The organism is Lactobacillus sp. ESL0703 (assembly GCF_029433435.1).
In the GTDB taxonomy this organism is placed as follows: Bacteria; Bacillota; Bacilli; order Lactobacillales; family Lactobacillaceae; genus Lactobacillus.
In genome coordinates this window covers 403,701-459,112 of sequence record NZ_JAQTIB010000002.1, presented here as the reverse complement: position 1 = coordinate 459,112, position 55,412 = coordinate 403,701, and the positions used below count along the sequence as shown (strand labels likewise).

General features: G+C 39.2%; 72 protein-coding genes (2 of these 72 cut by a window edge). 8 read left to right on the top strand and 64 right to left on the bottom strand.

Annotation, left to right across the window (positions count from 1 at the left end; genetic code table 11):
- Positions 1–1,346: the 5' portion of a cysteine--tRNA ligase gene (gene cysS, locus PT278_RS04730; RefSeq protein WP_277130637.1), read on the bottom strand. 79 nt of this gene lie to the left of the window's left edge; 1,346 of the gene's 1,425 nt are visible here — the first part of the coding sequence; its start codon is at positions 1,344–1,346; its stop codon lies beyond the left edge, outside the window.
- 205 nt (positions 1,347–1,551) lie between these two features.
- Here cysS and PT278_RS04725 point away from each other — a divergent pair, with 205 nt between their 5' ends.
- Positions 1,552–1,854, top strand: a complete 303-nt coding sequence (locus PT278_RS04725; RefSeq protein ID WP_277130636.1) for a hypothetical protein — start codon at positions 1,552–1,554, stop codon at positions 1,852–1,854.
- 9 nt (positions 1,855–1,863) lie between these two features.
- Positions 1,864–2,160, top strand: a complete 297-nt coding sequence (locus PT278_RS04720; RefSeq protein WP_277130635.1) for a hypothetical protein — start codon at positions 1,864–1,866, stop codon at positions 2,158–2,160.
- Between the two features lie 40 nt (positions 2,161–2,200).
- Here the strand turns inward: PT278_RS04720 and PT278_RS04715 are convergent, their stop codons facing one another.
- A complete protein-coding gene (locus PT278_RS04715; RefSeq protein WP_277130634.1) occupies positions 2,201–2,473 on the bottom strand; it encodes a hypothetical protein in 273 nt (90 codons plus the stop codon).
- A gap of 130 nt (positions 2,474–2,603) precedes the next feature.
- Between PT278_RS04715 and PT278_RS04710 the strand changes: the two genes are divergently transcribed.
- Positions 2,604–2,978: a hypothetical protein gene (locus PT278_RS04710; RefSeq protein ID WP_277130633.1), complete on the top strand. Its 375-nt coding sequence runs from the start codon at positions 2,604–2,606 to the stop codon at positions 2,976–2,978.
- 95 nt (positions 2,979–3,073) lie between these two features.
- Here the strand turns inward: PT278_RS04710 and PT278_RS04705 are convergent, their stop codons facing one another.
- The 5 genes from PT278_RS04705 to PT278_RS04685 all read right to left on the bottom strand — a co-directional run bounded on the left by PT278_RS04705 (position 3,074) and on the right by PT278_RS04685 (position 9,074).
- The gene (locus PT278_RS04705) at positions 3,074–3,688 is read right to left on the bottom strand and encodes a helix-turn-helix domain-containing protein (RefSeq protein WP_277130632.1); all 615 of its coding nucleotides are present in this window, start codon (positions 3,686–3,688) and stop codon (positions 3,074–3,076) included.
- Positions 3,689–3,982: 294 nt separating this feature from the next.
- Complete coding sequence (locus tag PT278_RS04700; protein ID WP_277130631.1) at positions 3,983–5,386, bottom strand: APC family permease; 1,404 nt, start codon at positions 5,384–5,386, stop codon at positions 3,983–3,985.
- A gap of 184 nt (positions 5,387–5,570) precedes the next feature.
- Positions 5,571–7,070 (bottom strand): glutamate--tRNA ligase, encoded by a 1,500-nt coding sequence (gene gltX / locus PT278_RS04695; protein ID WP_277130630.1) that lies wholly within the window; start codon positions 7,068–7,070, stop codon positions 5,571–5,573.
- Positions 7,071–7,145: 75 nt separating this feature from the next.
- The gene (gene radA, locus PT278_RS04690) at positions 7,146–8,522 is read right to left on the bottom strand and encodes a DNA repair protein RadA (protein WP_277130629.1); all 1,377 of its coding nucleotides are present in this window, start codon (positions 8,520–8,522) and stop codon (positions 7,146–7,148) included.
- Positions 8,523–9,074 (bottom strand): dUTP diphosphatase, encoded by a 552-nt coding sequence (locus PT278_RS04685; protein WP_277130628.1) that lies wholly within the window; start codon positions 9,072–9,074, stop codon positions 8,523–8,525.
- 114 nt (positions 9,075–9,188) lie between these two features.
- Here PT278_RS04685 and PT278_RS04680 point away from each other — a divergent pair, with 114 nt between their 5' ends.
- Entirely contained in the window at positions 9,189–9,491 is a 303-nt protein-coding gene (locus PT278_RS04680) for a hypothetical protein (RefSeq protein ID WP_277130627.1), read from the top strand.
- 71 nt (positions 9,492–9,562) lie between these two features.
- Here PT278_RS04680 and PT278_RS04675 read toward each other — a convergent pair whose 3' ends face one another.
- From PT278_RS04675 to PT278_RS04655, 5 genes are all read right to left on the bottom strand, one after another.
- Positions 9,563–10,756 carry an MFS transporter gene (locus tag PT278_RS04675; protein ID WP_277130626.1) on the bottom strand — a complete coding sequence of 398 codons (1,194 nt, stop codon included), beginning with the start codon at positions 10,754–10,756 and terminating at the stop codon, positions 9,563–9,565.
- A gap of 3 nt (positions 10,757–10,759) precedes the next feature.
- The gene (locus PT278_RS04670; protein WP_277130625.1) at positions 10,760–12,205 is read right to left on the bottom strand and encodes an FAD-binding protein; all 1,446 of its coding nucleotides are present in this window, start codon (positions 12,203–12,205) and stop codon (positions 10,760–10,762) included.
- Positions 12,206–12,215: 10 nt separating this feature from the next.
- Positions 12,216–12,950, bottom strand: coding sequence for an SDR family NAD(P)-dependent oxidoreductase (locus PT278_RS04665; RefSeq protein WP_277130624.1), 735 nt, complete (start codon positions 12,948–12,950; stop codon positions 12,216–12,218).
- A gap of 12 nt (positions 12,951–12,962) precedes the next feature.
- Positions 12,963–14,438, bottom strand: a complete 1,476-nt coding sequence (locus tag PT278_RS04660; protein WP_277130623.1) for an FAD-binding protein — start codon at positions 14,436–14,438, stop codon at positions 12,963–12,965.
- Between the two features lie 79 nt (positions 14,439–14,517).
- Entirely contained in the window at positions 14,518–15,399 is an 882-nt protein-coding gene (locus tag PT278_RS04655; RefSeq protein ID WP_277130622.1) for a LysR family transcriptional regulator, read from the bottom strand.
- A 224-nt stretch (positions 15,400–15,623) separates the two neighbouring features.
- Here PT278_RS04655 and pepC point away from each other — a divergent pair, with 224 nt between their 5' ends.
- On the top strand, positions 15,624–16,970 hold the full coding sequence (gene pepC / locus PT278_RS04650; RefSeq protein ID WP_277130621.1) for an aminopeptidase C: 1,347 nt from the start codon (positions 15,624–15,626) through the stop codon (positions 16,968–16,970).
- Between the two features lie 43 nt (positions 16,971–17,013).
- On the opposite strand, the gene PT278_RS04645 is transcribed toward pepC, so the two are convergent.
- The 11 genes from PT278_RS04645 to PT278_RS04595 form a co-directional block, all read right to left on the bottom strand.
- Positions 17,014–17,634, bottom strand: a complete 621-nt coding sequence (locus PT278_RS04645; RefSeq protein ID WP_277130620.1) for a Type 1 glutamine amidotransferase-like domain-containing protein — start codon at positions 17,632–17,634, stop codon at positions 17,014–17,016.
- A gap of 20 nt (positions 17,635–17,654) precedes the next feature.
- The gene (locus tag PT278_RS04640) at positions 17,655–19,220 is read right to left on the bottom strand and encodes an ABC transporter ATP-binding protein (protein ID WP_277130619.1); all 1,566 of its coding nucleotides are present in this window, start codon (positions 19,218–19,220) and stop codon (positions 17,655–17,657) included.
- A gap of 166 nt (positions 19,221–19,386) precedes the next feature.
- Positions 19,387–20,862: a UDP-glucose--hexose-1-phosphate uridylyltransferase gene (gene galT, locus PT278_RS04635; protein WP_277130618.1), complete on the bottom strand. Its 1,476-nt coding sequence runs from the start codon at positions 20,860–20,862 to the stop codon at positions 19,387–19,389.
- Between the two features lie 17 nt (positions 20,863–20,879).
- A complete protein-coding gene (locus tag PT278_RS04630) occupies positions 20,880–22,046 on the bottom strand; it encodes a galactokinase (protein ID WP_277130617.1) in 1,167 nt (388 codons plus the stop codon).
- A gap of 118 nt (positions 22,047–22,164) precedes the next feature.
- A complete protein-coding gene (locus tag PT278_RS04625) occupies positions 22,165–22,995 on the bottom strand; it encodes a DUF4097 family beta strand repeat-containing protein (RefSeq protein ID WP_277130616.1) in 831 nt (276 codons plus the stop codon).
- A 139-nt stretch (positions 22,996–23,134) separates the two neighbouring features.
- Complete coding sequence (locus PT278_RS04620; protein ID WP_277130615.1) at positions 23,135–24,070, bottom strand: AAA family ATPase; 936 nt, start codon at positions 24,068–24,070, stop codon at positions 23,135–23,137.
- A 105-nt stretch (positions 24,071–24,175) separates the two neighbouring features.
- Positions 24,176–24,850: a 2,3-diphosphoglycerate-dependent phosphoglycerate mutase gene (locus PT278_RS04615; RefSeq protein ID WP_277130614.1), complete on the bottom strand. Its 675-nt coding sequence runs from the start codon at positions 24,848–24,850 to the stop codon at positions 24,176–24,178.
- Between the two features lies 1 nt (position 24,851).
- Positions 24,852–25,028, bottom strand: a complete 177-nt coding sequence (locus PT278_RS04610; protein ID WP_277130613.1) for a hypothetical protein — start codon at positions 25,026–25,028, stop codon at positions 24,852–24,854.
- A gap of 11 nt (positions 25,029–25,039) precedes the next feature.
- A complete protein-coding gene (locus PT278_RS04605) occupies positions 25,040–25,930 on the bottom strand; it encodes a cation diffusion facilitator family transporter (protein WP_277130612.1) in 891 nt (296 codons plus the stop codon).
- Between the two features lie 59 nt (positions 25,931–25,989).
- Positions 25,990–26,670 (bottom strand): histidine phosphatase family protein, encoded by a 681-nt coding sequence (locus PT278_RS04600; RefSeq protein WP_277130611.1) that lies wholly within the window; start codon positions 26,668–26,670, stop codon positions 25,990–25,992.
- Positions 26,671–26,705: 35 nt separating this feature from the next.
- Positions 26,706–27,467, bottom strand: coding sequence for a sulfite exporter TauE/SafE family protein (locus PT278_RS04595; RefSeq protein ID WP_277130610.1), 762 nt, complete (start codon positions 27,465–27,467; stop codon positions 26,706–26,708).
- Between the two features lie 72 nt (positions 27,468–27,539).
- On the opposite strand from PT278_RS04595, the gene PT278_RS04590 reads away from it, so the two are divergent.
- Positions 27,540–28,199, top strand: coding sequence for an HAD hydrolase-like protein (locus PT278_RS04590; RefSeq protein ID WP_277130609.1), 660 nt, complete (start codon positions 27,540–27,542; stop codon positions 28,197–28,199).
- 36 nt (positions 28,200–28,235) lie between these two features.
- Entirely contained in the window at positions 28,236–28,820 is a 585-nt protein-coding gene (locus PT278_RS04585) for a DJ-1 family glyoxalase III (protein WP_277130608.1), read from the top strand.
- Between the two features lie 86 nt (positions 28,821–28,906).
- Here PT278_RS04585 and PT278_RS04580 read toward each other — a convergent pair whose 3' ends face one another.
- The 3 genes from PT278_RS04580 to PT278_RS04570 form a co-directional block, all read right to left on the bottom strand.
- Positions 28,907–29,497 (bottom strand): histidine phosphatase family protein, encoded by a 591-nt coding sequence (locus PT278_RS04580; RefSeq protein ID WP_277130607.1) that lies wholly within the window; start codon positions 29,495–29,497, stop codon positions 28,907–28,909.
- Positions 29,494–30,501: an aldo/keto reductase gene (locus PT278_RS04575; protein ID WP_277130606.1), complete on the bottom strand. Its 1,008-nt coding sequence runs from the start codon at positions 30,499–30,501 to the stop codon at positions 29,494–29,496. Before PT278_RS04575 ends, PT278_RS04580 begins: the two co-directional genes overlap by 4 nt.
- A gap of 106 nt (positions 30,502–30,607) precedes the next feature.
- On the bottom strand, positions 30,608–31,462 hold the full coding sequence (locus PT278_RS04570; protein WP_277130605.1) for an alpha/beta hydrolase: 855 nt from the start codon (positions 31,460–31,462) through the stop codon (positions 30,608–30,610).
- An 81-nt stretch (positions 31,463–31,543) separates the two neighbouring features.
- Between PT278_RS04570 and PT278_RS04565 the strand changes: the two genes are divergently transcribed.
- The gene (locus PT278_RS04565; RefSeq protein ID WP_277130604.1) at positions 31,544–32,416 is read left to right on the top strand and encodes a LysR family transcriptional regulator; all 873 of its coding nucleotides are present in this window, start codon (positions 31,544–31,546) and stop codon (positions 32,414–32,416) included.
- Positions 32,417–32,466: 50 nt separating this feature from the next.
- Here PT278_RS04565 and PT278_RS04560 read toward each other — a convergent pair whose 3' ends face one another.
- From PT278_RS04560 to rpsG, 38 genes are all read right to left on the bottom strand, one after another.
- Complete coding sequence (locus PT278_RS04560) at positions 32,467–34,437, bottom strand: TetM/TetW/TetO/TetS family tetracycline resistance ribosomal protection protein (RefSeq protein WP_277130603.1); 1,971 nt, start codon at positions 34,435–34,437, stop codon at positions 32,467–32,469.
- Between the two features lie 156 nt (positions 34,438–34,593).
- On the bottom strand, positions 34,594–34,989 hold the full coding sequence (gene rpsI, locus PT278_RS04555) for a 30S ribosomal protein S9 (protein WP_277130602.1): 396 nt from the start codon (positions 34,987–34,989) through the stop codon (positions 34,594–34,596).
- A gap of 12 nt (positions 34,990–35,001) precedes the next feature.
- Positions 35,002–35,445, bottom strand: a complete 444-nt coding sequence (gene rplM, locus PT278_RS04550; protein ID WP_277130601.1) for a 50S ribosomal protein L13 — start codon at positions 35,443–35,445, stop codon at positions 35,002–35,004.
- A 106-nt stretch (positions 35,446–35,551) separates the two neighbouring features.
- Positions 35,552–36,337 carry a tRNA pseudouridine(38-40) synthase TruA gene (gene truA, locus PT278_RS04545; protein ID WP_277130600.1) on the bottom strand — a complete coding sequence of 262 codons (786 nt, stop codon included), beginning with the start codon at positions 36,335–36,337 and terminating at the stop codon, positions 35,552–35,554.
- Positions 36,337–37,134: an energy-coupling factor transporter transmembrane component T gene (locus PT278_RS04540; RefSeq protein WP_277130599.1), complete on the bottom strand. Its 798-nt coding sequence runs from the start codon at positions 37,132–37,134 to the stop codon at positions 36,337–36,339. Before PT278_RS04540 ends, truA begins: the two co-directional genes overlap by 1 nt.
- A gap of 4 nt (positions 37,135–37,138) precedes the next feature.
- On the bottom strand, positions 37,139–37,984 hold the full coding sequence (locus PT278_RS04535) for an energy-coupling factor transporter ATPase (protein WP_277130598.1): 846 nt from the start codon (positions 37,982–37,984) through the stop codon (positions 37,139–37,141).
- Complete coding sequence (locus tag PT278_RS04530) at positions 37,960–38,811, bottom strand: energy-coupling factor ABC transporter ATP-binding protein (protein WP_277130597.1); 852 nt, start codon at positions 38,809–38,811, stop codon at positions 37,960–37,962. Before PT278_RS04530 ends, PT278_RS04535 begins: the two co-directional genes overlap by 25 nt.
- 177 nt (positions 38,812–38,988) lie before the next feature.
- Positions 38,989–39,372 carry a 50S ribosomal protein L17 gene (gene rplQ / locus PT278_RS04525; protein WP_277130596.1) on the bottom strand — a complete coding sequence of 128 codons (384 nt, stop codon included), beginning with the start codon at positions 39,370–39,372 and terminating at the stop codon, positions 38,989–38,991.
- Between the two features lie 20 nt (positions 39,373–39,392).
- Positions 39,393–40,331: a DNA-directed RNA polymerase subunit alpha gene (locus PT278_RS04520; protein WP_277130595.1), complete on the bottom strand. Its 939-nt coding sequence runs from the start codon at positions 40,329–40,331 to the stop codon at positions 39,393–39,395.
- A 45-nt stretch (positions 40,332–40,376) separates the two neighbouring features.
- Complete coding sequence (rpsK, locus tag PT278_RS04515) at positions 40,377–40,760, bottom strand: 30S ribosomal protein S11 (protein ID WP_277130594.1); 384 nt, start codon at positions 40,758–40,760, stop codon at positions 40,377–40,379.
- Between the two features lie 19 nt (positions 40,761–40,779).
- Positions 40,780–41,130, bottom strand: a complete 351-nt coding sequence (gene rpsM / locus PT278_RS04510) for a 30S ribosomal protein S13 (RefSeq protein ID WP_277130593.1) — start codon at positions 41,128–41,130, stop codon at positions 40,780–40,782.
- Between the two features lie 23 nt (positions 41,131–41,153).
- Positions 41,154–41,270: a 50S ribosomal protein L36 gene (rpmJ, locus tag PT278_RS04505; RefSeq protein WP_003647815.1), complete on the bottom strand. Its 117-nt coding sequence runs from the start codon at positions 41,268–41,270 to the stop codon at positions 41,154–41,156.
- A 14-nt stretch (positions 41,271–41,284) separates the two neighbouring features.
- Entirely contained in the window at positions 41,285–41,506 is a 222-nt protein-coding gene (gene infA / locus PT278_RS04500; RefSeq protein WP_034980408.1) for a translation initiation factor IF-1, read from the bottom strand.
- Positions 41,507–41,577: 71 nt separating this feature from the next.
- A complete protein-coding gene (locus tag PT278_RS04495) occupies positions 41,578–42,228 on the bottom strand; it encodes an adenylate kinase (RefSeq protein WP_277130592.1) in 651 nt (216 codons plus the stop codon).
- Between the two features lie 11 nt (positions 42,229–42,239).
- Positions 42,240–43,535, bottom strand: a complete 1,296-nt coding sequence (gene secY / locus PT278_RS04490; RefSeq protein ID WP_277130591.1) for a preprotein translocase subunit SecY — start codon at positions 43,533–43,535, stop codon at positions 42,240–42,242.
- Positions 43,535–43,975 carry a 50S ribosomal protein L15 gene (rplO, locus tag PT278_RS04485; RefSeq protein ID WP_277130590.1) on the bottom strand — a complete coding sequence of 147 codons (441 nt, stop codon included), beginning with the start codon at positions 43,973–43,975 and terminating at the stop codon, positions 43,535–43,537. Before rplO ends, secY begins: the two co-directional genes overlap by 1 nt.
- A gap of 21 nt (positions 43,976–43,996) precedes the next feature.
- The gene (rpmD, locus tag PT278_RS04480; protein WP_277130589.1) at positions 43,997–44,182 is read right to left on the bottom strand and encodes a 50S ribosomal protein L30; all 186 of its coding nucleotides are present in this window, start codon (positions 44,180–44,182) and stop codon (positions 43,997–43,999) included.
- Between the two features lie 11 nt (positions 44,183–44,193).
- Complete coding sequence (rpsE, locus tag PT278_RS04475) at positions 44,194–44,700, bottom strand: 30S ribosomal protein S5 (protein WP_277130588.1); 507 nt, start codon at positions 44,698–44,700, stop codon at positions 44,194–44,196.
- Between the two features lie 16 nt (positions 44,701–44,716).
- On the bottom strand, positions 44,717–45,073 hold the full coding sequence (rplR, locus tag PT278_RS04470) for a 50S ribosomal protein L18 (RefSeq protein ID WP_277130587.1): 357 nt from the start codon (positions 45,071–45,073) through the stop codon (positions 44,717–44,719).
- Positions 45,074–45,096: 23 nt separating this feature from the next.
- Entirely contained in the window at positions 45,097–45,627 is a 531-nt protein-coding gene (rplF, locus tag PT278_RS04465) for a 50S ribosomal protein L6 (RefSeq protein WP_277130586.1), read from the bottom strand.
- Positions 45,628–45,651: 24 nt separating this feature from the next.
- Positions 45,652–46,050: a 30S ribosomal protein S8 gene (gene rpsH / locus PT278_RS04460; protein ID WP_277130585.1), complete on the bottom strand. Its 399-nt coding sequence runs from the start codon at positions 46,048–46,050 to the stop codon at positions 45,652–45,654.
- Between the two features lie 22 nt (positions 46,051–46,072).
- The gene (locus tag PT278_RS04455; RefSeq protein ID WP_046307561.1) at positions 46,073–46,258 is read right to left on the bottom strand and encodes a type Z 30S ribosomal protein S14; all 186 of its coding nucleotides are present in this window, start codon (positions 46,256–46,258) and stop codon (positions 46,073–46,075) included.
- A 12-nt stretch (positions 46,259–46,270) separates the two neighbouring features.
- On the bottom strand, positions 46,271–46,813 hold the full coding sequence (gene rplE, locus PT278_RS04450) for a 50S ribosomal protein L5 (RefSeq protein WP_277130584.1): 543 nt from the start codon (positions 46,811–46,813) through the stop codon (positions 46,271–46,273).
- A gap of 14 nt (positions 46,814–46,827) precedes the next feature.
- Positions 46,828–47,076 (bottom strand): 50S ribosomal protein L24, encoded by a 249-nt coding sequence (rplX, locus tag PT278_RS04445; RefSeq protein ID WP_277130583.1) that lies wholly within the window; start codon positions 47,074–47,076, stop codon positions 46,828–46,830.
- A 17-nt stretch (positions 47,077–47,093) separates the two neighbouring features.
- The gene (gene rplN, locus PT278_RS04440) at positions 47,094–47,462 is read right to left on the bottom strand and encodes a 50S ribosomal protein L14 (RefSeq protein WP_277130582.1); all 369 of its coding nucleotides are present in this window, start codon (positions 47,460–47,462) and stop codon (positions 47,094–47,096) included.
- 32 nt (positions 47,463–47,494) lie between these two features.
- Positions 47,495–47,761 (bottom strand): 30S ribosomal protein S17, encoded by a 267-nt coding sequence (gene rpsQ, locus PT278_RS04435; RefSeq protein WP_277130581.1) that lies wholly within the window; start codon positions 47,759–47,761, stop codon positions 47,495–47,497.
- 18 nt (positions 47,762–47,779) lie between these two features.
- Positions 47,780–47,977, bottom strand: coding sequence for a 50S ribosomal protein L29 (gene rpmC / locus PT278_RS04430; RefSeq protein WP_277130580.1), 198 nt, complete (start codon positions 47,975–47,977; stop codon positions 47,780–47,782).
- Positions 47,967–48,407, bottom strand: coding sequence for a 50S ribosomal protein L16 (rplP, locus tag PT278_RS04425; protein WP_277130579.1), 441 nt, complete (start codon positions 48,405–48,407; stop codon positions 47,967–47,969). Before rplP ends, rpmC begins: the two co-directional genes overlap by 11 nt.
- Complete coding sequence (rpsC, locus tag PT278_RS04420) at positions 48,407–49,078, bottom strand: 30S ribosomal protein S3 (protein ID WP_277130578.1); 672 nt, start codon at positions 49,076–49,078, stop codon at positions 48,407–48,409. The genes rplP and rpsC overlap by 1 nt, the downstream gene beginning before the upstream one ends.
- 13 nt (positions 49,079–49,091) lie before the next feature.
- Positions 49,092–49,445 carry a 50S ribosomal protein L22 gene (gene rplV / locus PT278_RS04415; RefSeq protein ID WP_277130577.1) on the bottom strand — a complete coding sequence of 118 codons (354 nt, stop codon included), beginning with the start codon at positions 49,443–49,445 and terminating at the stop codon, positions 49,092–49,094.
- A gap of 19 nt (positions 49,446–49,464) precedes the next feature.
- Entirely contained in the window at positions 49,465–49,743 is a 279-nt protein-coding gene (rpsS, locus tag PT278_RS04410) for a 30S ribosomal protein S19 (RefSeq protein ID WP_277130576.1), read from the bottom strand.
- A gap of 18 nt (positions 49,744–49,761) precedes the next feature.
- Positions 49,762–50,598 carry a 50S ribosomal protein L2 gene (gene rplB / locus PT278_RS04405; RefSeq protein WP_277130574.1) on the bottom strand — a complete coding sequence of 279 codons (837 nt, stop codon included), beginning with the start codon at positions 50,596–50,598 and terminating at the stop codon, positions 49,762–49,764.
- 15 nt (positions 50,599–50,613) lie between these two features.
- A complete protein-coding gene (rplW, locus tag PT278_RS04400; protein ID WP_277130572.1) occupies positions 50,614–50,919 on the bottom strand; it encodes a 50S ribosomal protein L23 in 306 nt (101 codons plus the stop codon).
- Positions 50,916–51,548, bottom strand: coding sequence for a 50S ribosomal protein L4 (rplD, locus tag PT278_RS04395; protein ID WP_277130571.1), 633 nt, complete (start codon positions 51,546–51,548; stop codon positions 50,916–50,918). The genes rplW and rplD overlap by 4 nt, the downstream gene beginning before the upstream one ends.
- A gap of 14 nt (positions 51,549–51,562) precedes the next feature.
- Positions 51,563–52,192: a 50S ribosomal protein L3 gene (gene rplC / locus PT278_RS04390; protein WP_277130570.1), complete on the bottom strand. Its 630-nt coding sequence runs from the start codon at positions 52,190–52,192 to the stop codon at positions 51,563–51,565.
- Between the two features lie 25 nt (positions 52,193–52,217).
- Positions 52,218–52,526: a 30S ribosomal protein S10 gene (gene rpsJ, locus PT278_RS04385; RefSeq protein ID WP_046327486.1), complete on the bottom strand. Its 309-nt coding sequence runs from the start codon at positions 52,524–52,526 to the stop codon at positions 52,218–52,220.
- A 342-nt stretch (positions 52,527–52,868) separates the two neighbouring features.
- On the bottom strand, positions 52,869–54,962 hold the full coding sequence (gene fusA, locus PT278_RS04380; RefSeq protein WP_277130569.1) for an elongation factor G: 2,094 nt from the start codon (positions 54,960–54,962) through the stop codon (positions 52,869–52,871).
- 34 nt (positions 54,963–54,996) lie between these two features.
- Positions 54,997–55,412, bottom strand: the 3' portion of a protein-coding gene (rpsG, locus tag PT278_RS04375) for a 30S ribosomal protein S7 (protein ID WP_277130567.1). 55 nt of this gene lie beyond the right edge of the window; only the last 416 of its 471 coding nucleotides appear in the window; its start codon lies off the right edge, out of view; its stop codon occupies positions 54,997–54,999.

Here is a 55,412-nt window from a genome sequence, read left to right as displayed (position 1 = left end):
TCGCTCTTAGCCCAATCCTTGTTTTTACGTGCTTCATCACGGGCTTCGACTAATGCCGTAATTTTCTCATCATCACTTGTTTGTGTCTGCTCAGTTAATTTAGCCGTATCAATCCCAAAAATTCCAAGCCATTGACCCAATAATTCCTTGGCGTGTACTAATGCATCCTTATCTACTTGTTCAGCGTTAGTATTGGCATTAACTATTGGCAATAAGTCATAAATCGCCGCCAATGCATTCTGCACATTGAGATCATCATCCATTGCAGTCACAAACTTAGTTTCTGTTTCTTCTAACGCCTGCCGCAATTCTGCCGACTCAACTTTAGAAGTAGCATCTTCTAAGCGATAAGCAATGTTTGTCAGCGTATTTTTAAACCTTTGCAAAATAATTGCTGCCTGCTCTAGGTTTTCCTGCGAATAATTAATTTGCTTGCGATATTGCACGCTAGCCATGAAGAAGCGCAACACTTGCGGGTCAACCGTCTTGAGTAAGTCATGCATCGTCACAAAATTGTGCAGTGATTTTGACATTTTTTCTTCTTTTTGACCCACAGTCACAAAGCCATTATGCATCCAATAGTTGACAAACTTTTGTCCAGTAGCGGCTTCACTCTGCGCAATTTCATTCTCATGGTGTGGAAATTCCAAGTCTTGGCCACCACCATGAATATCAATCGTCTTGCCCAAATACTTGGTTGACATCACCGAACATTCAATATGCCAGCCCGGACGTCCTAATCCCCATGGTGATTGCCACGCAATTTCATCAGACCGCTTTTGCTTCTTCCACAAGGCAAAGTCAATTGGGTCTTCCTTACGCTGCTGCTCCTCATCATTGATATGTTCAGAAGCACCTTCTTCAAGTTCGGCAATATTTTGACTGCTTAATTCGCCATAATGCTTGAACTTCTTAGCCCGATAATAAACATCACCAGCAGCTTCATAAGCATAACCATTTTTGATTAATTGTTCAATAAATTCGATAATTTCAGGAATTTCGTGAGTTGCTCGTGGGTGCTTAGTTGCCGGTTCTACATTTAACGCCGCCGTATCTTCAAGATAAAACTTAATATAACGCTCAGCTAATTCCGGCACCGTAATGCCTTCAGCTCGCGCCTCGTTAATCATTTTATCGTCAACATCCGTAAAATTAGAGACGTAATTCACCTTGTAGCCGCGATATTCAAAGTAACGCCGAATTGTATCAAAGGCAATCACGCTGCGGGCGTTACCAATGTGGATGTAATTATAAACCGTCGGCCCACAGACATACATCGAGATTTGTCCTTCAACTAGCGGCTTAAATTCTTCTTTTCTTTTTGTCAAAGTATTATAAATTTTCATGGTTCAGCCTCTTTTCTGTAAATAGCTATTCTCATTTTAGCAGAATCACGCTAACTTGCTAACCTCCAAGTACAAACAGTTACAATTACCTGCCATATTTCGGTGGATTCAAAAAGCCACAAATATATTAAATTTTTGCGGCCAACTTTTAATTATGGACTATAATATTAATATCAAGTATTCATAATATATGAAGGTGATAGATATGAAAATTACAATTGGAGATTTTTATCATAAGCATCAGATAGTTTCATATTCAATTTTATACGCCATAATCAATATTATTTTTAACACCATTGGCTTGGCTTTAGGTCACTCACCTAAGATGCTTTTAGTTGATGTGGTATCTGCAATAGTGATGATTGTCGGCGGCTTCTGGGTAGAAAAGCATATTGATCCTAATAAAAATGAGTGGAATGAATTATTCGCGATGGCTGGCTGGGCTTTTCTTTATCTTGCCGTTTGTGTTGGTGTTCGGTTCATCAGTATGTATCTTTTACACGTTTGAGGTTAGATTATGAAAGCAACAATCAAAAATTTTTATCATAAACATCAACTGGATATAAGTGTCCTAATAATTGGACTTTATAGTTTAGATACATATTGGCAATATTTCTTTTCTAGTTCAATTAAAGCTGCCATTAGTAGTGCTGTTCTTACGGCGATTACAATGCTAATTGCATATTGCGCGCGCTTTTTTACTTTTGATATCAACAACGCAACTTGGAAGCAATTATTTTCTGGCGCAGGTATCTTTTTCCTATTACTCATTGTCGAATATGGTGGTTTGGCTTTTCTCAAGCTTAACTTCTAACAAACAAAAATGCTGCTTCAACTAAAAGCAGCATTTTATATTAAAACCACGTTGCTGAAGCTTTCGCAACATCTTCATTCATGTTTGGCTTACTCAACTGAGTAAGCAATTGGACCCCTTCTTTAGACAATTGCCTTTTAAGTGCAAGCTCAGTCAAGCTAGACTTCACATCAGCTTTAACTAAATAAAGGTTCTCTCTCTGATGCAGCTTAACAATTGCTTGCTCAATAATAGATTGTTCATTAGCATTAGGCAATTGCTGTTGCTGCAAAAACTTTAATAGATCAAATTCATTCTTCGATTTTTTAAACATCTTTTGCACCTCTACTCTTATTTAACAATATAACATTATTTTTTGCTCCAGTTGTATTATTTTATTCTATAATATTCTTGTTAATACTAAAATTATATAGTATAAATATCAAAAATGAGGCAAGTACCTAATGTTTGAAAACAAATTAACTAAAAAACAAATAATGCGGTTAATTGCAATTTTACAAGTAATCATTGCTGGAATTTATTATTACATTAATCGACCAAACGCTGATTCAATTAGTATTATTATCTACTTAGCAATTAGTTTTTTATTCTTTGGTATGTCTTTTTCCAAGCGTCTAACAGCCGGAAAAACTATCAAAAAAGCCGATATGACTAAAAATCAGAAATTTGAACAAAAACTTGAACTTTTTGGACTAGGAATAGCATTATTCTCAATAGTCATTAATTTTTCGGATTGGAGTTCCGAGCTACTTTTTATGGATTGCTGTCTAATAGACTTACTGATGTCGCCAATGCCTGATAGAACAACAGCAAAATAACAAAAAAGTATTATCCCCACTAGATAATACTTTTTTTGTTGCTTTTTTAAGCAACTAGCTCGGTCTTGTTGCATCATTAATTACTTTGGCAAAATCTAATGTTTACGATGGCGAGATATCCAAATTCCTACTAAAAATCCAGCTCCTAATCCTGCTGACGCAATGCCGCTTTTAACTTGACCTACATAAAAGAAACTCACACTAAGTAAAGCTGAGACTATTGCAAATATGATTGCACCTTTGATACTAATTAAAAATTCCTGCCAGCCATATTCCAAACCTAAAGATTGTGACTCATCAAAATTATTAATATCCATCAAAGCAGAACAAAGCATCAGGTAACTAATCCAGAATAAAATCAGCTCAGCAAGCTCAACATTTGAAGCATTATCTTCTAAAATTGTTGCACTCAAACCTATAATTAGCATGCCGATAACAGCAATTATCAATTTCTTTTTAACTTGCTTTAGATTATTAACGACTTCTCGCTTCTGCAGCGTTTCCCGCATTCCCGTATCTTCCTTCAATAATTCATCAAGTGAAAGCTGATAATAATCACTCAACTTAATCAAACTATTGATATCAGGGTAGGACTTTTCATTCTCCCAATTTGAAAGTGTTTGTCTGGTAATCGCAAATTCTTGTGCTACTTGCTCTTGGGTTAAATTTTTGTTCAGCCGTGCCTGTTTTAAATGTTCACCAAATTTCATTGCTTGCTCCTCCATTACATAATTAATTTTGCTTAACTATTAAATAAAATTCAAGCAAAGTTTCTTTGCATGCTGGTCTAGCAAGGTTTTGACAACAAAAATATTATCGAACAGAATTTAAAAAATACTAATTGGCAACTTATATTGCTTGAGGAATAGATTCCCACTCAAATTTCGCCATTTAACTTGCCAAAAACCATTTTTCTAACTTCTTCATATAACTAAATACGTATAAATAAAACACACGACCCCGATAAAATATCGAAATCGTGTGCTAATAACATTACAATCTATCTATTCCAATTCTTGCCATTCTTTTCGAGAAATTAAATACATTAACAGCGGCAGAATTACAAAACCAAAGGCAACTGCTAAAATTGCATACCAATTAATGCCAACAACTTGCCCATTCACAATCGTACCGAATTGGACCCGCCAGTTATATTCAATTAACATAAAAATCACGATGATAACGGACAAGACCGACGCAACAACATCAGTCAAAAAGTTCTTATTGGCTGGCAAAACTTTTTCTTTAGTCCGACCACGATAAAACTGAATAACCGAAATTGGTACTACCGCGAATTCCAAAAATCTGACGATTGATCCCAAAGTAACCAAGTTGGTCAAATCATATTGAAAGGCCATTGGAATCAAGGTCGTGATTGCTGCTGAAATAAAAAACGTCCTAATTGGGAAGTTGCGCTTGGTTCTCTTGGTCAACTTCGTTGATAATTGATGCTCGCGGGCCATTGCTTCTAAAAAGCGCGGTGCACTAAAACTATAAGCGAAATTAATGCCCAGCATTGAGATTACTGCCCCAGCCAGAATGATATTGTTTAACAGCGGATTAGCAAAAATTGTTGCTAATGCCACTACCTGATTTGTTTTCATGAGTGCACTTGGATTAAGCAGCATTGCCACTCCCAAAACGCCAATATATATGAAAGCAATTAAAATTACGGCCAGCGGAATAGCCCGCGGCAAGTTTTTCTCAGGTTCTTCCATATCCTCAGCACCAGAAGCCACTGCCTCAAAGCCCGAGAAGGCATACAGCGCCGAAACAACTGCCATCATAAATGTACTAATCGTGACTGTCGGGACAATGGCTTTGCCGCCCTCGCTAATTCGGTCAACTGCACTTAGGTCATAGTGACTGCCAGTGGACATTAAAATAATCGCTCCAGCTACAATTAAGACAACTAATGATAAAGTCTTACAAATAGTTGATAAATTCATAACATATTTTGTTATTCGCTGACCAAATAGATTAACAATTAGGTCTAAAAGCATTAACAGCAATAGCCCAATAGTAATTGTCGTAAAGCGATTGGGATTCCCACCCAAAATCGCAATAACTGCCTTAACAATCCCAACTGAACTTGTACACCAGACAGCATCATTAGCAAAATAGCAGGTAACACCAATATAAAAGCCAAATTTATTGCCAAATGCGGCTTTAGCGTAAGCATAGGAGGAGCCGGATTTATTAACATATTTTGATGCTGATGCAAATGGCAGTGCCAATACAGCTGCAAAAATTGCAGCTAATAGGTAAACGAGCAGTGACTTACTGCCCACCTGTCTAACTACTGTGCCGGGTGTCAAAAAGATTCCCGACCCGATAATCAAGTTAATTGTTAAAAATACGATCGCCATAAATCCCAATTTATCGCTCGCTTGCTTACGCTTGTTCATTACTTTACCCCATTTCTTCAGTGTATTGTTAATATTATATTAAATTATTAAAATTAAAGCTAGTAAAATATTAAATTTTATTATGTAAATTTATTTTTAGTTCCGGCTATTATTTTATGTATACTTAAATAGCAAAAAAACTGACCTACTTCAACAGTAAGTCAGTTTTTTTAATTATTAATAATTATAGACCGTTTTCGCTCATTTGCTTCAAAGTCAAATCAAGGTGCTCAAGCACTCTATCCTTGCCTAATAGTTCCATGGCTTCGCCCACTCCGGGACCAACCATTGATCTAGTTGTCGCAATCCGAATTGGCATAAACAAGCGTCTACCTTTAATTCCAGTTTCACGCCGTGTTGCTTGAACAGCATTCATAATTTGTGGTGCTGTAAAGCGCGGAATTAAGTTAAGTTGCTTCTTAAATTCTTCAATTACTGGACGAGCTTCATCTTTGCGGATTTCATCAATTTCTTCGTCGCTTAAATCCTTTGGTGCAGCGAAGAAAATTTTAGCTAAGTCAACAATTTGCTTGGTGTAAGACATTTGGACTGAGTAAATGTTAACCAATTGCCGAACCCATTCCATCTTCTCAGGTGTTGGATCTTGTTCAACTAGACCTGCTTCTTGCAAATTGTTCAACGCAAGATCTAACAAGGTATCACGGTCAGCCTTCTTGATGTACTGGTTGTTAATCCATTCCAACTTCTTTTGGTCAAAGGTAGCAGGGGATTTTGATAACCGCTCTGGATCAAATTGCTTAATCAATTCACGTTGATTAAAGATTTCATTTTCACCACCCGGTGACCAGCCAAGCAAAGTAATGAAGTTGAACATCGCATCTGGCAAGTAGCCAAGGTCACGATATTGTTCAATAAATTGCAATACTGATTCATCACGCTTAGATAATTTCTTACCCGTATCAGCACTAATAATCAAGGTCATATGGCCGAACTTCGGTGGTTCCCAGCCAAGAGCTTGGTAAACAGCCAATTGCTTAGGCGTGTTCGAAATATGGTCATCCCCACGCAGAACGTGTGTAATTTCCATCAAGTGGTCATCAATAACAACCGCGAAGTTGTAAGTTGGCATCCCATCGCGCTTTTGAATAACAAAGTCGCCGCCGATTGTATCAGATTCAAAGCTTAAGTGACCCTTAACGATGTCATCCCAAGCATAAGTAACCATTTCTGGAATGTGAATTCGAACAACTGGCGTTAAGCCCTTAGCTTCGGCATCGGCTTGTGCCTGCTTGATTTCATCAGCAGTCATTCCCTCATATTCGTAAGTATAATGAGGGGCAATACCCATTGCTCGTTGTTCTTCACGTTGTTCTTCCAGCTCTTCCTCAGTCTTGTATGAGTAATAAGCCTTGCCTTCATCAATTAACTGCTTGATGTACTTATTGTAAATATCTTTACGTTCTGATTGACGATAAGGACCGTAATCGCCGCCCTTATCAGGACCTTCATCCCAGTCAATGCCCAACCAGTGCAAGTTCTCCATTTGGGAACGTGCACCACCTTCGACATTACGCTTCAAGTCAGTGTCTTCAATTCGTAAAACTAACGTTCCCTTAGTGTGCCGCGCAAACAAATAATTAAACAGCGCGGTCCGTGCATTACCAATGTGTAAGTGTCCCGTTGGACTTGGGGCATATCTTACACGAATTTTTTGTTTTGCCAAAATTCATGCCTCTTTCAAAATAGTAAATTCAAACAATTTTAGTTTACCCGTAATAGCAAAAAAGTTCAATCTTTCCTAGCCTAAAACCAGTTTTAATGCTTGGGCAATACTAGAAACAGGAATTACTTCAATCCCTAAATTCTTTAAACTAGCCTGCATATTGTGCCGTGGAATAAAAATTCGCTTGAAGCCAACCTTAGCAGCTTCTTTAATCCGAACCTCAATTTTATTAACTCGGCGCACTTCACCAGTCAAACCCACTTCGCCAACAAAGCAATCGGTTGGTAAAATTTCTTGGTTCTTATAACTGGACGCAATTGCCATCACGACGGCTAGGTCAACGGCGGGTTCATTCAAGCGAATCCCACCAGTTGCGGTCAAGTAAACATCTTGGTTTTGCAGCATTAAGTTGCCGCGTTTTTCCAAAACAGCCAACAAAAGTGCCGCACGATTATAATCAATCCCTGACGTTGTTCTTTTAGCATAGCCAAATGCTGTCGGTGTCACTAACGCCTGAATTTCAGCAAGCAGCGGCCGCGTACCTTCAAGCGAAACGACAACTGCTGATCCAGTTGACTTGGGCAAACGTTCATCCAGAAAGATTGCTGACGGATTAGTGACTTCCTGCAATCCCTCATTAACCATCTCAAACATGCCAATTTCGTTAGCAGCACCAAAACGATTTTTCACAGAATGCAGAATGCGGTAAGCATGGTGCTCATCACCTTCAAAATAGAGCACAGTATCAACCATATGCTCCAAAATTTTGGGTCCGGCAATTGCCCCTTCCTTAGTCACGTGACCAATCACAAAGACCGTAATTGCATCCATTTTGGCAATTTTCATTAGTTCACTCGTTACCTCGCGCACCTGCGAAGCTGAACCCGTCATTGAATCAAGACTGGGCTCATTCATTGTCTGAATGGAATCAATAACCACAAAGTCCGGCTGAACATCCGCTATTTGCTGACGAATATCTTCCATATCGGTTTCTGGAAAGAGCAACATGCTGCTGGCACCTAAGCCCAAGCGATTAGCACGTAGCTTAATTTGGTTAGCCGATTCTTCCCCCGATACATACAGTACCTTGTGATCATTGGCTAAGTCACTCATAATCTGCAACATTAACGTCGACTTGCCAATTCCTGGGTCCCCACCGATTAAAACCAGCGAGCCGGGAACAATGCCGCCGCCAAGCACACGATTAAGCTCCCCAGATTTAGTCTGAATCCGTTCTTCTTTTTCCGCTTTAACATTATCAAGCCGAACCGGTTCATTAACCCCAGTTTTTTTAATTAAGCGACTAGGACTGGCCTTAGTCGACCTCGCTGCCACTTGCTCAGTTTCCTTTTCAAACTGGTTCCAAGCCCCACAATTAGGGCAACGTCCTAAGTAACTGGCCGAGATATAACCACACGAACGGCATTTATACTTAGTCTTAATCTTTGCCATTTAGATTCCTTCCTCATTGGTTGAGCCAAAGCCATTGGTTCGCTGCCGGCTAACAGGCAGATCGTTGTCTGTCTTTAAGTATTGCACAAAAATCCCTTGTCCAATTCGATCACCCTTGCGAATTTGCAGCGGCCGCACGCCATAATTAATTACCTGCATAAAAATTTCACCTTCATTGTTAGGATTATTGTAATAATCTGAGTCAATTACCCCGATACCATTCGGCAGGCTCAAATTACGCTTAAAAGTATTGGACGACCGATTAGCCAGCACCAAGACCTCATCATCAGGCATGTAAGCTTTAATTCCCGTCGGAATCAGCAGCGGCTGCAAAATTTGCTCTGCCAGTTGATAATCAGGTTCATATAAGTGATGGCCGTTTCTAATTAAGCGAAAAATCCGGACAAAATTTAAGCGCCAAATACTTGGAATAACCATATCCTTAGCTGCTTCTATATCATAGCCCGCACTAGCAATCGTTTGCCGTCTTGGCAAATTAATATTTTTATTTTCATAACTCGATACAATCTCAAAGCCCCTTGTTTTATTCATTATTTACTCCCTTTAAACTCTGCAAAACTATTTTACAATAGATTGCGGGCTTTAATTAAAATCTTCTATAATAAATACGTAAAAAGCCAAATTTATTTTGTAAAGGACACACTCATGTATAGCATTAACGATCCCCACCAATTTTTTAAAATTTATAATGATGACGACATACTTATTTGCCACTGGACAATGGATAAAGTTGAGCGCCAAGATGGCACCGTCTGGGTAATGAACCATTTCTTTATTAATCCAGCCGCTGACAGTAAGCAAATTTTAGCAGAGCAAATGTCCATTGCCTTGAAAATTGCTCAAGAATCGCAGCTACCGATTTGGCCGCTTGACCCGTTAATAATTGCTTACTTTAGCCAGCATCCCGAATTTAACGAAATTTGGTACCACAAGCCAGCCGCAAAATAGTGACAACCTAATTAAACGAAAAAATCTCGCAAGTACAATTCTTACGAGATTTTTTAGTAAAATGATTTTACTTAATTAAGGGAATTCTTGACCAAATTCTTTTGAAACTTAACTAACAGACAACAGCAACTAATAACAATTGCCAAGATGCCGCTAACAGAAAAGACATTGAAGCCAATATTCTTGACCATTGCCGTTAATGGGTTAATAACAAATGGACTAACGACACCGCCAACTGAGTAAATGGCAACATAAATTCCTAACGCCATTGAAACCGTGCTGTCGTCAACCGCAATTGAAATCAAATACGGAAACTGCCCCATTGCGATACTCATGGCTGCCCCAACCAAGAAACTGCCGATAAAGACAATAACTAATGAATGGACAAAGCCAATCAGCAGATAGGAAATACCATAAAGTAAAAATGACAGTGCAATTGACGAATATCTAAATTTCTTGCCAAGAATACCAACGATTAACCCGCAGAGCATGCCGCCAATCAATGAAATCGTCGAAGTCAATGCAGCTTGTGATGTGGCTCCTAGTCCCTGCTCAACAACAAAAAGGGAAATGTTGTTGTTCAAGACGTTATTTAGCAGCATTGTTAAAAATGCCCACAATGCACAGTAAAAAACATATTTGTTTAGCTTGATCTTACCTGCTTCTTTAGCCTGGTGATTATCATCAGACACATCTTTAGGATGCATTGGCAATAACATGGTGACAACCAGCAGAATTAATAATGAAAAGAGATAAATCCAATAATTATTAACCCAACTGCTCGCGGCAGCTAATTGCCCGCCACCCATGATAAAGACAACACCACCAATATTAATGAACGTGGTGGACAAGCCCATCGTTGATTCCCGTTCTTTTTTAGGTAAAATTTGTGAAATCAAGACTTGCGTTAAATTAGTACAAGCTCCTTGACCCAAACCAACTAAACAAGAACAGATTATCAAGAAAATAAAGCTCTCATGAAAGAACAATGGCAATAAGCCACCAATTACAACAAGTAGAATTGAACCGACAGTTAAACTTTTTAAATTAATCTTACCAGCCGTTAATTTACCAATTATTAATCCAGCAACCATCATAAACAGGTTAGGCAGTGAGGTCAGCATTTGAACACTAGTATTATTTAGGGCAAAGTGCTGCGCGATTGCCGCATACGAGGGTGTAATGGCTAAGGCAGCCATGCCAATCATACTAACTGCCAAAACACCGATTCGTGTTTTTAGAACATATTGTTTAGAAACGTTCACTTGCTAGCACTTCCCTTTGCAAATACTTAAAACAGCATTGCGACCAGAAAAGGCGGCATAACCTGCAGTACTTCCCGGCAAAGTAACGGCGTAAGTATCGCCAACTAACATCCCGGCAGCGTCATTTCCAACAGCATACAGACCGTCAAGAGGGTAACCATAGCTATTTAAGACTGCATTATGGTCATCAACCCTGATGCCGCCAAGGGCACATGCCATGCCAACACCAAGTTCAACAGCATAATATGGTCCTTCTTTAAGCGGCGTTAAATAAGCTGCAGCTTTACCAAAATCACTGTCCTCACCCTGTTCCACTACCTTGTTGTAGCGTTCAATCGTGGACTGCAAATTAGGTAAGTTAAGCTTTTGTGCAAGTTCTGCAATCGAATCAGCCTTAGTTAAGTACTTCTCATTGTTTTGAAGATCACGGGTAATTTCATCAGTCAAATTAGCTAATTTTTCTGGTGAAACCGGTGAATTACCTAACTCCTTATATAAACCAACATTAGTTAAGTGGCCTACAGCGGCATGATCGAGGATTGAAAAAGTCCGTACTTGCGTTAAAATACTGCTGCCAGCGTGACACATATTGTCATTAACATCTTCATTGACAAAACGATCTCCACGCTCATTAACCCATAAAATTGCTTCTTGTGTAGCTGCTGCAGCTAGTTGCGAAGCCATGTGGACAAACGGCGGTCTTGTTTTATCAAGAATTGCACCGCCACCATATTGGATCGCGCCCATTTGATAATGTTCGGCACCTGCTTGCCAGGCTAGCTGCATCCCGTCACCAGTTGACTTGCCATCACTAACAGATAATAAGCGGTCATTAAGCGGTGTTCGCTTTTTAACTAATTCTGGATTATCAATATAGCCACCTGTTGCAAGAATGACATCATTGACTGATAATTCTCTCATTTGACCAGTTGCTTCATTTTTAATGATTAGCCCAGAAACGTGACCATTATGTTGTAAAATCTTTTGCGCACCAATGCTGGTAACAATTTCGATGCCATACTCATTAACTTTGGTCAGCAAAGTCTCGATTGCTGCTTTGCCACCACCGCTAAAGGTGTGAATTGTTGGCCAGCTCTTACCTTGTGGACCAACTTTAACAAATTCGACACCTAATTCATGCAGCCAATCAATGATTGCACCGCTGTGGTTAATAAATTTCTTTAAATGAGGGGCATTGGCTTCATAGTGCGAATAATTTAATTCATCTTGCAACAATTCAGTCGGGTCGATTGTAATTCCCTCCTGCTTTTGCAAATAACTATCTACACCCATTGCACCTTCAACATAATTGCCATCGCCGCCCAACGTGCGGCCTTTTTCAATTATTAAGGTGTCGAGGTGCTGTTCACCAGCACTTACTGCTGCAGCTAAACCTGATAGGCCACCACCGACAATTACTAAGTCATAATGGGCTTTTTTAGGAAACATCGTCTGCCTCCTACTTCAAACCAACTGAAACACCACCATCACTGAGAATGGTCTGACCAGTCATAAAGGTTGCCTCACTAGCTACAAAGACATAAACTTTGGCAACTTCGGCTGCTGTTTCGTAGCGTTTCATTGGAACTGTCGGCAAAATCTTCTCAAGGAAGCCACCGTCGTTTAATGGCGTCTTAGTTAAACCTGGGGCAACACAGTTGACACGAATATTATTTTCAGCATAATCAACAGCTGCTGCTTGCGTCATCCCCATAATACCGTTCTTGGCTGCGTTATAAGCACCCATTCCGCCTGGATTATAAATACTGCCTAAGGCTCCGGCGTTAACAATTGAACCATAACCTTGCTTCAAGAAAACTTTGATTTCTTCACGCATACATAGGAATGTCCCGCGCAAATCAAGGTTAATAGTCTTATCAAAATCATCATCAGTTAATTCAGCAAATGGCTTGAGCACACCACCACCAGCATTATTAACGGCATAGTCTAACTTGCCATAAGTATCAATAATTTTATTTAAACTATCTACAATGCTGTCGGTTTTCATAACATTCAAAACTAAGCCGGTAATCTTGCCATCATACTTTTTGTCTAAATCTTTTGCGACATCAATAACGCTAGGATTGTAGTCTGTCAATACAACATTAGCACCTTGAATGGCAAATTCTTCACTAATCGCATAACCAATTCCTTGAGCAGCACCTGTAACCATTGCAACTTTATCTTTTAACATTTTTGTATCCTCCTAATTTAAACTTTTAATTGCTTCTTTAGCGGCAATCCAACCTGAAACAAAGGCAAAGCCGTTCGCGATCCCTTCATAGCTTGGATAACCATCTGAGTAAAGTCCGTTAACATTATTGCCAACAATATATAAATCTTTAATTGGTGAACCGTCTTCTCTAACCGGCTCACAATTACGATTGACATTGACACCGTCTAAAGTTCCTAGAATTGCACAATGCTCAATAATTGCATAAAATGGACCATCATGAACTCCAAACAGCAATTCATCAGCTGGTTTTAAGAAAGTGTCATCTTGTTTATCTTCAACCGCTTGGTTGTAAGAAGCTAGGCTTCTCTTCAAAGCTTCAACGGGAACATTTAGCTTTTGTGCTAATTCTTCAAGTGTATCTGCTTTAACAACCTCACCGGTTTTAATAGCATTATCAAAGTCTTGTTGAATATTTGGCAGTGGACCAACCGCAGTCCGTGGCTCTTCACCAACCTCGCAGAATTGTCTTTCAAACGTATCTTCTAACTCAACTTCATGATCCTTAAAGTAATCGAGCGTTGCTTGGTCTAAAACAACATAATATTTGCCATGAACGTTGTGTGCAGCATTACCCCACATGGCAAAGTCGTAAACAACATCTTCATTAACAAAACGATTAGCTGTTTGGTCCAACCATAATAACGGCAAATTGGTTAAAGTTTCGACGCTGCTATCACGCTTCATTGGGTTAATCTGCATACTTGGCGCGCAGCCATGAGCAAATAAAGCTGGACTATGGCGCAAATCAGCACCAAGTTTTTGCGATAAGCGAATTCCAACCCCTGTTGACTTGTGTTCTCCTAAATTCAATAAGTCAGCAGTATCTGAATAACGTTCCTGCAGCATTTCATCACTTCCGCAATAGCCACCATCAGCAAAAATTACTTTGCTGGCTTCAATTCGAATTTGCTTACCAGTCTTGTCTTTAGCAATCACAGCCTTTAGACCATGATCGTAATCAAGAGAAGTAACTTCAGTTTCCATTAACACTTGATTTCCAGCAGCTTCAAACTTTGCTGGTAATTTGTCCCAATTGGCAATTTTTTCCGCAAAATTATTAAACTTATGATAAACAAGCGGATCATTCAAGTGAGCCTTTTGCTCACTCTGTTCAACAGTTACCGGCAAGCCCATTTCGGTTAACCGGTCAATATTTTTACCAGATTCTTTCAAAAATCTAGCTAAGAGTTCACCATTAACAAAAAAGTGATTGTAATCCGTTAAATCTTGAAAGGCATTACGATAATCATACTTAACACCTAACTTATTTTGCTGGCTAGAATCAATCGCAAAGACACCATGCGCACCAAACTTACCAGCACCGCCAACTTTATTTCCTTTTTCGATCAGAACAAACGGAACCCTTTGTTGATACAATTCAAAACTTGCAGAAATCCCGGATGACCCAGAACCTACAACCACTACTTTCGTAGAAATAGTTTCCATTCAAATTCCACCTTTCTTGTGACCTTTATTACAATTTAAATTGTAAATCACATCACAAGAAACCGCTAACACATAAAAGTTACTGCTGATAACTTAAAGTTATTGCCTTAGTTATTAAATGGGTCAACTCCTTTTGTTTGCTGGCACTGATTGCAACAACGATTTCGAATTTATTCTTCAAATATTCAGGCGATATTCTGTAAATGTTTTCACAATAATTGATAGACTGAAAAGTACTAGGCAGCATTGTCAATCCACCTCTGTAATTGACGTTTAAATACGCAGCAGAAAAATCATTGACGGCCGCGATTTCCTTATAGCTCCAACCTTCTTGAGCATAAGCTTCTAACATTGCAGTTTGAATATTTAAAATTCCGGTCGACTTCCAATCCTGCATATAGATAGTGGAGTTTTTAGCCAAATTCTTTAGGTTTTGGTTATACTTTTTTACACTCTTAGAATTGAATACCAAGTCAAAATCAACTGTTTCTAGTGGAAAAGTAATCACTTTACTATTACCAGCAAATTCAAGCTGAAAGCCAATTAAAATATCATAATTATTCTTAAGTAGACGGCTGATGCTGGTGTTAAATGCTTCCTCATCAAAACTAACTACATACTTATCAGGCAGACAATTAGCGAGCCGCGCCGCGTGACTTTCTAGTCCCTGTAAAAAATGAATCCGCAATAATTTCTCAGGATGCTCATCTGGATTATGCCAAATTTCGCTATATGAATTAATAATTTCAACAGCTCGCTCATAGAAAAGTTCCCCTGTTGGCGTTAAGGAAAATTCCCCTGCTGTTCGGTTAAGCAGCTTATGTCCTAGTTCGTTTTCTAATTTTTTAATTGCTGAACTCACAGCCGTTTCAGAAACATAATTTCTTTTAGCAGCAGAGATAAAACCATGTGTTTGAACAACATCTACAAAATACTTAACCGGCATCAAATTATAATTCATTGCTTTTCCCTTTTATTTAGCCAATATATTACCCTTTTCACATAAGATACCATAAATCAACTATTCCTAGACAGGTCCTTAATAAAAAATATTGCCCAACTAACTAGAATATCTATATAATTTTTTAGCATTCACATATATCAATTACCATCCAGCCAATAGACGTTAGTGCTGTTATAGGCTAAAATATGAGTTAGACAAATTATCAAGGAGGAGCTAATTTTATGACAAAAGAAATCACAAACGATGCTATCAATAACTATACCCAAGACCTTGCTAAGCACGCTGGTATCAATATTGCCAGTCATGCTGCACAAGAAAATGGAATTTTTAAGGCTAGTCAAAATACCCAAACCAAAATTGACCTCGACCCAACTTTTTCAATTGAAATCGATACGGGTAAGCCAGCTGACCAAAAACAATCAGGTCGCTGCTGGATGTTCTCAGCTTTGAACACCATGCGCCACCCACTTCAAAAGGAATACAAAGTTAAGGACTTTGAATTATCCCAAAACTTTACTAATTTCTGGGACAAGTTCGAAAAGTCTAACTGGTTCTTCGAGAACGTTATTGCCACAGCTGAACAACCACTTGGCGATCGTAAAGTAGCATTTTTATTTGCCACCCCACAACAAGACGGCGGTCAATGGGACATGCTTTGTGGTCTTATCCAAAAATACGGTATCGTACCTAAAACCGTTTATCCAGAAACCGCCAACGCGACAAATTCAAGCGCATTAAATGACACCTTGAATACCTTATTGCGTAAAGACGGATTGGAATTACGCGACTTGGTTAACGCAGGTAAGTCCGAAGAAGCAATTCAAACACGCAAAAACGAAATGTTAAACGATGTTTTCCGAATTTTGGCTGTTTCACTCGGCGTGCCACCTACCAAATTCGACTTTGAATACAAAGATGATGATGGTAATTATCACCGCGACGCTGCTATTACACCAAAGGAATTCTTTGACAAATATGTCGGCATGAACCTTGAAGACCACGTCTCAACTATTAACGCACCAACAAGCGATAAACCTTATCACAAGGTCTTTTCTGTTGAGTATCTTGGCAATGTTGTCGGTGGCCGCCAAGTCCGTCACCTCAACTTGAAGATTGCAGAAATGAAGGAATTAATCATCAAGCAATTAAAGGCTGGCGAAGTTGTCTGGTTCGGTTCCAATGTTGGCAAGGATTCTGACCGCCAACTTGGCTTATTAGACACCAATATTTACAAGCGTGATGAATTGTTTGATATTGATTTTTCGATGTCCAAAGCCGACATGCTTGACTCTGGTGAAAGTATGATGGATCACGCCATGGTTATCACTGGTGTTGACCTGGTAAACGACAAGCCAACCAAATGGAAGATTGAAAATTCATGGGGTGTTAAACCTGGTTTTAAGGGTTACTTTGTCATGAGTGATTCATGGTTTGATTCCTTTGTTTACCAAGCTGTTATCAACAAGAAGTTCTTGCCTGATGACCTTAAAAATGCCTTTGATGAAGGCAGTAAGGACCCAATCCAATTATTACCTTGGGACCCAATGGGTGCTTTAGCATTTAAATAAATAATTGTAAGCAAAAAACGCGTTACTTCTCAGTAACGCGTTTTTATTTTTCAGTAATTGAAACTACACCGTTATTAACCATCACTACCCCATGATTACTAATTGTCTTCAACGGCAGCTTGGTAGAATACTCGGCAAAAATTTGTTGCGACTTGCGCTTAAACGGGAAACTTAGATAATGCGGCAAAACATAGAAGTCAACTAACTTTAGTGCCTGATAATTTGATAGATCTGGTGCCTTTTTGGTACTGTCCATTAAACTAAGATAGCCGATATCAGAGGCTGTAATGGCTGCGCCAGCTGATTCACCAATATATAATTTGCCCGCGTTAACTTCACTAATCAGCAGCTGATCTGCACCTGTTCTTCTTAATTCTTGCAGCAAGTAAAAAGTATTCCCACCAGAAAGATATATCACATCTGCAGCCTGCAAGCCCGTTTTAATAACCCTAGTAGAAGCAACTGCCACATCTAAAACATTAACCTGCATCCCTAAAAGTTCTGCTAATAATTTGGTTTCGGAACGCATCATTGTCTGATGCCCTCTTTCAACATTACTGGCTGTTGGAATATATGCGACTCTCTTACCGTGTAGATCGCCAGCAAATTTAGGTAATAAGTCACAGACATTGTTTAACATTGATGCTAAGAAGAGTTGCGCCATGATTAAGTGCCCCCACAAGTTTATTGATAATCACTAAAATCGATTACCTGGTCATATTGTTTTAATTCGTCTTTTTCATAATGATGGATAACCTCAACAAAAGTCAAGTCCGAATCAAGTAAATACTGGTGGATTTTATTGGAAGTTGCCCGATCAAGTGAAGCGTTAATTTCATCTAACAATAAAATCGGCCGCTCAGCTAATATCGCCCGCGCTAATTCAATTCTTGCGAGCTGCCCACCCGACAATTGGTCGGCATTGTCACCTAATTGATAGTCAAAACCTTTTTCTTGAACAATTTCGCCTAATTCTAGCATTGAACAAACTGCAGTTACTTTTTCTAAAGGAATCTTGGCGCCCAAAGTCAGGTTAAACCATAAATTGTCTGCAAAAATCACTGGAGCTTGGCTGGCATAGGCAAACAAATCTGTCAGCTGTGCAACTTGATATTCATGGCCATCAACCGTAATCTTGTCAGCCTGACCGAACTTGCCAGTCAACATAAATTGAAACAGGGTTGACTTGCCGCTGCCGGATGGCCCAATAACTGCTATCTTTTGTCCCTTTTTAATTGCCAAATTAATTCCTTGAGCCAATTTTTGCTCTCTGACCAAATTGATTTTCGAAAAAGCAACTTCTTGATTAAAATCAGTGACTTCAGGCTCATGCTCTTCACTAAGAGCTAAATATTGTTTAATCTTAGCTACAATATTCTTCGTCGTTGAAAAGTGATTGCGTTCTTGCATAATCGTCAGAATCGGATTCACAAATGAGTTTGACAGTTGGACAACGGCAAATAATGCTCCCAAAGTCGTCTGACCCTTAATTATTAAATAAATTCCCACCAAAATCGGTAGTAAGAATGTCCCAATTTCAGCAACGAAATTAACTAATGCCTGTGAATTATCATTTAACAAGTTCATCTGGGCCAGTGATTTTTCCAGTTTATTAACCACCTGCTTATTTTTAGCTACACCATTTTGTTGCTGCCGGTACAAGCGCAAAGAATCAGCACCAGCTAAAAAGTTCTTGGTTTGATTAACATATTCTTCATTAGCACTTGTCCAGTGGTCCGACGCCTTTTGCAGCGGCTTTTGGAAGAAACTAACTACAACCATCGGAATAACCGAACCAATAAAAAATAAAATGGTCAACAACCAATTAATATAAAAGGCGTAACTCAACGACAGTATCAACATGCAGGCACTCATTGCGATATTAATTTCAGCGCCAAAGCGGTTGGTCTCAAGCAACTTGAAGTCACTTGTTAAAAAGCCAAGTCCTGCCGAATTTTCTGCTCGTTCTTCATGCAGCATCCCATTAAAAACCTTAGTTCTCAATGTACTGTTTGTTTGTCTAATTGCATCATTTTTCAAATAGTTATATCCCAGCTTCGCCAGAAAGACGATTACAAACAGAATAATAATCGTTACCAAAAAATGCGGCAGCTTTTGCGGCTCACCCTTTGTACCAATATTAACCAAGGTTCCTGTCATATACGCCATCACGATATTTTCTGCGCTGGCAACAAGTCCCAAAAGGCACATTAAGATTAGCTTAGGTTTTGAATAGTATTTTGCAATCATGAGTTTCTCCTTCAAATAATTAATTTCAATATATTCTTTAAGTTAATTAAAGTCTTTTACCCAGTTAAAGCAATAGCTACTGCCCAAGTGGTCGCTCATGATGACTAAGTGGTCATTTTTATGCATTAAAAAACGTTGAACTTATTCAACGTTTACCTATTAATCTTTAGTTTAGGACACTTTTAATAAAGCGCATAAAGGCTGCTTGCCCAACTTGAGTTTGCTTAAAGACACCAGCATCAGCAAGCACCTTGGCAAAGACTTTACCCAGCTCTGACTGTAAAACGGCATCAACATTAGCTGCTGTAATCTTATTTTGGGCCGCAATCTGCTCAGCCCACGGCAAATGCATTGCCGCAATTTTATTCTTATCACCTAGCAAAAATTTGCGCACCTCTTGCATCTCTGACTTAAGCCGCGGCGGCAAAATCGCTAACCCCATCACTTCAATAAGACCAATATTTTCCTTCTTAATGTGCTGGACATCTTGATGAGGGTGAAAAACACCGTCAGGATATTTACTTGAGGTTTGGTTATCACGTAATACTAAGTTGAGCTCCAACTGGTCACCATGCGTGCAGGCAATTGGCGTAATTGTATGATGTGGTGTTTCTCCTGTAAAGGCCCGCACGCCAACCTGCTCATCACTATACTGTCGCCATGCCTGCAAAATTTTATTTGCTAAGGCAACTAGTTGCTTTTTGTTTTGGCTGCGTAAGCGAATCACAGACATTGGCCACTTTACAATCCCAGCTTCTACATCAGCAAAACCCTTAAAGTTAAGCTTAGTTGTTATTTTTGCCTTCATCATCGCAAAATTATGACGCCCGCCTTGGTAATGCTCATGTGTAAGTATCGACCCACCAACAATTGGCAGATCAGCATTACTACCAGCAAAATATCCCGGAAATTGTTCAATAATATTCAGCAGCCGAGTAAATGTTTTTTCCGAAATTTTCATTCCCTCGTGCTTAGAAGAAAGAAAAATGCAATGCTCATTAAAATACGCATAGGGTGAATACTGAAAGCCCCACTCCTCATCATCGATCTTAAAGCGGATAATTCGGTGGTTGCTGCGGGCTGGATAATTATCACGCCCTAGATAGCCCTCATTCTCCATACACAATTGGCACAAAGGATAACCCGTTGCTTTCACCTTCTTCGCCGCCGCAATTGCCCGCGGATCTTTTTCCGGTTTAGACAAATTAATCGTAATTTCTAAATCACCATAGTCACTAGGCGTAACAAAATAAATATTCTTGGCAATTGCCCGCGTTTTAATATAGTCACTAGTCTTACTTAACTGATAAAAATCAGCAATCGCCTGTTCTGGCTTTTCTTGATATGTCTGCCAAAACTGCCGATTAACAATACTAGGACGCGGCACTAATAAATTCATCAATTGCGCACCTAAAATATCTTGTTCATTGAAAGTAGAACCACAATGACCATTTTTAACAGCAGCTGCAACCAATTCATCTTTTAAATCAATTAAAACTGTGCTTGTTGTAACTACAGAACGTGCCTCGTCTCCCACTAGTGCCAATACTTGATTAGTTAAATAGATCCGATCCAGTTCTGCATTATCACTTGCAGCAATTACTTGCGTAACAAATTGCTCAACCAAATTTGTTTGTGTCATTTTTACATCCCACTAAATTATTCCAAAACCTTAGCGCCATCGGATGTTTCCGCAAGATAAAATGATGGCTCATAACCGACTACTCGCTCATACACCGTACCAACATTTTGCTCAAAAGCTGGTACATCTTTCTTGTTAACAAGCGCGATTGCACAGCCGCCAAAACCGGCTCCCGTCATTCTTGCACCTAATACCCCTGGCTGTTGCCACGCGGCGTGAACTAGGGTATCTAGTTCCTTGCCCGTAACTTCATAATCATCCTGCAAAGACACATGTGAAGCATTAATTAACCGGCCAAACTGTGCCAGATCACCTTTTTGCAAGACCTGTTCGGCACGCAATGTCCGCTCATTTTCCCAGACAGCGTGACGCGCTCTCTTAAGAAGGGTTTCTGAAGATAAGAGTGAACTATACTGGTCCAAAGTTTCACTATCTAATTCACCCAAAGAGTTAATCTGCAATTCTTTTTGTAAATCGCCTAGTGCCTGCTCGCATTCACTTCTGCGCTCATTATATTTGGAATCGGCTAGTTCACGACGCTTATTAGTATTCATAATGACAATTACATTATCTTGCAGATTAAGTGGCACCATCTTGTATGCCAGAGTATTAGTATCAAGCAAAATTGCCTGATCTTTCTTACTCATTGCAACTGCAAATTGGTCCATAATTCCGGAATTTACACCAATAAAGTCATTTTCAGTGGCTACCCCCATCTTAACAAGATCAAGCACACTAACATTAAGGTTAAACTGATCGTTCAGTATCACACCAATTAACATTTCCAGAGCAGCTGATGAAGATAGTCCCGCACCATCAGGAATATTGCCATCAACATAAATATTTAAGCCATGCGAAATTTGGGCACCTTTAGAGAGTAAAAAGTGCAGCATCCCTTTAGCATAATTAGTCCATGAATCTGATTTAACAAAGTGTAAGTCAGCAAGTCCAACTTCAATTATCCCTAATTCCCCAAAACTACTGGAGTAAAAACGGAACTTTTGGTCATTACGGCTACTGACAGCACCATAAATTCCCAAAGTAATTGCACAGGGAAACACGTGGCCGCCATTATAGTCGGTGTGCTCGCCAATTAAATTAATTCTCCCCGGCGAAAAATAATAGCCGCTAGGGTCTTCATGATATATTTCAGTAAACTTCGCTTTTAATTCTTCTTTGTCCATTTTGTTTCTATCCACCTTCATAAAAAAGCGCTATCAAAAATATTTCTATCTAATTGTACTATTTTTTATGATTCCGGCAAATTCAAATTAACAAAATTTAACAGCAGCTAACTAGCCTTTATTCAATCGTGATATCACCAGTTGAGGAATCAACTTTGAGTATTGCCTTGCTGTGAGTGGCTCTCTTATTAAGGTGGTCGTCTACATCATCGCCAAAGTAGTCAATATCACCAGTATCAACTGACAGATGATACGTCATCTTTTTACTAGCATCGTCTAAAGTAAAATCACCTGTATCTAATGAAAATGAATTATTCCCTGATAACTGCGAGCTAGAAATATGCACGTCGCCAGTATCGACATCGCTAGTAACATTGACAATCTGACTAGCAGTAATCTCAATATCGCCAGTATCAGTCGACAAGTCATTATTTACTGACTTGACATTTTTAAGGTCAATATCGCCGGTATCAGAATCAATCGCCAACTTGTGCAATTGTAAATTGTCTAACTTAAAATCACTTGTTTCTGTCTCGGCATTAATCTTAGTTAATGAATTCTTGTGCGGAACCGTAATTTCTACCTGACATTTAGCGGTTAGATGTTTACCATTAATTGAAATATTACTAATGCCAAAGAAATGGTTGTGCGAGCCTTCACGCTGGCTAACCAATAATTCATCATTCTTTACCTTCGCATTAATCCGGTTTTTCTGATTATCAATAATCTTCACTTGATATCTAGCACCTTGATGAACATTAACATCAGCTAGATCAACATCCACTTTAATTTTAGTAAATTTCTGGGGATAAATTATTCTGGCTTTTGTCGGCTGATTATTTGCGGCACTTGAAGTACTTGCTTGGTGACCAACATAAATACCGGCACCTAGCAAGACCACAATTAAGCAGACTACTAACGTAATTATCACTTTTTTATTTTTCTTCATTTTCAACTTTCCCTTTCTAATAGACTACTAGTATTATAATACACTATAATCATTGCATTTTTAATATTTTTTAGTCAATCAGCTAGTTGTTTTTTCATAGAAAAAGACGTCACACCTTAAGTGTAACGTCTAAATAGTTTTACCAAATATGCAACAAGCGATCAGCTTGTAATTTATTTAAATTAAATTGGTGGACGTGCTGTGGCCTACTTTGCGGGACTTCTTGAATAAAGTCAGCTAAATTAACCAATCCTGTTGAATACGTCCAGACACCCTTAACTTTTTTGATTGGATCCAATAATTCATTTCTGACTGGATACGCTGAAATCAAAAAGTGCTTGTGGTGAAATTTGAACACAAAATACGGCAATCGAAATTTCTTAATGACTTCATCTTTTGTCTTACCAATTGTAATCACATTGCGATAAGTGCCGTACTTTTCTGTAAAACGATCATTAAAAGAAAAGTAAAAATTAGAAATATGCACGTGCGGAAAATCTGCCTCCGCTACTTTATCCGGGATTGCAATTACGTGTGCAAAATGGTCTAAATTGCTTTCCTTTTGTGACAAGGTCTTACCCATCTGGTTAGGATTAATTACGTGCGCCCATTCTGGCACCTGCCAATTATCTTTATAGGTCAAATACATTTCCCGAACTACTTCAGGTCTGACCCAATCATACTGCCGACGTACTTCATTGCGGTTAAGCAAGTTACGTAAGCTTTTGTGGTACATTAAATCCACGACGAATAATTCATATCGGTAACGCTCAACCCATGGCTTATAATGTTCTATGCTGTCAGAAACAATATGGGTACTATCAACAATTACCGTTTCGCCGCGCTTCATCTTTTCTTCTACGAGGTAATCAACTAACCGCTCTGTCTGCTTATTTGCATATCGCGGAATTACTTGATGTAAGCAATCGGTATCTTCTTCATAAAAATAGGTCAAATTCGCCAATAATAATCTAATTTGATCGCGACTAATCGCATATGGTTGTAAGTGATGGCGAGCAATGAATGAAGATTTACCGGAGCCGGGTGCGCCTCGTAATAAAAATATTTTACGCATGCCTTTTACTCCAAACTAAGAATGTAAAAAATTATATAGTATCGTAATAAATTTTAACATACATCTGCCCAATTCCTTAGTCAGAACCAAAAGCAATCTTAAAATTTAAGATAAAATTTTTTTATCGACAATTTGTAAATGAGTATCTAACGTGTAACTAATTGGTTCAGCATTGGCTACTTCCAAATGGACAATATCCTGATCGTTAATCCCTTCCATTTTTTTAATTAATGCCCGCAAACTAGAACCATGAGCAACAATCAATTGGTCTTCACCCTTACGTAATCTGCTTGCTACCTCATTATAATAGTATGGCAATAGTCGCTGCTGCGTCTGATACAAACTTTCAGCAAGCGGCAACCGCTGCAAGTCGCAGTTAGCATAACGTCGGTCCGTAATTTGCTTACCAGCAGGAGGAATGGAATAAAACCCGCGCCGCCATTTTAAAATCTGCTGTCGGCCATAAATTTGGCGGGAAAGGTCCTTATTAGTGCCACGCAACTTACCATAATGCCGCTCATTTAGCCGCCAAGTTTTAGTAATTGGTAAATACAAAAAATGACAAACATCCGCCACAATATCGGCAGTAACAATTGCCCGCGATAAAATTGAAGTGTGGATATGCGTTGGTGCAAAATCGGGAATTTGCCTAATTAATTCACCAGCATATCGCGCTTGTGCCCTACCTTTGGAAGTTAAGGGCACGTCATTCCAGCCGGTATAGACATTAGCCGAATTTGCTGTACTTTCACCATGTCTTACTAAAACTAGCTTAACCATTTTACTTAACCCAATGCATAATCAACAGCACAATTCCGCCAATTGTAAATATAATTCCTAAAATCATAAAGCCGATTGTCCCCCGCTGGTGATTTTGCTGGCGGCGATTATAGGCATATGCCATGTCGTAAAGTCCAACAATTAACACAATAATGGCTGTAAACAAACTAACTTTCATTTCTATTTCCCCTAATTCTCGTAATCATGACCTGGAACAATCATATCATCATTTTTACCGCGTTCGCATTCCACTTGAAAATTAATATGGTTAATCCCCAACTGCCGCAGTTTTTGACTAAGCTGCTGCGTTAATTTTTCAAATTCCCCCGCAGTCAATTTTGCGTCCACGTTTACGTGAGCATCAAGCATAATATAATCGTCACTGTAGCGCCATAAATGCACATGATGAATATTTTTAATCTCTGGAAAAGATAACACAATTTTATTCATTTGTTCAAGGTCAATATCAGGATTAGATTCCATTAAAATATTAGCAGCCTTTTTAGTAATTTGATATGCTTCACGCAGAACAAACAATGATACCAGCAGCGTCATTACGGGATCAAGCCACGTAATCTGCCAAAAGTAAATGAACACCGCGCCAATCACAACCGCAACACTGGACAAGGCATCACTCAGCATATGAACAAAAGTAGAGCGCACATTTAAATTTCCTTGAGCATCACGATGCATCGCCAGCATAGAAATAAAGTTAGCCACTAGCCCAATTACCGCTACGACCAGCATGATACCGCCCTTAATTTTGCTGGGCTGCCAAAAACGCTCGATTGCTTCAATAAACAAAGCAAGGCTAATCAGAATTAAAATAATGCCGTTAGTAAAGGCCGCCAACGTTTCCGCACGTTCGTAACCAAATGTTTTGTATTGGTTGCGGCTACGACTACTAATTAAGTGCGCAACAAATGAAATGATAATCGCACCAACATCACTTAAATTATGTACGGCATCTGATAATAAAGCTAGTGACCCAGACGCGAAGCCGCCAACAAACTCTGCAATCGTAATGACAATATTCAGCAGCGTTACATAAGCATAACGCTTAGTTGTGTGATCTTTCATTTTTGCATTCCTTTCCTTGCATTTAGTGTAACAAAAAAGTCTTACTGCTCCCAGTAAGACTAAATATTTTCTGCATTAATATTATAATCAATAATTTCAAATTTACCGTTATCATGGAGAACGCCACGACTGACACTGCCGTTATCGGGAAAAGTAATATCATGTAAGCCATCACTTTGATTCCAATACTTGATTCCCAAGGTTTTAATAAAATCACCGTGTGATACCAGTAAAACACGCTTCTCATTTTTGGTTAAATCGTTTAGCACGTTAACTGCCCGCACCATTCGGGCGTCAAGTTCTTCCTTATTTTCAGCTAAATGTCGCGGATCAGCCTTTTTAGTTGCCTCACGAAATTCATAAATCCCCACTTGATTGATAATTTTACTAACGTCATCCTCGGGGCCAATGCCAGCAGCTAGAGCTACTTGTTTCCAAGTATTATGAACATCATCGCCTTCAAACGACCCAAAAAAGACTTCACGAAATTCGGGCAGCTTTTTGATTTTACCAATTTCTGACACTTGATTGGCTTCCTTCATTAAGTGCACCGTGTCAATTGCCCGCTTCAAATCGGAAGAATACATATTGTCAAAATGAACTTGACTTAAAGCATGTGCCGTCCGCTTTAAATCATTAATTCCCTTAACCGTCAAGGGAGAATCACACCAGCCCTGCACCTTGTCAAGCTGGTTAAACATTGTTTCACCGTGACGTACCAAATAAACTTCTGTAGTCAATTTGCATTCTCCTTTCATAATAGATTTGTATTAAACTATAACATATATGCTTTATAAAAGAAATATGCCGCCTGAATAAAGGCTAGGGCCGCAATGAATAAGCGAATAACTTTTGCTGGAACTTTTCGTAAAATTCCCATCCCTAAATAGCCACCAATAAACATGCCAACGGCAAGCGGAATTGCTTGCTGCCAATAAATGTGTGAAGTAAAGATAAATACGATTAGTGCCACTAAATTTGCCAGACCGCAAATAATATTTTTGATGGCGTTAACGACAATAAACTTTTCATCAGTGATATAGGTTAGCAACACTAGCACGATAACACCACCCGCAGCGCCAAAGTAACCAGTATAAACACCCATCACGAGTAATGCCGCAATATAGAAAATTTCCTGCCAAAGTGGTCTTTTATGTGGTTCTAAATTATGATGCTTACCGGAGGCCAATACCATAATTCCCGACCCCGCAATGAAGAACGGCACCAGCTTTTCAAAGACACTTGATGGGAATGATAATAATAAAAAGCAGCCTGCAAGCGACCCAATAACGGTGAAGAAGCCATAAAAGCCAACCTGCTTCCAGTGCCCCTTGAGCTCTTTAGTTGATGAAATGGTTGAACCAACACTCGTCCAAATCAAGGCGGCATCGTTAGTGACATTAGCATAAACAGGTGGAATACCAACAGCCAATAAAACCGGATAAGACGCCAGTGATGCCATTGATGCTACTGACGATAATAGTCCTCCTGCAATTCCGCCCAACAAAAGAAAGATTAATGTAAAAATTGACGGCATAATTTAACTCCTTTTTGGCAATAATATCTATTATAATGCAAGTAGAACACAAATAAAGAAGGTAAACTAACAGTGACAAAGTTTGAAACATTGATAATTATTCCAGAAGGTAGTCTATTAAATCAAAAAGCAGCCGAAAGAAACGCTCTGAGGCAGACTTTAAGTGAGCTTAGACGCGACTTTGGCCCAGCCGAGCGTATTAAATATACTAGTTTGCAGGAACAAGTAAAATTCCTGAGCCAAGATGAACGGCTGCAGCTGCTTAACCAAACTTTCTTTAGTGACAACTTACAAGCAGCACAACAGATTTTTGAACAAAAGATGGCTGGACAACATCAATTAACGCAGGATGCTATTCCCTTTTTAGATGAAGCGGCAGCTAAAGTTAATTTAGTGATGCTGGCAAAAGAACCGCGAAAGATATTAGAACCGCGGCTTGCAGAAAGTGAACTGCTAAATTACTTCTCAGCTGTCTACTTCCCAGAAAATTTAACTGCCAAATTGCCCAATAAAAACGTATTTGTGCCAATTTTTCAAGAGCATAACAATTTCAATCCGGCCACTAGTCTTGTAATTGGTACCAATCTGACTGAAGAAATCCAAGGCGCTGTAAATGCCAACCTGCAATCATTGTGGCTGGCACCGAAAAAGAGCAAAATTCCGATTACACCTCATCCCACACTGCACCTCAACAAGTTAAGTGATTTATTATTTTACCTTGAACTCAGCTAGTTTATAATAAGAGTAACAGATTGCGAGGTATAAAATATGACTAAAGTTGCGGTAATCTTCGCTGATGGTTGCGAAGAAGTTGAAGGCTTGAGCGTCATCGATGTTCTGCGTCGTTTAGGTGTGCAAGCCGATATGGTGGGCTTAACTAGTAAAGATGTCATCGGCGATCATCACATTAAGTTAACTTGTGATAAAATTGTTGACGACAGCTTACTAGATTATGACCTAGTAGCCTTTCCCGGCGGTAAAACTGGTGCCGAAAATTTGCGGGATAATGAACTGCTTCATTCGTTAATGGTGCAGCGCCATCAAAATCAGCAGTGGGATGCGGCCATGTGCGCAGCACCGATTGCCTTGGCACGCTATGGCGTTTTAGATGATGTCGATTACACCTGTTATCCCGGGTTTGATACACAAACAAAGCATGATGCACCAAGCGGTAACTTTAAAGAAAAGATTACGGTAACTGATTCGGATCATAAAGTTATCACCAGTCGCGGACCAGCAACGGCTTGGGCTTTTGCCTATGCGATTGCAGAGGCACTGGGAATTGATACCACAGATTTAAAGCAAGGGATGCTTTACGAGTATCTCGGCAGTAACATTCAAGACAGTTTATAAACAATATAAAAGCCGCTACTAATCAGTAGTGGCTTTTATTGTCTAAGTTAACGCCAATCTAATTAGATTGTAACGCGCTCCTGGCACTAATTTTCTTCCTTAACATTAATTGCCTTAATAAAGGTGAATTTACCATCTTCATAAGTGAACTTTAGGATACAGCAATTATGAAAATTAGTTACTTGCCGTTTAATCTCAGCATACGGCAGCCATTTTTGTAAGAACATGAAGCACGCGCCGCCATGGCTAACTGCCAAGACGCGGTGGTGATCTGGCCGCTCCATGATTGTTGTTAACGTCTGATTCATCCGCTCTTGAACTTCTAAATCAGACTCACCGCCAAACTGCAGAAAAAAATCACCGTATGAATGCCGACTACTGTCATCATGGGGATTGAGCTGCTCACTTTGCCCCTCAAAAACGCCAAAGTTCCATTCTTTCAAACCCTTTAGTCTAGTGTAAGGCTGGTCAGTGATATTTTCAAGTGTGTCACAAGCACGCTCCTGCGTTGACGAATAGGCATGGTCAAAAGTAATCTGTTGGTCCTTAAAATAACGCCCAACTTCCTGGGCATCCTTAATTCCCTGCTTAGTTAATGGCGAATCGGACCACCCCTGGATTCTGTGTAACTGGTTAAACAATGTCTGGCTATGCCGCATTAAATATAATTCTTTCATTTTGTGTCCTCGTTTAACAATACTGTACCTTCTGGTGGATTTTCATCAATTGCACCCACAATTTTGTGGGGCAGGTACGGCTCCTCAATGTAAGCAAGATCTTCATTAGTTAGTTTAACAGAAAGTGCATTCACTGCATCATCAAAATGAGTGGTCTTTGTCGCGCCAATAATTGGCGAAGCAACTCCCTTGGACCACAGCCATGCTAATGCAATTTGAGACATCTTGACCTGATACTTTTGTGCCAATTCGTTAACTCGCTGGGAAATTTTTTCATCAAACTTTTTGGTATGGTCATACTTGCCTCGGGCCACGCGATCGGTCTGACTGCGCAAAGTAGAAGCTGCCCAATTGGGACGAGCAAGTCGACCAGCAGCTAGCGGACTATATGGCATCAGAGATACACCCATTTGGCGGCACAGTGGCAGTAGCTCACGCTCATCTTCACGATAAAGCAAGTTATAATGATTTTCCATTGCTGAAAACTGGGTCCAGCCATGATCTCGTGCAGCTAATTGCAGATTGTAAAATTGATAAGCATACATTGCTGAAGCACCAAGAGCCCTAACCTTACCCGCCTTAACCAAATCATTTAAGGCAGACATTGTTTCTTCAATTGGCGTGTGATAATCAAAACGATGAATAATGTATAAATCCAAATAATCAGTTCCCAGCCGTTCTAAAGTACCGTCAATTTCACGTTCAATTGCCTTGCGGGACAAACGCCCAGGATTAAAATAAACTTTCGAAGCAATTACTACTTTATCTCTTGCAGTACATTTTTTTAATGCCTTTCCTAAGTATTCTTCGCCTGTACCTGCAGAATAGCTGTTGGCCGTATCGAAAAAATTTATCCCTAAGTCTAATGCATGGGCAACAATTTTTTCAGTTCCACTTTGATCTAAAGTCCAGTCGTGCATTGTTCCTGCTTGACCGAAACTCATGCCGCCAACACATAATTTAGAAATTTTAATGGCAGTATTACCCAAATTAACGTATTCCATAGCTGCTCTCTCCTTAACTTTTGTAGTTATTATAATAATCAAGAACAAGTTATGTCTAATACTTATTTTGTATGTCATACTATACTAATTAGGCATGGCTAATGCTTCACCATAAAAATTGTCCAATAGCTTGGTCAACTCGTGGATTTTCATGGAGCTGACTGTGCTGACCGCCAGCTCCCTTGACTTCAATTTCTTGATAATTAACTCTGCCGCGGAGCAAATAACGCAGCGAACGTGCTGAAACAACGCTGACATCCCCGTCGGAATTCGTCCCGTCTTTCTTGTTGCCAAAAATATTTAAGATGGACACATTTTTAGGATAATTTTGCCGGTGTTTTAATAAATAGCGATATGATGAATTTAGATACCTTGGTCGACCACTAGCCAATAAGTAATTATGATTAGCCTTGTCATCCATTCCCAAAATACCATCAAAATGTCCACCAAGATTGACCTGCTTATTTAGCCTAGGTAATTTGTCGCTATTGCCGTATTTCATTTGGTAAAACATCGTCGTTAAGTTCCCCATTGAGTGAGCAACCGTATTGTAGCGTTTAATTCGGTATTTTTTCTGTAACAAGACAATCAAATGATGGAACCATTCACGTGTCACATAATAATCGCCGTTTTTATTATCTACAAATACTAACTGGATTAAGGGATGCGTGGTTCCCTTAGGCCATGTTCCCTCTAAACTAATTTGCCCATCCCGCCTAACTTTTGCAGTTAGTACCTTGTGGGCATGATTATGTTTTTCGGCATAGGCAATCATACTATCCGTAGATTTGCCACTGGCTCCCCAACCATGAAGATAAATTGTCGTTGTACTGCCTGAGCGATCCACCACTTGATTAGTATTAGCCATGTTATTTTTACTAAAATAGAACCAGCTAATAGTACCGCCAACAATCAAGACGACTATCACCAGTCCAAGCCAAAACAAATTTTTCTTTTTCATAATTTCATGTCCTAAAAGTCTTATACTTATCTAAAATCATTATAATACCAAAAACCAATTAATCTTAATAGAAGGAGCATCATGGAACTTAGAGTCTTACGCTATTTTTTAGCAGTTGTTAACGAACAAAACATCTCGCGAGCAGCAGCCAAGCTGCACATCTCGCAGCCCACAATTTCACGACAAATCCACGAACTTGAACAAGAATTGGGCGTCAGTCTATTTGAACGCGGTACGAGAACAATCAAATTGACAACTGACGGCGAATATCTTGCCAATCAGGCTAGACAAATTTTGACTTTAGCCAATAAAACTAGCGCAAATATTGGCCAAAAATCTGAAATTAGCGGCAGCGTCTTTATCGGCTGTTCAGAAGCACCTATGCTCAGCACAATTGCGGATGCAATTAATCAATTAAAGCAAGTTGCGCCTAATGTTATTGTCAACTTACATAGTTGTGATGCAAGCGAGGTTCAGCGCAAAATGCAAAATGGCCTGTTTGATTTCGGTTTTGTCCTGGATCCTTTTAATAAAACCAACTACAACTTCCTAACTCTGCCAGGAACTACAAGGTGGGGCCTGTTAACTAGAAAGGATTCAAATCTAGCTAATAAAAGCAAAATTAAAGTTGCTGATTTAATTGGCAAACCAGTAATTCTGCCGCAGCGTCACAATAGTCAAACATTATTGGCCAACTGGCTGGGGCAAAGCAGTCTTAAATTTCAAACCGCTGCCAGCTATAACTTGCTTAACAATGCCGCAATTCTCGCACAGCACAATGTTGGTGATGTGCTTTGCCTTGACGGGATCATCAATCTTGCACAAACCAACCTAACTTTTATTCCCCTCGAGCCAGAATTAACCATTCACGCAAGTTTAATCTGGTCAAAAACCGCCGTCCTCTCGCGTGCCGCCCAAACATTCTTAGCCCAATTAAAAAAGGTATTAAACTAATAAAAAGACCTGCTGATAAATAATCAACAGGTCTTTCAGCTATTTGGCTTTTAGGCATGATAGCCGCCGAATTTGTATTTATTTTGATACGGTACATGGGCCCACTGCGGAACTTCATTCCACGGTATTCTCGTTGCAATTTCATTCGGTACAAAAACAGAGTCTGGGGTATTTGCCAAATCGTGCGTTGGCGAGTAATCATAAGCCGCAATAATTTCTGCTGCATTTTGGCAAGGGTGATAACAATCAAATGTGCATTCTAAACTCCCCTGCCCATGAGTATAATTTCGAACTACTTTAGCATAATTTTGCATTTGTTTAACTGGAGCAGAACCAGTTAAAATCTCTGTATCTTGATTAGTTCCCACCTCAGGTTCATTAAAAGTGCCTTTCATCTGCCGAATATCACTAATGGCCCGACCAATTTGCGTCGAAGCAATTTCCAGGCGAAAATGATACCACGGCTCAAGCAATTGACATTTTCCTTTAGCTTTAAGAAGCATTAAACCTTGCCGGACTGCGCGCCAGGCAGCCTTACGAAAATCGCCGCCTTGCGTGTGCTTATAACTATAATGACCACTAACAAAGCGAATTTTCATATCCGTAATTGGCGCGCCAATTAAGACACCCAAATGTTCCTTACTTCGCAAATCAAACATTACTTGTTTCTGCCAATTAGGCGCTAAAACCTCATTAGGGCAATCATTTGCAATAACTAAGCCACTTCCAGCTGGCAATGGCTCAAGCACCACATGAGTCTCCGCATAATGTCGCAATGGTTCAAAATGTCCGGCACCCTCAACTGAATCCATAACAGTTTCTTTATACAAAATCTTTCCAGTGCCAAATTCAAGCTGAAGATTAAATCTTTCCTGCAATAATTGCTGTAAGACTTCCAGCTGGACTTCACCCATAATTCGTACACTAATGCTTTGGCTATGCTCATCCCAAACAACATGAAGTTGTGGATCTTCATCCTCTAATTCTTTTAAGGCCAATAAGCAAGAATGTGGATCGTAGTCTTTAGGATCAACAGAATAAGTTAAAACAGGCTGAACTTGTGGATTCTGACTATCATGTTCAACCCCTAGACCTTGTCCTCGATACGTCCCAGTCAAATTAGGAATCGTACAAATTTGCCCCGCTGTTACTTCCTGCTTAGTGGTGAATTTTTCGCCCTGATAAATTCGTAGCTGGTTAACTTTTTGGTTAGTTAGTACAATTTGCTTGGGCTGCAGACTGCCGCTCATAACGCGCAGCCAAGTTAACCGTTCACCTTTTGCATTATGCGAAATTTTAAATATTCGTGCACCAAAATCAGATATTGCTGGTTGGTACTCCTCACTCCAAAAAGCAATCCCTGAAAGTAGTTCTTTAATTCCCTGCAGTTTTAAAGCGGACCCAAAATAACAAGGAAAAATCTGCCTTTTCTTAATCATTTGGCGGATAGTCGCATTATCAATCGTACCTGAAGACAGATAGTCCGTTAAAACATCGTCATCTTGAACAGCAATTTGTTCCTGAGTTGAAGCAGACAATTGTTGATTTTTTAATTCAAAATTAACGCAGCCAGTGGATAATTCTTTTTGTAGTTGCGCAATTATTGTTGGCAATTCTTCTTGACCCGCATCCATTTTATTAACAAAAATAAAAGTCGGAACCTGATACTGCTGGAGCAGTTGCCACAACTTTCTTGTTTGACTTTGTACACCTGCAGTAGCGGAAATTACTAAGATAGCATAGTCCAGAACACTTAATACACCCTCTGTTTGTGCCAAAAAGTCAACGTGACCTGGCGTATCAAGCAAGGTTAATTTTAAATCTTGATATTCTAAATTTGCCTGATGAGAAAAAATAGTAATTCCACGTCTTTTTTCTAGTTGATCTGAATCCAAAAAGGTATCGCCATTATCAACGCGCCCTAACTGTCTAATCGTTCCTGTTTGATAAAGCAGTGCTTCAGATAAGGTAGTCTTTCCCGCGTCAACATTCGCCAATATGCCTGCAACTATCTGTTTCATAGTCCCGCCTTTTCATTCCTTTATTACTTTTTCTTATCTTAATAAAATATAACTTAATTTTAGCCCAATCTATTCAAGGGTTACAGTAGGTTTTTAATTTAAACAAAAAAAGATATCCCAATTGAGATATCTTTTTTGATAAACGTAAATCCAAAATTAACGTTTTGAGAATTGTGAAGCTTTGCGGGCTTTCTTCAAACCTGGCTTCTTTCTTTCAACCATTCTAGGGTCACGAGTTAAGAATCCAGCCTTCTTCAAAGGACCACGGAAATCTGGGTCAACTTCAAGAAGAGCACGGGCAATACCAAGACGGATTGCACCAGCTTGACCTGAGAAGCCACCACCATTAACGTTAACTTTAACGTCATATTGACCGTCAGTTTCAGTCAAAGTCAATGGTTGCTTCAAATCCTTAACTAAGTTAGGGAATGGAATGTATTGATCAACATCTTTGTTGTTAACAGTAATCTTACCAGTGCCTGGTACTAAACGTACACGCGCAACTGCGTCCTTACGACGACCAGTACCTGCATATGCAACTTGTTGTGCCATTTATTTAACCTCCTAGATTAATTTATTAATGTCTAATTCTTCAGGTTTTTGTGCTTCATGCTTGTGATCAGCATCAGCATAAACATGCATCTTCATGAATTCTTGGTGACCAAGAGTGTTCTTTGGAAGCATTCCCTTAACTGACAATTCAACTAATCTAACTGGGTTATTGGCAAGCAAATCACCAGCTGGAACAGCCTTGATTCCGCCACGCCAACCAGAGTGGTGGTAATAAATCTTGTCAGTAGCCTTTTTACCAGTTAACTTAACTTTAGAAGCGTTAATAATAATAACGTTGTCACCAGTGTCAACATTTGGTGTATATTGAGGCTTGTTCTTACCTCTTAAAATAGTGGCTACTGCAGTAGACAGACGACCTAAAGATACATCTGTTGCGTCAATAACATACCACTTACGTTCAATTTCATTAGGTTTTGCTAATTGTGTAGTACGCAATGTAAATTCCTCCGTTTATACGTTGTTTGAAAACAATAAGTTGCCGGGGCCTATCATGGACAAACATACTGTTCTAGAATACGTCCTTTTTAATAAATTGTCAATATTAATCAACGTCTTGCCGGTATTTTTTTGGCAAATCATCATAAAAAACATGGTAAAGAAACAAACCGCTTGCCTGCGCTGTTTCTCTCACCTGCTCGCGATCTCGAGCTTTTATTACCCGGGGAATATCATCAATTGGTCGCTTGCCATTACCAATTTCTAACAAGGTGGCAACTAAAATACGCACCATATTGTATAAAAAGCCAGAACAAATAAAGTCAAAAACAATTTCATTAGTTTCTTCATCTTGAGTGATGTTAACATAATACATTGTTCTTACTTTATTTTTAATTTGGCCGCCACTAGCCGCAAAGCTAGTAAAGTCATGAGTACCAATCAGATCACGTGCCGCTAGCTGCATTTTTTTTACATCAACAGGATAAGGATAGTGACCAGTATAAAAACGTTTGAATGGATCAACGAAGCGGTCAAGACTTGCCCGATAGCGATACCACTTGCCCTTGGCGCTATAGCGAACATGGAAATTTTTATCAACAATTTCACATTCCTTAAAGACAATATCTAACGGCATAATTGAATTAAGTGCACGAATCATTCTTTCCGGTGGAATAGTATTTCCCGGGTAATCAAAGTGAATTACCTGACCAATAGCATGGACACCCGCATCAGTTCTACCTGACCCTTCAACGACTATTTTTTCACCCTTAGTCATTTTAGTTAGCGCAGCTTCAATTGTTCCCTGAACGGTTCTCTGATGAGGCTGACTCTGAAAGCCATGAAATAGGTGGCCATCATATGCAAGTGTCATTTTATATCTTGTAATCATTAATGTATCCTAAAAATTAATAGCAGCGCAATTAAAATTGCAAAATAACCTAAATTAATCAAATCAAACTTTGACCAACGCAATATTCGGTAACGAGTTCGGCCATTATCGTCGCGATATCCGCGTGATTCCATCGCTGTTGACAAATCAATGGCCGTTTCTAATGAATTGATAAACAAGGGAACCAGCAATGGTGTAATTGCTTTTGCCCGGGTAATTAACCCACCATTATTAAAATCTGCACCACGCGAACGTTGAGCATTCATGATTTTAACAGTCTCATCAAATAAGGTTGGCACAAAGCGCAATGCAATCGACATTACCAATGCAATTTTATCAACCGGAACTTTGATTAATTTAAGTGGTGTCAGCAGCCATTCCATTGCATCTGCAATTTCGAGTGGCATTGTTGTTACTGTCATCACCGTTGAAATTAAAATAATCACTGTAAACCGAATGAAAATATAAATAGCATTTTCAATACCATAACTAGTTATTGCAAAAATCGTCCACTGCCAGTAAACTTTACCGCCAACCGTAAAAAACAATTGCAAAAGTGATGTAAAAAAGATTAGCCAAACTAACGGCTTAACCCCATCCCAAAAGACCTTTGGCCGTAATTTAGTTGCAGCTACTGCAATAAAACTAAATATAGTCACAATCGCGTAAGTCAGCGGATTATTAGCCAGAAAAATAATCAAAATAAAAAAGATGGTTGCAAGTAATTTCCCGCGCGGATCCATTTTATAAACAAGTGAATTTCCCGGTACATATCGACCAATTAAAATTTTACTCACAAACTCACCCCTTTAAATTTTCTTTAATTCCCTGAACCAAGTCTTTTGCTGTCAAAGGTTGACTAGGAAACTTAAATCCCGTTAATTTAGATGCAAACAAAGATGCCTGTGGTTCATCTAAATAATGCTGCTTTAACCAAGAACGATCATTAAAAATCACTTGTGGCTTATCATGCTTAATCATCTGACCATGTTCCATTACTAAAACATCATCAGCATAATTTGCCACATCATCCATATTATGAGTTACCAAAATAACCGTATGCCCAGCCTTCTGGTATTCAACAAATAAATCCATCATTTGCTTACGTGCTTGTGGATCAAGTCCTGCCGCTGGCTCATCAAGACACAAGATTTCTGGCTCGTAGGCTAAGACGCCGGCAATAGCAACTCGTCTCATTTGCCCGCCAGAAAGGTCAAACGGGGATTTATCTGCAATATCATCTGGCAAGCCAACTTTTTTAAGCCAAACTTGCGCAACTTTCTTTGCTTCTTCTTCACTATAGCCAAAGTTTTTGGGACCAAAAGCAACATCTTTTAAGACGGTGCTTTCAAAAAGCTGGGCTTCAGGAAACTGAAAAACTAGACTAACATGTTTACGCAGCTGCTTTAAATTCTTGTTTGAAGTTTCTGGTGTAATTGTCGTCCCAGCAATCTCAATTTGACCACTAGATGGTTTTAACAAGGCATTAAAATGTTGCATCAAAGTCGATTTGCCACTACCAGTATGACCAATAATCGCAGTAAAAGTACCATTTTGAAGTTCAAAACTCACATTATCCAGACCCTTTTTTTCAAGTGGTGAATCTGGTGAATAGATATAGCTTACTTGCTTGAATTTAATTGACATAAGAAATTAATCAACTCTTTTTCTGAATTTACAGTGCTTGGAATATTAATACCTTGTTCCAGTAGCTCATCTTTAATTTGTTCAAAGAATGGTACGTCAAGACCCAACTTTTTAAGGAGCTTTGTTTGGCTGAAAATTTCACTACTAGTACCTTGCTCAACCAATTTTCCATCATTCATGACAATTACCTGATCGGCTAAACTTGCCTCATCAATATCATGTGTAATTGAAATAACAGTTAAATCATATTCCTGTTTCATTTGGCGAACAATTTGTAAAATTTTATTACGCCCTTCAGGATCAAGCATTGACGTTGCTTCATCCAAAATAATAATTTTGGGCTTGATGGCAATAATACCAGCAATTGCTACACGCTGTTTTTGACCGCCTGAGAGGCTCGCAGGCTCAGAATTAGTGTAGTCAGTCATACCAACAGCATTAATTGCTTTAGGAACGATTTTTAGCATTTTCTCACGCGGAACCCCACGATTTTCAAGGCCAAAGGCAACATCATCTGCAACAGTAGCACCAACAAACTGATTATCGGGATTTTGAAAAACTATCCCAACTTTGTTTCGAATGTCCCATACACTATCGTCAGTAAGTTTTTCACCATCAACTTCAATACTAGCCTCATCAGAATTATCAGGAACAAGCAAACCATTTATTAATCGAATAATTGTCGATTTGCCACTACCATTGTGACCAATGATCGAAGTCCACGTTCCCCGTTTAATCTCAAAACTAATATGGTCAATAGCGGGCTGCTTTGTATCTTGATATGTAAAAGTTACATTTTTAATTTTTATAATACTATCTGTTGCCATTTCTTCACCATCCTATAAGCCTGACTTGATTATACCAAAAAAAAAGCAAAAAAAATCATCCATGAAGAGGGATAATTTACATTATCTAAGCTAGACTAAACTTTCGTCATCATCTTGGCGCTTATTCTCACTTCCATGGATAATTCTTAATAGCTATTAAGTTTTGGTTATCTCAAATTAAACTAATTCAAGAATAACCATTGGAGCGCCATCACCCTTACGAGCTTTGGCTAACTTCATAATTCTGGTGTAACCACCATTGCGGTCTTTGTAACGAGGTGCAATATCGCTGAAAAGTTTTTGCAATGCTGATTTAACAACAACTGCATCTTTTTCTTCATGGATATCAGCAACTTCATCACGTACAAAAGCAGCAGCCTTTCTTCTAGCAGCTAAATCGCCACGCTTACCTAAAGTAATCATCTTTTCGGCAGTCTTACGAATTTCTTTTGCACGAGTTTCAGTAGTAACAATGCGTTCTTTCATGAACAATTGAGTTGTCATTTCACGCAACATTGCTTTTCTATGTGCACTATCCCAACCTAATTTACGGTATGCCATCAGTTTACCTCCTTTATTTATTAATCTTCTTGACGAAGTGAAAGTCCTAAGTCAGCTAATTTGTTTTTAACTTCTTCCAATGATTTACGTCCCAAATTACGTACGCGCATCATATCTGCTTCAGTCTTATCAGTTAACTCTTGCAGAGTATTAATGCCGGCGCGCTTCAGGCAATTGTATGAACGTACAGAAAGGTCAAGCTCTTCGATTGTCATCTCAAGCTTCTTTTCTGCAGTATCATCTTCCTTTTCGACCATAACATCATCGAATTTGGTATTTGCATCAGCAGTTTCAAACACTTTAAAGTGCGCTACTAGAATTTTAGCAGCAAAACTAAGGGCGTCATTAGGCTTGATTGAACCATCAGTCCAAATCTCTAAAGTGAGCTTGTCAAAATCATCTCTTTTACCAACACGAGTTGATTCAACTTGGTAATTAACCTTTTCAATTGGTGAAAAAAGAGAATCGACCGGAATAACACCAATTGGCATGTCTTCACTCTTGTTGTCGCTTGCTGCAACATAACCACGACCGTTCTTGACAGCAATTTGCATGTGCAAGTGGCCACCTTCAGCGATGGTACAAATATATTGATCAGGATTTAGAATTTGAACATCAGCGTCAACTTTCAGGTCATCAGCAGTTACAGTAGCTGGACCTTCAACGTCCAATTCAATTAATTTTTGTTCATCAGAAAATGATTTTAGCTCAAGCTTCTTCAAGTTAAGAATCATTTTTGCTACATCTTCTCTAACACCAGGAACTGTTGAGAATTCATGTAAGACACCATCAATTTGAACATAAACAAGTCCTGTACCTGGAATAGATGTTAGTAAAACTCTACGTAATGAGTTACCTAAAGTAGTACCAAAGCCTCGTTCAAGTGGTTCAATAACAAATTTACCGTAAGACTTCTCTTGGTCAACAACGGTAATATTTGGTTTTTCAAATTCAATCATTACTAGGCCCCTTTCAAAACGCAACGTCCTTCATTAAGAACAAAATTATACACGACGACGTTTTGGTGGTCTAGAACCATTGTGGGGAACTGGAGTAACATCACGAATTGCAGTAATTTCAAGACCAGTAGCTTGTAATGATCTAATTGCTGATTCACGACCAGAACCAGGACCTTTGACAGAAACTTCTACATGTTTCATACCTTGATCCATTGCACTCTTAGCTGCTGCTTCAGCTGCCATTTGAGCTGCGAACGGAGTAGACTTACGGCTACCCTTAAAGCCCAATGCACCGGCTGAAGACCAAGCAACTGCATTACCTTGAACGTCAGTAATCATGACTAAAGTATTATTAAACGTAGAATGAATATGAGCTACGCCTTTTTCAACGTGCTTCTTCACACGACGCTTACGTGCTGTTTTAGGCATCAATAAACCTCCTTATAAATTATTTATTCTTCTTACTACCCTTACGAGTACGGGCATTATTCTTGGTATTTTGACCACGAACTGGAAGTCCACGGCGGTGACGCATACCACGGTAAGAACCGATATCAATTAACCGTTTGATATTCATGCTAACTTGACGACGCAAGTCGCCTTCAACACGGTATTTATCAACTTCTGCGCGAAGCTTTTCTTGATCGTCTGGAGTCAAATCTTTTGAACGTATGTCTTCAGAAACGCCAGCATCCGCACAAATTTTTTGAGCTGTAGGCTCACCAATACCATAAATATATGTTAAAGCAACAACTATTCTTTTATCTCTTGGTAAGTCAACACCAGCAATACGTGCCATAAATTGCACCTCCTATTTTATTTTTAACCTTGACGTTGCTTGTGCTTAGGATTTGCAGAACAAATAACCATCACACGGCCATGTCTTTTAATAATCTTACAATGTTCACACATTGGTTTAACAGATGGTCTAACCTTCATGTTTACCCCCGTTATTACTTTATAAACCGATACGTAATTCTACCTTTTGTTAAATCGTAAGGAGAAAGTTCCACAGTAACACGGTCGCCAGGCAAAATACGAATGTAGTGCATTCTAATTTTGCCGGAAACATGTGCTAAAATCACAGCTCCATTTTCCAATTCAACTTTAAACATAGCATTAGGCAAAGTATCTACAACTTTACCCTTTACTTCAATGACATCATCTTTTGCCAAAGTCGTTCCTCCGCAATTAAACAGTCATACTTTGAAATTATAGCACGGAATAGTAAATAAACAAATTATTGTTATTTACCTAATACCGCATCAACACTTTCAAAAACTTTTTCTGGAGTTTGTTCACCATCAATGACAGTCAACAAACCTTTCTTTTGGTAAAAGTCTTTCAAAGGTGTATTCATCTTTTCGTTAACTTCTAAACGATTCTTAACTACTTCAGGCTTGTCATCTTCACGTTGATAAAATTCATGACTACCACAACGATCACAAACGCCTTCTTCTTTAGGCATTTTAGTAATCTTATTGTAAGTTGCGCCACAATTTTTACACATAAAGCGAGCTGACAAGCGATCTACTAAAGTCTGTTCTTTAACTTCAAGTGAAATCACATTAGTTAAAGGCTTATTAAGACGTTCAGTAATACCTTCTAATAGTTCTGCTTGAACAGTTGTCCTTGGAAAGCCATCTAAAATGTAGCCTTCTTTAATATCAGGTTGAGCTAAACGCTCTTCAACCAATTTAGCAGTAACTTCATCGGGTACCAAATCGCCCTTGTCGATATAACTTTTGGCTTCAAGACCAACTTTGGTTTCATTAGCCATTGCTTCCCTAAACATATCCCCAGTTGAAATATGAGTTAGGTGATATTTATCAACAATTTGCTCAGACACTGTACCTTTGCCAGCTCCCGGCAAACCTAAAAGAATTAAGTTAATCATTTATCTATTTCCTATCTGATGAATCCCACATATTCACGCTTCATTAACAAACCGTTAACTTGACGAGATAATTCTAGGACAACCCCAATAACAATTAAAAGACTTGTTCCGCCTAATCCAATTGAACTAGGTAAATTCCAAAAATTAGTAGCAAGCTGTGGCAGTAAAGCAACTAAACCTAAGAAAACTGATCCCACCGTTGATAATCTCATTAACAACTTCGAAACGTAATCTTGTGTATCTTTGCCTGGCCATACACTAGGAATATAAGCGCCCTGCTTTTGCAAATTCTTCGAAAGCTTCTCAGGATTAACCTGAACAAAAGCATAGAAGAACGTAAACAAAATAATCAAAAGCGTATAAATTATAACCCCTGGTGTAGTCTGCATACTAAAGATGTTAGTCATTACCTTGTACCATTGCTGATCGCCTTGGGACTTTTGAAAGACCATTAAAATTGTTGCTGGTGTAATAATAAACGAACTAGCGAAAATTACCGGAATAACACCGGAAACATTAACTTTTAATGGCAAAAAACTTTCTGAGCCACTTACAGTTGCTCTCTTTGTATATTGAATTGGAATCCGACGATCCGCCTGTTCAACCCACGTAACTAATTGTGTTACGACGAGAATTGCAATGATAATCGCGATGAAGAACAATATCCCTTGAATGCGATCACTCGCACTATTATTAATAATATCTTCCTTAAAGATCTGATACAGACCACGTGGAAGACGAGCAATAATACCAGCAAAGATAATTACGGAAACACCATTACCTAGTCCTTTATCAGTGATTTCATCACCAAGCCAAGTAAGTAACATTGTTCCGGCTGTCATAATAACAGCAATTTCAACATAGGTCTGCCACGATTGTGACTTAACAAGTCCCATTTGTGTTAATGCGTTAAAGCCAAGTGTTATACCAATACTTTGAACAAAAGCAACAGCTAATGACAACCATCGAGTAACTTGATTGGTTTTACGCCGACCTACTTCACCTTGTTTTCCCCACTCTACTAGTATAGGAACAATATCCATCTGCAACAATTGAATAACAATTTGCGCAGTAATATAGGGTGAAACACCCAGTGAAAAAATCGAATAATTATCTAACCCACCACCAGAAACAGTATCCAGCATGGGAACTAAACCAGTTTGTGCTACTTGAGTAATCGCTTTTGCATTTACACCCGGAACTGTAATATTAGCTCCTATGCGATACAACAGGAGAATAAAGAGTGTAAAATAAATTTTATTTCTAATTTCTTTATCCTTAAAAGCGTTCTTCAAGGTCGAAAACATTAGATCACCTCAACAGATCCGCCAGCAGCTTCAACTGCTTTCTTGGCAGCGGCAGAAACTTTGTTAACCTTTACGTTTAATTTAACTTTTAATTCGCCTTTAGCAAGTAATTTAACGCCTGATAATTCTTTCTTTACCAAACCGTTTTCTTTCAAACTAGCGACAGTTACTTCACTGTTATCTTCAAACTTGTTCAAGTCGTCTAAATTAACAATTGCATATTCCTTACGGTTAATATTCTTAAAACCACGCTTAGGCATAGTTCTGAACAATGGCATTTGACCACCTTCAAAACCTAAACGAGTATGGCCGCCTTGACGGGATAATTGACCCTTTTGTCCACGACCAGAAGTCTTACCGAAACCACTTGAAGTACCGCGTCCAACACGTTTTCTAGTTGAGCGTGAACCAGCAGAGGCATGTAATTCATTAAGCTTCATTGATTGGCACCTCCTCAATAATTATTTATTAACTTCTTCAACAGAAATTAAGTGGGCAATTTTCATTAATGCACCACGAGTAGCAGCGTTGTCTGGTAGAACAACTGTACTGCTGATTCTACCTAAGCCAAGAGCCTTAACAACTTTCTTTTGGTTAGGTAGACGGTGCGCAACACTTCTAATTAAAGTAACTTTTAATTCAGTCATTTATAGTCTCCCTAATCTAAATCAGCGTGGCGAAGCTTTTCAACTTCTTCACTTGTTCTAAGCTTCTTCAAGCCATCAATTGCTGCGCGAACAACGTTGATTGGTGTGTTTGAGCCAAGTGACTTAGAAGTAACATCAGCAATACCAGCCATATCCATAACGATACGAACGGCACCACCGGCTGCAATACCTGAACCAGCTGGAGCTGGCTTGAATAAAATACTACCTGAACCATAGTGACCAATTACTTCGTGAGGAATGGTAGTACCAACCTTAGGAACATTGATCATGTTCTTTTTACCAGCTTCAACGGCCTTACGGATTGCTTCTGGAACTTCTTGAGCTTTACCAGTACCAAAGCCTACACGACCTTTTTTGTCGCCAACAACTACTAGGGCAGCAAATCTCATGCGTTGACCACCCTTGACAACCTTGGTGACACGATTAATTGCTACTAACTGATCTTCAATGTCGTCCTTATTTCTACGATTATTACGAGAATCGTTGCGGTTTGCCATGTATTATTCTCCTTCCCTAGAAATCTAATCCGTTTTCACGAGCGGCATCTGCCAAAGCTGAAATACGGCCGTGGTATAAGTAACCACTTCTATCAAACACAATGTTTGAAATGTTCTTAGCTTTAGCTGCTTCGGCAATAGCTTTACCAACAGCTTGAGCTTGTTCTACCTTAGTTGAACCTTTAACAGATTCATCCAAAGTTGAGGCACTTGCTAGCGTGACACCCTCTACATCATCAATTAATTGAGCGTAGATGTTCTTGTTTGAACGGAAAACACTTAAGCGTGGGCGCTCAGCAGTACCAGAGATCTTGCTACGAATACGTTTATGACGCTTTAAGCGCAATTTGTTTTTGTCTGGTTTTGAAATCACAATTTCACCTCAAAATTTATTTATTATTTACCTGTCTTACCTTCCTTACGACGTACATATTCGTCAACATAACGAATACCTTTACCCTTGTAAGGTTCTGGTGGACGTACATCGCGAATTTCAGCAGCAAATTGTCCAACATTTTGCTTAGAAATTCCTTCTACTTCAATATCAGTATTTGAAGTAGCATTTACGGAAACACCTTCAGGTGCAGTCATTTCAACTGGGTGTGAGTAGCCAACATTTAAAGTTAACTTGTTGCCTTGTGTAGTAGCACGGTAACCAACACCGATTAACTTCAAGGTCTTCTTGTAGCCGTTAACTACACCTTCAACCATTGATGCTAAATTAGCTCTTTCAGTACCATGAAGTGCTTTATCATTTTCACTTGAACGTGAGAAATTGATTTTGCCATCTTCTTGCTTAAAAGTAATTTTAGGATCGAAGTATCTAGTTAATTCACCCTTTGGGCCCTTAACAGTAATATTGTCACCTTCCTTGGTAACAGTGACACTGTCTGGGACTTCAATTGTTTTTAAACCTATACGGCTCATTGATTGTTCTCCTTTCTGTCAGAATTACCAAACGTAGGCAATAACTTCGCCGCCAACGCCTTTTTGTCTAGCTTCTTTATTGGTAATTACACCAGCAGAAGTAGAAACGATGGCAATACCTAAACCATTAAGAACTTTAGGTAAGTTTTCAGCACTAACGTAATTTCTAAGACCTGGCTTAGAAATCCGTTTTAAGCCTGAAATGACACGTTCTCCGTTTGGACCGTATTTCAAGAAAACCTTGATAACACCTTGCTTATTGTCATCAGTAACTTCGTAATCACGGATGAAACCTTCGCGTTTCAAAATTTCTGAAATAGATTTTTTAATATTTGATGCAGGAATTTCAACTGAACTATGCTTTGCCATGTTGGCATTTCTAATTCTAGTCAAGTAATCTGCGATCGGATCTGTCATGACCATTTATGCTATCCTCCTAACCGTATTACCAACTAGCCTTTTTAAGACCTGGGATTTGACCTTTGTGAGCTAAATCCTTCAGGCAAATACGGCATAAGCCAAATTTACGGTAAACTGAGTGTGGACGACCACATCTCTCACAACGTGTATATTCACGTGAAGAAAACTTAGCAGGACGATGATTTCTAATTTTTTGTGATGTTTTAGCCATTAATGTCCTCCATTATTTTGCAAACGGCATACCAAATTGACCTAAAAGCTCACGAGCCTCTTCGTCAGTATTGGCAGTAGTAACGATAACAACATCTAAACCTCTAGTACGGTTAACTTTATCAAAGTCGATTTCTGGGAAAATCAATTGTTCCTTGATACCTAAAGTGTAGTTACCACGACCATCGAATGACCGACTTGAAACACCGCGGAAGTCACGAACACGTGGAAGTGAAACGTTGATTAACTTGTACAAGAAATCGTACATTCTAGTACCTCTAAGTGTAACCTTAGCACCAATTGACATACCTTCACGTAAACGGAAGTTAGCAATTGACTTCTTTGCCTTAGTAACTAAAGGCTTTTGACCAGAAATTAAAGTTAATTCTTCAACTGCTTCGTCTAAGTTCTTAGCGTTGGAAACTGCGTCACCAACACCCATGTTCAAAACAATTTTTTCAATCTTTGGTACTTGCATAACAGAATCATATTCAAATTTTTCTTGTAATGCAGGAACAATCTTTTCTTTATATTCTTGAGCTAAATAACTTGCCATTTGTGTCCTCCCTTCTACTTCTTAGTTTCTTTTTTGCTTTCACCTTTAGCAATAACTTTAACGTTTGATGCATGAATTGAACCTTCTGATTCAACTACACCACCGTTTGCATTGCTTTGTGAAGGCTTTTCGTGCTTCTTAATCGTATTAACGCCCTTAACAACCACACGGTTCTTCTTAACGTTAACAGAAAGAACTACACCTTCTTTGCCTTTATCTTTTCCGGCAATAACTTTTACTTTGTCACCAGTTTTAACAAACATCAGTGCACCTCACTTAATTATAAGACTTCAGGAGCAAGAGAGACGATCTTCATAAAGTCGTGCTCACGTAACTCACGTGCAACGGGCCCAAAGATACGAGTACCGCGTGGGCTCTTATCTGCATTAATAACTACGCCAGCATTTTCATCAAACTTAATGTATGATCCATCTTCACGGCGTGCGCCTGATTTTGTTCTGACAATGACAGCTTTAACAACGTCACCTTTTTTGACAACGCCACCTGGTGTTGCTTGTTTAACAGTTGCTACCACGATATCACCAATGTTACCGGTCTTACGTTTTGATCCACCTAAGACTCTAATAACTAAAAGTTCTCTGGCACCAGAGTTATCAGCAACTCTCAAACGGGATTCATTTTGAATCACTGTATAGTCCTCCCCTCACTAAATCCGCAAAATTAAACAGATTTCTTAACAATTTCTACTAAACGAAAGCGCTTTGTACGAGATAATGGACGAGTTTCCATGATACGAACAGTATCGCCAACTTTAGCTTCATTATTTTCGTCTTGTGCATAGTATTTCTTAGAATATCTAATACGCTTCTTGTAAACAGGGTGGTTCTTGTAAGTATCAACTACAACAGTGATAGTCTTGTCATTCTTATCAGAAACTACACGACCTTGATATACGTGACGATGATTTCTTTCGATTGATTCGCTCAAGTTAATAACTCCCTTCCACTAATCTTTCTTCAATGCTTCTTCACTAAGAATTGTTTTAATTCTAGCGATATTCTTGCGGACTTTACTCAGGCGAGCGGTATTTTCTAATTGACCCGTTGCTTGTTGGAAACGCAAGTTGAAAAGTTCTTCTTTATATTGCTTTTCCTTTTCTAACATTTGATCAGTGGTTAGTGTTCTGATATCCTTAGCCTTCATTAGAATTGCCACCTACTTCCGAACTTTTAGTCACAAACTTACATTTGATTGGTAACTTAGTTGAAGCAAGACGTAAAGCTTCACGAGCAGTTGCTTCGTCAACGCCACCGATTTCAAACATAATCTTTTCTCTTTTTACTACAGCTACCCAACCGGCTGGTGCACCTTTACCAGAACCCATACGTACACCTACACCTTTAGCAGTGTATGACTTTTGTGGGAAAATTCTGATCCAAACTTTACCGCCACGTTTCATGTAACGAGTCATCGCAACACGAGCAGCTTCGATTTGTTGATTAGTAATCCAGTGAGATTCGAGGGCTTGTAGACCATATTCACCAAAGGCAATAGTTCTACCACCTTTAGCAGCACCACGCATCTTACCACGGAATTCACGACGGTGTTTTACTCGTTTTGGTACTAAAGGCATTATTTGTTTCCTCCCTTCACTGCTTTTGCGGGTTTCTTGTTCTTAGTTGGCAAGACTTCACCGCGGTTGATCCAGACTTGAACACCAATTTCACCATAAGTGGTGTAGGCATTTACCCAAGCGTAATCAATATCAGCTCTTAAAGTTTGTAATGGTACACGACCTTCTGTATGCCATTCTCTTCTTGCCATGTCGGCACCGTTTAAACGACCAGAAGTTTGTACTCTGATACCTTTAGCACCAGCACGCATAGTTCTTTGAGTAGCTTGACGAATTGCACGTCTAAAAGCAATACGAGCTTCAAGTTGACTAGCAATGCTATCAGCAACTAATTTAGCATCAAGATCTGGTTTCTTAATTTCAACAATGTTAACATGTACTTGTTTCTTAGTTAAAGCATTTAAGTCTCTTCTTAAAGCTTCAACTTCAGAACCACCTTTACCAATTACCATACCTGGTTTTGAAGTATTGATGGAAACGTTGATTCTGTTAGCTGCACGTTCAATTTCAACAGTAGAAACAGAGGCATCCTTCAACTTCTTAGAAATGAATTTTCTGATGCGCAGGTCTTCATTTAAGGTTTCTTTGTATCCTCTGTCAGCATACCATTTAGATTCCCAGTCGCGAATAACGCCAAGACGGAAACCATTTGGGTTAATCTTTTGACCCATTAATATACCTCCCTTAATCGTTCTTTTCTGAAACTACTACAACTACATGACTTGTTCTCTTGTTAATTGGAGAAGCCATACCCTTAGCACGTGGCCGGAATCTCTTCAAAGTTGCACCTTCGTTTACATATGCTTCTGATACGTAAAGATTTGCACTTTCAAGATCATAGTTGTGTTCTGCGTTAGCAATTGCTGAACGTAAAACTTTTTCAACGATTGGGGAAGCAGCTCTAGGCGTAAATTCTAAGATTGCTAATGCTTCAGCAACGTCTTTGCCGCGAATTAAGTCAACGACTAAACGAGCTTTTCTTGCAGCAATACGAACAGTTCTTGCTTCAGCTCTAGCTGAACTAATTTGTTCTGCCATTTAAGTGTTTCTCCCTTCTTTATTTTGTAGCCTTATCGTCAGATGTCTTGTGTCCGCGGAAAGTTCTCGTTGGAACGAATTCACCTAACTTGTGACCAACCATGTCTTCAGTAACATAAACTGGAACATGTTTTCTACCATCGTAAACAGCTATAGTCAAACCAACAAAGGAAGGGAAAATAGTTGAACGACGTGACCAAGTTTTAATAACTTGTTTCTTTTCTGCGTTTTCTTGAGCTTCAACCTTCTTCAACAATGATGCGTCTGCAAAAGGTCCTTTTTTAATACTACGGCTCATTAATTAACCCTCCTTCTATTATTTGCTACCCTTACGGTGACGAATGATTAACTTCTCGCTAGCTCTCTTACTATTTCTAGTCTTAACGCCGCGACTCTTCTTACCCCAAGGAGTCATAGGTTGTGGACGACCAACTGGAGCCTTACCTTCACCACCACCATGTGGGTGATCGTTAGGGTTCATTACGGAACCACGTGATTGTGGACGTCTGCCTAACCAACGGCTACGACCAGCTTTACCTAATTGGATCAATGAATGTTGTTCATTACCAACAACGCCGATAGTAGCACGACAAACTGACAAAATCTTACGAACTTCGCCACTTTGTAATCTGATTAATGCATAGTTACCGTCAAAACCTAAAACTTGAGCACTTGTACCAGCACTTCTTACAAGTTGTCCACCCTTACCAGGTTTCATTTCAATGTTGTGAATTGAAGTACCAGTAGGAATGTTCTTTAATGGTAATGCGTTACCTGGCTTGATGTCTGCATCTGCACCAGATTCAACGATATCACCAACTTTTAAGCCCTTAGGTGCAAGAATGTAAGTCTTGATACCGTCAGTGTAGTGAAGAAGTGCAATGTTAGCAGTTCTGTTTGGATCGTATTCGATAGATTTAACAACTGCTTTTGCATTATCTTTATTACGCTTAAAATCGATAACACGGTACTTTTGCTTGTGACCACCACCACGGTGTCTACTAGTAATATGACCATATGAGTTACGGCCTGCTGTATGTGATTGTGATTCAAGCAAGGTACGTTCTGGCTTGCTCGTCGTAATCTCAGCAAAGTCGGAAGAAGTCATATTACGGCGACCATTTGTGGTTGGCTTATAAACTTTAATAGCCAATTGACTGACCTCCTATTACTTATTCTCTTCTTTGTTTTCGTCTTTGAAAATCTTGATGTCGTTTGAATCGTCAGTTAAAGTAACAATTGCTTTACGGGTGCGAGCTGTTTTACCAGCATAGCGACCAACGCGCTTGTCCTTACCACGAACATTCATGATGTTAACTTTCTTAACCTTAACATCGAAGATTTCTTCAACAGCGTTACGAACTTGAGTCTTGGTTGCAGTTAAAAGCACGTTGAAAGTGTACTTCTTATCATCCATTAAGTTCGTTGACTTTTCAGTAATGACAGGTCTTAAAATGATATCGTGTGCACTCATTTCTTTGAAGCCCCCTCAACATTCTTTTCAATCTTCTCTACAGCATCCTTAGTTAAGATCAACTTGCCATAGTTAACAACGTCTTCAACATTTACGCCGTTAACAGGAACAACCTTAACATTAGTCAAGTTTCTTGCTGAAAGTTGTACGTTCTTGTCGTCTGAAACAACTAAAACTTTACCTTCAACGTTCAAGTCACTTAACATTGACTTAAATTCTTTAGTCTTAGGAGCTGACATTGTCAACTGGTCTAAAACGATTAAATCTTGATCAATCAATTTTTGGGAAAGAACTGACTTAATAGCCAAACGACGTTGCTTTCTTGGCATTGAATATGCGTATGAACGTGGAGTTGGTCCAAAGACAACACCACCGCCGCGCCATTGTGGAGATCTGATGGAACCTTGACGAGCACGTCCAGTACCCTTTTGCTTCCATGGTTTCTTACCACCGCCGCGAACAGCAGATCTATTCTTAACTTTTGAGGTACCTTGACGTTTGCCAGCTCTTTGTCTGATGATTGCGTCAAATACGACGCTTTCGTTTGGTTCAATACCAAAAACTGCATCATTTAAAGTAACTTCACCAGCATCTTTACCTTTTTGATCGATAACCTTTAAATTAGCCATTCTAGTCCTCCTTCCTATTTATTAATCTTAACAGCAGATTTAACAGTAATTAATGAGTTCTTAGCACCTGGAACGTTACCCTTGATAAGCAATACGTTCTTGTCAGCTACAACTTTTTCAATTACTAAGTTTTCAATGGTAACTTTCTTCATACCCATGTGACCTGGCAAACGCTTGCCCTTTGGTACACGGTTAATGATGGAACCCATTGAACCAGGAACTCTGTGGTATCTTGAACCGTGAGTTTCAGGTCCACGTGATTGGCCCCAACGCTTAATGTTACCTTGGTATCCATGACCTCTTGTAATTCCAGTAACGTCTACAACGTCGCCTTCCTTAAATGTGTCCACAGTAACTTCTGAGCCGACTTCGTAGTCCTTAAGCTCAACTCCGCGGATTTCACGAATGAAGCGCTTAGGCGAAGTCTTTGCTTTTGCAGCATGACCTTTTTCTGGTTTGTTGCTCAAAACTTCACGCTTATCTTGGTAACCTAATTGAACTGCTTCGTAACCGTCTGATTCAACAGTCTTAACTTGCATAACAACGTTAGGAGTTGCTTCAACAACAGTTACGGGAACAAGGATACCATCTTTAGTGAAGACTTGAGTCATACCGACTTTTCTTCCTAAGATTCCTTTGGTCATGATTACACCTCTTTCTTTTTAAAAATTATAATTTGATTTCGATGTCAACGCCGCTTGGAAGATCAAGCTTCATTAAAGAATCAACAGTCTTAGGTGTTGGATTCAAAATGTCGATTAAACGCTTGTGCGTACGCATTTCGAATTGTTCACGTGAGTCCTTGTTCTTATGTGGTGAACGTAGAACAGTGAATAAAACCCTTTCTGTTGGTAGTGGAACAGGACCTGAAATTTCAGCACCAGTTCTCTTAGCAGTAGCTACAATCTTAGCAGCTGATTCATCGAGAATACCATGTTCGTATGACTTAAGTCTGATACGAATAGATTGACTTGCCATTGAATTACCTCCTTAACGTCTTCTTTTAAAAGATGACTAGCCTCCGCAAAAATTACCGGCCACACCTCTGTGGCAATGCAGCCTGGTGTGCCGCAACCTTTTGCATCAACGCTTTACAACAAATACATGCATTAAGACATAATACGTCCTAAACGCACAAACAATAGTATACCTGCTCCTTGTTGAAATATCAAGGATTTAGGGCACTTTTATTTTATTTTTTTGTTTTTTCTACCTATAATATTCATCTTTTTAATAATTATTTTCTTCAAAAAAAGAGTCATTGGCATTACCAATGACTCTTTAAAAGTCTTAAGTTTTATTTTTTAAAACTAACAAGAATTATTCAGCGTCGCCGCCGCGCTTCTTGATAATTTCTGCTTGAATTGACTTAGGAGTAGCTGCGTAGTGGTCAAATACCATTGTAAATGTACCACGACCTTGAGTTGATGAACGCAAAGTAGTTGCATAACCAAACATTTCAGCAAGTGGAACCATTGAGTTCAACACTTTAGCACCTGAACGGTCTTGCATGTTGTCCATTGTACCACGACGAGCAGTGATGGAACCCATTACGTCACCTAAGTATTCTTCTGGTGTAATTACTTGAACCTTCATAATTGGTTCAAGGATTACAGCACCAGCCTTAGGAGCAGCATTTCTCAATGCAAGTGAAGCAGCAACCTTGAAGGCAGCTTCAGATGAGTCGACTTCGTGGTAACTACCATCGTAAAGCTTAGCCTTAACGTCGATCAATGGGTAACCAGCGAGGATACCGTTCTTCATTGATTCTTGAAGTCCAGCATCTACTGAAGGGATAAATTCACGAGGAACAACACCACCGACAATGGCATCTTCGAATTCGTAGCCTTTACCTCTTTCGTTTGGTGTAAATTCAATCCAAACGTCACCGTATTGACCCTTACCACCTGATTGACGAACAAATTTACCTTGAGCTTGAGCAGGCTTAGTGAAGGTTTCACGGTAAGCAACTTGTGGTTCACCGATCTTAGCTTCAACGTGGAATTCACGCTTCATACGTTCAACCATGATTTGCAAGTGCAATTCACCCATTCCGGAAATCAAGGTTTGACCAGTTTCAGCATTAGTTTCAGCTCTGAAAGTTGGGTCTTCTTCAGTCAACTTTTGTAAAGCAACATCAAGCTTATCACGGTCAGCCTTTGATTCAGGTTCAATTGAAACTTGAATAACTGGATCTGGAACTTCCAAACTTTCCAAAATTAATGGGTGGTCTGGATCAGTTAATGAGTCACCAGTAGTGGTGTTCTTCAAACCAATGGCACCAGCGATATCACCTGAGAATACTTCTGAAATTTCAGTTCTTGAGTTAGCGTGCATTTGCAATAAACGACCAACACGTTCACGACTGTTCTTTGAAGCATTCAAAACGTATGAACCTGATTCAAGAGAACCAGTGTAAACACGAATGTAAGTCAAACGACCAACAAATGGATCAGTAGCGATCTTGAAGGCTAAAGCTGAGAATGGCTTGTCGTCTCCAGCTACTAATTCTTTTTCTTCACCAGTCTTAGGATCATGAGCGATGTATGGCTTAACATCAACTGGTGATGGTAAGTAGTCAACAACACCGTCAAGCATCATTTGAACACCCTTGTTCTTGAAAGCTGAACCAGCAAATACTGGGAACAATTCCAAGTTCAAAGTTGCTTTACGAATAGCAGCCTTTAATTCATCAATGGAAATTTCTTCACCATTAAGGTATTTTTCCATGATGTCATCGTCAACATCAGCAACTTGTTCGATTAAAGCACTACGACGCTTTTCAGCTTCTGCCTTGTATTCGTCAGGAACTGGAATAGTTTCCCATTTTGAACCAAGTTTGTCTTCATCATAAACATCAGCAACCATGTTGATTAAGTCAATAACACCTTCAAAAGTCTCGGCAGAACCAATTGGCATTTGAACAGGTAAAGCATTGGCATTTAAGCGTTCGTGTAAAGAAGTAACAGACTTATCAAAATCTGCACCAATCTTGTCCATCTTGTTAACAAAAACAATTCGAGGAACACCGTAAGTCTCAGCTTGACGCCATACATTTTCAGTTTGTGGTTCAACACCAGCTTGAGCATCAAGAACAGTTACCGCACCGTCAAGAACACGAAGTGAACGTTCAACTTCGATAGTGAAGTCAACGTGTCCTGGGGTATCAATGATGTTAATTCTGTAGTCTTGCCATTGCGCAGTCGTAGCGGCTGAGGTAATGGTAATACCACGTTCCTTTTCTTCTTCCATCCAGTCCATTTGGCTGTCACCCTCATGGGTTTCACCAATTTTGTGGATTTTACCAGTGTAGTAAAGGATACGTTCAGTAGTGGTAGTCTTACCCGCATCAATGTGGGCCATGATACCAATGTTACGTGTCTTTTCTAATGGAAATTCACGCTTATTAGCCATAAATTCTTATCTCCTTAAAAATATACCAATTAAATTAGAAGCGGTAGTGTGCGAATGCACGGTTAGCTTCAGCCATACGGTGAACGTCTTCACGCTTCTTAACTGCAGAACCGGTGTTGTTTGAAGCGTCAATGATTTCGTTAGCTAAACGTTCATCCATAGTGTGTTCATTACGTAAACGAGCGTATGAAACAAGCCATCTTAAGCCCAAAGTAGTTCTTCTTTCTGGACGAACTTCAACTGGGATTTGGTAGTTTGAACCACCGATACGGCGAGCTCTAACTTCCAAAACTGGCATAATGTTGTTCATAGCTTCTTCAAAAACTTCAAGTGGCTCCTTGCCAGTCTTGTCTTTAACGATGTTGAAAGCATCATAAAGGATAGAAGATGCCTTAGCTCTCTTACCATCAAGCATCAAGTGGTTGATTAACTTAGTAACAAGCTTTGAGT

What these genes read in the sequence shown, in the direction of transcription:
- rpsK (WP_277130594.1), bottom strand. Translation starts at nt 40,760, where the DNA reads ATGCCTAAAACAGCACGTAAGCGTCGTGTGAAGAAGCACGTTGAAAAA.
- secY (WP_277130591.1), bottom strand. Translation starts at nt 43,535, where the DNA reads ATGTTTTCGACCTTGAAGAACGCTTTTAAGGATAAAGAAATTAGAAAT.
- PT278_RS04640 (WP_277130619.1), bottom strand. Translation starts at nt 19,220, where the DNA reads ATGATTGCAAAATACTATTCAAAACCTAAGCTAATCTTAATGTGCCTT.
- PT278_RS04595 (WP_277130610.1), bottom strand. Translation starts at nt 27,467, where the DNA reads ATGCCGTCAATTTTTACATTAATCTTTCTTTTGTTGGGCGGAATTGCA.
- rplQ (WP_277130596.1), bottom strand. Translation starts at nt 39,372, where the DNA reads ATGGCATACCGTAAATTAGGTTGGGATAGTGCACATAGAAAAGCAATG.
- PT278_RS04585 (WP_277130608.1), top strand. Translation starts at nt 28,236, where the DNA reads ATGACTAAAGTTGCGGTAATCTTCGCTGATGGTTGCGAAGAAGTTGAA.
- rplW (WP_277130572.1), bottom strand. Translation starts at nt 50,919, where the DNA reads ATGAGTGCACACGATATCATTTTAAGACCTGTCATTACTGAAAAGTCA.
- PT278_RS04715 (WP_277130634.1), bottom strand. Translation starts at nt 2,473, where the DNA reads ATGTTTAAAAAATCGAAGAATGAATTTGATCTATTAAAGTTTTTGCAG.
- PT278_RS04670 (WP_277130625.1), bottom strand. Translation starts at nt 12,205, where the DNA reads ATGTTTCCTAAAAAAGCCCATTATGACTTAGTAATTGTCGGTGGTGGC.
- PT278_RS04565 (WP_277130604.1), top strand. Translation starts at nt 31,544, where the DNA reads ATGGAACTTAGAGTCTTACGCTATTTTTTAGCAGTTGTTAACGAACAA.
- PT278_RS04625 (WP_277130616.1), bottom strand. Translation starts at nt 22,995, where the DNA reads ATGAAGAAAAATAAAAAAGTGATAATTACGTTAGTAGTCTGCTTAATT.
- fusA (WP_277130569.1), bottom strand. Translation starts at nt 54,962, where the DNA reads ATGGCTAATAAGCGTGAATTTCCATTAGAAAAGACACGTAACATTGGT.
- PT278_RS04680 (WP_277130627.1), top strand. Translation starts at nt 9,189, where the DNA reads ATGTATAGCATTAACGATCCCCACCAATTTTTTAAAATTTATAATGAT.
- PT278_RS04665 (WP_277130624.1), bottom strand. Translation starts at nt 12,950, where the DNA reads ATGTTAAAAGATAAAGTTGCAATGGTTACAGGTGCTGCTCAAGGAATT.
- rplP (WP_277130579.1), bottom strand. Translation starts at nt 48,407, where the DNA reads ATGCCTTTAGTACCAAAACGAGTAAAACACCGTCGTGAATTCCGTGGT.
- rplX (WP_277130583.1), bottom strand. Translation starts at nt 47,076, where the DNA reads ATGTTTGTTAAAACTGGTGACAAAGTAAAAGTTATTGCCGGAAAAGAT.
- PT278_RS04610 (WP_277130613.1), bottom strand. Translation starts at nt 25,028, where the DNA reads ATGAAAGTTAGTTTGTTTACAGCCATTATTGTGTTAATTGTTGGACTT.
- rpsS (WP_277130576.1), bottom strand. Translation starts at nt 49,743, where the DNA reads ATGAGCCGTAGTATTAAAAAAGGACCTTTTGCAGACGCATCATTGTTG.
- rpmJ (WP_003647815.1), bottom strand. Translation starts at nt 41,270, where the DNA reads ATGAAGGTTAGACCATCTGTTAAACCAATGTGTGAACATTGTAAGATT.
- PT278_RS04630 (WP_277130617.1), bottom strand. Translation starts at nt 22,046, where the DNA reads ATGGACAAAGAAGAATTAAAAGCGAAGTTTACTGAAATATATCATGAA.
- PT278_RS04655 (WP_277130622.1), bottom strand. Translation starts at nt 15,399, where the DNA reads ATGAATTATAATTTGATGCCGGTTAAGTATTTTGTAGATGTTGTTCAA.
- PT278_RS04570 (WP_277130605.1), bottom strand. Translation starts at nt 31,462, where the DNA reads ATGAAAAAGAAAAATTTGTTTTGGCTTGGACTGGTGATAGTCGTCTTG.
- rplV (WP_277130577.1), bottom strand. Translation starts at nt 49,445, where the DNA reads ATGGCAGAACAAATTAGTTCAGCTAGAGCTGAAGCAAGAACTGTTCGT.
- rplF (WP_277130586.1), bottom strand. Translation starts at nt 45,627, where the DNA reads ATGAGCCGTATAGGTTTAAAAACAATTGAAGTCCCAGACAGTGTCACT.
- PT278_RS04455 (WP_046307561.1), bottom strand. Translation starts at nt 46,258, where the DNA reads ATGGCTAAAACATCACAAAAAATTAGAAATCATCGTCCTGCTAAGTTT.
- galT (WP_277130618.1), bottom strand. Translation starts at nt 20,862, where the DNA reads ATGACACAAACAAATTTGGTTGAGCAATTTGTTACGCAAGTAATTGCT.
- PT278_RS04580 (WP_277130607.1), bottom strand. Translation starts at nt 29,497, where the DNA reads ATGAAAGAATTATATTTAATGCGGCATAGCCAGACATTGTTTAACCAG.
- truA (WP_277130600.1), bottom strand. Translation starts at nt 36,337, where the DNA reads ATGATTACAAGATATAAAATGACACTTGCATATGATGGCCACCTATTT.
- PT278_RS04685 (WP_277130628.1), bottom strand. Translation starts at nt 9,074, where the DNA reads ATGAATAAAACAAGGGGCTTTGAGATTGTATCGAGTTATGAAAATAAA.
- PT278_RS04575 (WP_277130606.1), bottom strand. Translation starts at nt 30,501, where the DNA reads ATGGAATACGTTAATTTGGGTAATACTGCCATTAAAATTTCTAAATTA.
- rplO (WP_277130590.1), bottom strand. Translation starts at nt 43,975, where the DNA reads ATGAAGCTTAATGAATTACATGCCTCTGCTGGTTCACGCTCAACTAGA.
- PT278_RS04705 (WP_277130632.1), bottom strand. Translation starts at nt 3,688, where the DNA reads ATGAAATTTGGTGAACATTTAAAACAGGCACGGCTGAACAAAAATTTA.
- rpsJ (WP_046327486.1), bottom strand. Translation starts at nt 52,526, where the DNA reads ATGGCAAGTCAATCTATTCGTATCAGACTTAAGTCATACGAACATGGT.
- pepC (WP_277130621.1), top strand. Translation starts at nt 15,624, where the DNA reads ATGACAAAAGAAATCACAAACGATGCTATCAATAACTATACCCAAGAC.
- rplE (WP_277130584.1), bottom strand. Translation starts at nt 46,813, where the DNA reads ATGGCAAGTTATTTAGCTCAAGAATATAAAGAAAAGATTGTTCCTGCA.
- PT278_RS04710 (WP_277130633.1), top strand. Translation starts at nt 2,604, where the DNA reads ATGTTTGAAAACAAATTAACTAAAAAACAAATAATGCGGTTAATTGCA.
- rpsH (WP_277130585.1), bottom strand. Translation starts at nt 46,050, where the DNA reads ATGGTCATGACAGATCCGATCGCAGATTACTTGACTAGAATTAGAAAT.
- radA (WP_277130629.1), bottom strand. Translation starts at nt 8,522, where the DNA reads ATGGCAAAGATTAAGACTAAGTATAAATGCCGTTCGTGTGGTTATATC.
- rpsI (WP_277130602.1), bottom strand. Translation starts at nt 34,989, where the DNA reads ATGGCACAACAAGTTGCATATGCAGGTACTGGTCGTCGTAAGGACGCA.
- rpsC (WP_277130578.1), bottom strand. Translation starts at nt 49,078, where the DNA reads ATGGGTCAAAAGATTAACCCAAATGGTTTCCGTCTTGGCGTTATTCGC.
- PT278_RS04700 (WP_277130631.1), bottom strand. Translation starts at nt 5,386, where the DNA reads ATGAACAAGCGTAAGCAAGCGAGCGATAAATTGGGATTTATGGCGATC.
- PT278_RS04535 (WP_277130598.1), bottom strand. Translation starts at nt 37,984, where the DNA reads ATGTCAATTAAATTCAAGCAAGTAAGCTATATCTATTCACCAGATTCA.
- rpmD (WP_277130589.1), bottom strand. Translation starts at nt 44,182, where the DNA reads ATGACTGAATTAAAAGTTACTTTAATTAGAAGTGTTGCGCACCGTCTA.
- rpsE (WP_277130588.1), bottom strand. Translation starts at nt 44,700, where the DNA reads ATGGCAAACCGCAACGATTCTCGTAATAATCGTAGAAATAAGGACGAC.
- PT278_RS04605 (WP_277130612.1), bottom strand. Translation starts at nt 25,930, where the DNA reads ATGAAAGATCACACAACTAAGCGTTATGCTTATGTAACGCTGCTGAAT.
- PT278_RS04620 (WP_277130615.1), bottom strand. Translation starts at nt 24,070, where the DNA reads ATGCGTAAAATATTTTTATTACGAGGCGCACCCGGCTCCGGTAAATCT.
- PT278_RS04720 (WP_277130635.1), top strand. Translation starts at nt 1,864, where the DNA reads ATGAAAGCAACAATCAAAAATTTTTATCATAAACATCAACTGGATATA.
- rpsM (WP_277130593.1), bottom strand. Translation starts at nt 41,130, where the DNA reads ATGGCACGTATTGCTGGTGTTGACTTACCAAGAGATAAAAGAATAGTT.
- PT278_RS04725 (WP_277130636.1), top strand. Translation starts at nt 1,552, where the DNA reads ATGAAAATTACAATTGGAGATTTTTATCATAAGCATCAGATAGTTTCA.
- PT278_RS04660 (WP_277130623.1), bottom strand. Translation starts at nt 14,438, where the DNA reads ATGGAAACTATTTCTACGAAAGTAGTGGTTGTAGGTTCTGGGTCATCC.
- rpmC (WP_277130580.1), bottom strand. Translation starts at nt 47,977, where the DNA reads ATGAAGGCTAAGGATATCAGAACACTAACCACTGATCAAATGTTAGAA.
- PT278_RS04560 (WP_277130603.1), bottom strand. Translation starts at nt 34,437, where the DNA reads ATGAAACAGATAGTTGCAGGCATATTGGCGAATGTTGACGCGGGAAAG.
- rplC (WP_277130570.1), bottom strand. Translation starts at nt 52,192, where the DNA reads ATGACCAAAGGAATCTTAGGAAGAAAAGTCGGTATGACTCAAGTCTTC.
- PT278_RS04495 (WP_277130592.1), bottom strand. Translation starts at nt 42,228, where the DNA reads ATGATTAACTTAATTCTTTTAGGTTTGCCGGGAGCTGGCAAAGGTACA.
- PT278_RS04645 (WP_277130620.1), bottom strand. Translation starts at nt 17,634, where the DNA reads ATGGCGCAACTCTTCTTAGCATCAATGTTAAACAATGTCTGTGACTTA.
- PT278_RS04520 (WP_277130595.1), bottom strand. Translation starts at nt 40,331, where the DNA reads ATGATTGAATTTGAAAAACCAAATATTACCGTTGTTGACCAAGAGAAG.
- PT278_RS04615 (WP_277130614.1), bottom strand. Translation starts at nt 24,850, where the DNA reads ATGGTTAAGCTAGTTTTAGTAAGACATGGTGAAAGTACAGCAAATTCG.
- PT278_RS04530 (WP_277130597.1), bottom strand. Translation starts at nt 38,811, where the DNA reads ATGGCAACAGATAGTATTATAAAAATTAAAAATGTAACTTTTACATAT.
- rplD (WP_277130571.1), bottom strand. Translation starts at nt 51,548, where the DNA reads ATGGCTAATTTAAAGGTTATCGATCAAAAAGGTAAAGATGCTGGTGAA.